General features: G+C 53.3%; 46 protein-coding genes and 1 pseudogene. 24 read left to right on the forward strand and 23 right to left on the reverse strand.

Annotated elements, in window-relative coordinates:
• Positions 1 to 188 precede the first annotated feature (188 nt).
• From DBR37_RS16380 to DBR37_RS16430, 11 genes are all read left to right on the forward strand, one after another.
• Positions 189 to 563, forward strand: coding sequence for a hypothetical protein (locus DBR37_RS16380; RefSeq protein WP_124575548.1), 375 nt, complete (start codon positions 189 to 191; stop codon positions 561 to 563).
• Positions 564 to 586: 23 nt separating this feature from the next.
• Positions 587 to 1,927, forward strand: coding sequence for a tRNA (N6-isopentenyl adenosine(37)-C2)-methylthiotransferase MiaB (miaB, locus tag DBR37_RS16385; protein ID WP_124575549.1), 1,341 nt, complete (start codon positions 587 to 589; stop codon positions 1,925 to 1,927).
• Between the two features lie 66 nt (positions 1,928 to 1,993).
• A complete protein-coding gene (locus DBR37_RS16390) occupies positions 1,994 to 3,067 on the forward strand; it encodes a PhoH family protein (protein ID WP_124575550.1) in 1,074 nt (357 codons plus the stop codon).
• Positions 3,051 to 3,509, forward strand: a complete 459-nt coding sequence (ybeY, locus tag DBR37_RS16395) for an rRNA maturation RNase YbeY (RefSeq protein WP_199739146.1) — start codon at positions 3,051 to 3,053, stop codon at positions 3,507 to 3,509. Before DBR37_RS16390 ends, ybeY begins: the two co-directional genes overlap by 17 nt.
• A 125-nt stretch (positions 3,510 to 3,634) precedes the next feature.
• A complete protein-coding gene (locus tag DBR37_RS16400) occupies positions 3,635 to 4,525 on the forward strand; it encodes an HlyC/CorC family transporter (RefSeq protein ID WP_124575551.1) in 891 nt (296 codons plus the stop codon).
• Between the two features lie 45 nt (positions 4,526 to 4,570).
• Complete coding sequence (gene lnt, locus DBR37_RS16405) at positions 4,571 to 6,121, forward strand: apolipoprotein N-acyltransferase (RefSeq protein ID WP_124575552.1); 1,551 nt, start codon at positions 4,571 to 4,573, stop codon at positions 6,119 to 6,121.
• A gap of 71 nt (positions 6,122 to 6,192) precedes the next feature.
• Complete coding sequence (gene glyQ / locus DBR37_RS16410; RefSeq protein WP_124575553.1) at positions 6,193 to 7,110, forward strand: glycine--tRNA ligase subunit alpha; 918 nt, start codon at positions 6,193 to 6,195, stop codon at positions 7,108 to 7,110.
• A gap of 2 nt (positions 7,111 to 7,112) precedes the next feature.
• Positions 7,113 to 9,215: a glycine--tRNA ligase subunit beta gene (glyS, locus tag DBR37_RS16415; RefSeq protein WP_124575554.1), complete on the forward strand. Its 2,103-nt coding sequence runs from the start codon at positions 7,113 to 7,115 to the stop codon at positions 9,213 to 9,215.
• 80 nt (positions 9,216 to 9,295) lie between these two features.
• A complete protein-coding gene (gmhB, locus tag DBR37_RS16420; protein WP_124575595.1) occupies positions 9,296 to 9,853 on the forward strand; it encodes a D-glycero-beta-D-manno-heptose 1,7-bisphosphate 7-phosphatase in 558 nt (185 codons plus the stop codon).
• A 31-nt stretch (positions 9,854 to 9,884) separates the two neighbouring features.
• Complete coding sequence (locus tag DBR37_RS16425; protein WP_124575555.1) at positions 9,885 to 10,652, forward strand: 1-acyl-sn-glycerol-3-phosphate acyltransferase; 768 nt, start codon at positions 9,885 to 9,887, stop codon at positions 10,650 to 10,652.
• A 14-nt stretch (positions 10,653 to 10,666) separates the two neighbouring features.
• Positions 10,667 to 11,569 (forward strand): M48 family metallopeptidase, encoded by a 903-nt coding sequence (locus DBR37_RS16430; RefSeq protein WP_124575556.1) that lies wholly within the window; start codon positions 10,667 to 10,669, stop codon positions 11,567 to 11,569.
• Positions 11,570 to 11,606: 37 nt separating this feature from the next.
• On the opposite strand, the gene gloA is transcribed toward DBR37_RS16430, so the two are convergent.
• The 5 genes from gloA to DBR37_RS16455 all read right to left on the reverse strand — a co-directional run bounded on the left by gloA (position 11,607) and on the right by DBR37_RS16455 (position 17,689).
• On the reverse strand, positions 11,607 to 12,014 hold the full coding sequence (gloA, locus tag DBR37_RS16435; protein WP_124575557.1) for a lactoylglutathione lyase: 408 nt from the start codon (positions 12,012 to 12,014) through the stop codon (positions 11,607 to 11,609).
• A 90-nt stretch (positions 12,015 to 12,104) separates the two neighbouring features.
• Entirely contained in the window at positions 12,105 to 12,872 is a 768-nt protein-coding gene (gene rsmA / locus DBR37_RS16440) for a 16S rRNA (adenine(1518)-N(6)/adenine(1519)-N(6))-dimethyltransferase RsmA (protein WP_124575558.1), read from the reverse strand.
• A gap of 52 nt (positions 12,873 to 12,924) precedes the next feature.
• Positions 12,925 to 13,959, reverse strand: coding sequence for a 4-hydroxythreonine-4-phosphate dehydrogenase PdxA (gene pdxA, locus DBR37_RS16445; RefSeq protein WP_124575559.1), 1,035 nt, complete (start codon positions 13,957 to 13,959; stop codon positions 12,925 to 12,927).
• A gap of 35 nt (positions 13,960 to 13,994) precedes the next feature.
• A complete protein-coding gene (locus tag DBR37_RS16450) occupies positions 13,995 to 15,407 on the reverse strand; it encodes a peptidylprolyl isomerase (RefSeq protein WP_124575560.1) in 1,413 nt (470 codons plus the stop codon).
• A gap of 23 nt (positions 15,408 to 15,430) precedes the next feature.
• Entirely contained in the window at positions 15,431 to 17,689 is a 2,259-nt protein-coding gene (locus DBR37_RS16455; protein ID WP_124575561.1) for an LPS-assembly protein LptD, read from the reverse strand.
• Between the two features lie 101 nt (positions 17,690 to 17,790).
• On the opposite strand from DBR37_RS16455, the gene DBR37_RS16460 reads away from it, so the two are divergent.
• The 9 genes from DBR37_RS16460 (at position 17,791) to DBR37_RS16500 (ending at position 28,843) form a co-directional block, all read left to right on the forward strand.
• On the forward strand, positions 17,791 to 18,828 hold the full coding sequence (locus tag DBR37_RS16460; RefSeq protein ID WP_124575562.1) for an aminoglycoside phosphotransferase family protein: 1,038 nt from the start codon (positions 17,791 to 17,793) through the stop codon (positions 18,826 to 18,828).
• A gap of 97 nt (positions 18,829 to 18,925) precedes the next feature.
• Positions 18,926 to 19,642 (forward strand): N-acetylmuramate alpha-1-phosphate uridylyltransferase MurU, encoded by a 717-nt coding sequence (gene murU, locus DBR37_RS16465; protein WP_124575563.1) that lies wholly within the window; start codon positions 18,926 to 18,928, stop codon positions 19,640 to 19,642.
• On the forward strand, positions 19,639 to 20,970 hold the full coding sequence (locus DBR37_RS16470) for an aminopeptidase P N-terminal domain-containing protein (RefSeq protein WP_124575564.1): 1,332 nt from the start codon (positions 19,639 to 19,641) through the stop codon (positions 20,968 to 20,970). The genes murU and DBR37_RS16470 overlap by 4 nt, the downstream gene beginning before the upstream one ends.
• Positions 20,971 to 20,980: 10 nt before the next feature.
• Positions 20,981 to 22,120 carry a UbiH/UbiF/VisC/COQ6 family ubiquinone biosynthesis hydroxylase gene (locus DBR37_RS16475; RefSeq protein WP_124575565.1) on the forward strand — a complete coding sequence of 380 codons (1,140 nt, stop codon included), beginning with the start codon at positions 20,981 to 20,983 and terminating at the stop codon, positions 22,118 to 22,120.
• 347 nt (positions 22,121 to 22,467) lie between these two features.
• Positions 22,468 to 22,863, forward strand: a complete 396-nt coding sequence (locus DBR37_RS16480; RefSeq protein WP_124575566.1) for a hypothetical protein — start codon at positions 22,468 to 22,470, stop codon at positions 22,861 to 22,863.
• Positions 22,864 to 22,949: 86 nt separating this feature from the next.
• The gene (locus tag DBR37_RS16485; protein ID WP_124575567.1) at positions 22,950 to 24,194 is read left to right on the forward strand and encodes a TolC family protein; all 1,245 of its coding nucleotides are present in this window, start codon (positions 22,950 to 22,952) and stop codon (positions 24,192 to 24,194) included.
• A complete protein-coding gene (locus DBR37_RS16490; RefSeq protein WP_124575568.1) occupies positions 24,191 to 25,342 on the forward strand; it encodes an efflux RND transporter periplasmic adaptor subunit in 1,152 nt (383 codons plus the stop codon). The genes DBR37_RS16485 and DBR37_RS16490 overlap by 4 nt, the downstream gene beginning before the upstream one ends.
• Positions 25,343 to 25,346: 4 nt before the next feature.
• Positions 25,347 to 28,448 carry an efflux RND transporter permease subunit gene (locus tag DBR37_RS16495; protein ID WP_124575569.1) on the forward strand — a complete coding sequence of 1,034 codons (3,102 nt, stop codon included), beginning with the start codon at positions 25,347 to 25,349 and terminating at the stop codon, positions 28,446 to 28,448.
• Between the two features lie 71 nt (positions 28,449 to 28,519).
• Positions 28,520 to 28,843: a P-II family nitrogen regulator gene (locus DBR37_RS16500; RefSeq protein WP_124575570.1), complete on the forward strand. Its 324-nt coding sequence runs from the start codon at positions 28,520 to 28,522 to the stop codon at positions 28,841 to 28,843.
• Positions 28,844 to 28,945: 102 nt separating this feature from the next.
• Here DBR37_RS16500 and DBR37_RS16505 read toward each other — a convergent pair whose 3' ends face one another.
• Positions 28,946 to 29,281, reverse strand: a complete 336-nt coding sequence (locus DBR37_RS16505; RefSeq protein WP_124575571.1) for a hypothetical protein — start codon at positions 29,279 to 29,281, stop codon at positions 28,946 to 28,948.
• 317 nt (positions 29,282 to 29,598) lie between these two features.
• On the opposite strand from DBR37_RS16505, the gene DBR37_RS16510 reads away from it, so the two are divergent.
• Positions 29,599 to 30,915, forward strand: coding sequence for a D-amino acid dehydrogenase (locus DBR37_RS16510; RefSeq protein ID WP_124575596.1), 1,317 nt, complete (start codon positions 29,599 to 29,601; stop codon positions 30,913 to 30,915).
• 33 nt (positions 30,916 to 30,948) lie between these two features.
• Here the strand turns inward: DBR37_RS16510 and DBR37_RS16515 are convergent, their stop codons facing one another.
• A complete protein-coding gene (locus DBR37_RS16515) occupies positions 30,949 to 31,785 on the reverse strand; it encodes a formate dehydrogenase accessory sulfurtransferase FdhD (RefSeq protein ID WP_124575572.1) in 837 nt (278 codons plus the stop codon).
• Positions 31,786 to 32,012: 227 nt separating this feature from the next.
• Here DBR37_RS16515 and DBR37_RS16520 point away from each other — a divergent pair, with 227 nt between their 5' ends.
• Positions 32,013 to 32,849: a DMT family transporter gene (locus DBR37_RS16520; protein WP_124575573.1), complete on the forward strand. Its 837-nt coding sequence runs from the start codon at positions 32,013 to 32,015 to the stop codon at positions 32,847 to 32,849.
• Positions 32,850 to 32,954: 105 nt separating this feature from the next.
• Here DBR37_RS16520 and fdhF read toward each other — a convergent pair whose 3' ends face one another.
• From fdhF to oxc, 6 genes and pseudogenes are all read right to left on the reverse strand, one after another.
• Positions 32,955 to 35,795 (reverse strand): formate dehydrogenase subunit alpha, encoded by a 2,841-nt coding sequence (gene fdhF, locus DBR37_RS16525; RefSeq protein WP_124575574.1) that lies wholly within the window; start codon positions 35,793 to 35,795, stop codon positions 32,955 to 32,957.
• Positions 35,796 to 35,826: 31 nt separating this feature from the next.
• Positions 35,827 to 37,530, reverse strand: a complete 1,704-nt coding sequence (locus tag DBR37_RS16530; protein WP_124575575.1) for an NADH-ubiquinone oxidoreductase-F iron-sulfur binding region domain-containing protein — start codon at positions 37,528 to 37,530, stop codon at positions 35,827 to 35,829.
• A 664-nt stretch (positions 37,531 to 38,194) separates the two neighbouring features.
• Entirely contained in the window at positions 38,195 to 39,445 is a 1,251-nt protein-coding gene (gene frc, locus DBR37_RS16535; protein ID WP_012078266.1) for a formyl-CoA transferase, read from the reverse strand.
• A gap of 74 nt (positions 39,446 to 39,519) precedes the next feature.
• Positions 39,520 to 39,848: pseudogene (locus DBR37_RS16540) on the reverse strand (hypothetical protein); the annotation flags it as partial.
• 676 nt (positions 39,849 to 40,524) lie between these two features.
• Entirely contained in the window at positions 40,525 to 41,784 is a 1,260-nt protein-coding gene (gene frc, locus DBR37_RS16545; protein ID WP_124575576.1) for a formyl-CoA transferase, read from the reverse strand.
• A 250-nt stretch (positions 41,785 to 42,034) separates the two neighbouring features.
• A complete protein-coding gene (gene oxc / locus DBR37_RS16550) occupies positions 42,035 to 43,747 on the reverse strand; it encodes an oxalyl-CoA decarboxylase (protein WP_124575577.1) in 1,713 nt (570 codons plus the stop codon).
• A 286-nt stretch (positions 43,748 to 44,033) separates the two neighbouring features.
• Between oxc and DBR37_RS16555 the strand changes: the two genes are divergently transcribed.
• Positions 44,034 to 44,642 carry a Crp/Fnr family transcriptional regulator gene (locus DBR37_RS16555; RefSeq protein ID WP_012078263.1) on the forward strand — a complete coding sequence of 203 codons (609 nt, stop codon included), beginning with the start codon at positions 44,034 to 44,036 and terminating at the stop codon, positions 44,640 to 44,642.
• A gap of 56 nt (positions 44,643 to 44,698) precedes the next feature.
• On the opposite strand, the gene DBR37_RS16560 is transcribed toward DBR37_RS16555, so the two are convergent.
• From DBR37_RS16560 to DBR37_RS16600, 9 genes are all read right to left on the reverse strand, one after another.
• Positions 44,699 to 45,532, reverse strand: coding sequence for a cytidylate kinase family protein (locus DBR37_RS16560; protein WP_124575578.1), 834 nt, complete (start codon positions 45,530 to 45,532; stop codon positions 44,699 to 44,701).
• A gap of 229 nt (positions 45,533 to 45,761) precedes the next feature.
• Entirely contained in the window at positions 45,762 to 47,291 is a 1,530-nt protein-coding gene (locus DBR37_RS16565; RefSeq protein ID WP_124575579.1) for a tripartite tricarboxylate transporter permease, read from the reverse strand.
• Positions 47,292 to 47,363: 72 nt separating this feature from the next.
• A complete protein-coding gene (locus DBR37_RS16570) occupies positions 47,364 to 47,885 on the reverse strand; it encodes a tripartite tricarboxylate transporter TctB family protein (protein WP_124575580.1) in 522 nt (173 codons plus the stop codon).
• A gap of 105 nt (positions 47,886 to 47,990) precedes the next feature.
• Positions 47,991 to 49,019 (reverse strand): tripartite tricarboxylate transporter substrate binding protein, encoded by a 1,029-nt coding sequence (locus tag DBR37_RS16575; protein WP_124575581.1) that lies wholly within the window; start codon positions 49,017 to 49,019, stop codon positions 47,991 to 47,993.
• A 672-nt stretch (positions 49,020 to 49,691) separates the two neighbouring features.
• The gene (locus DBR37_RS16580) at positions 49,692 to 50,702 is read right to left on the reverse strand and encodes a 2-dehydropantoate 2-reductase (RefSeq protein ID WP_124575582.1); all 1,011 of its coding nucleotides are present in this window, start codon (positions 50,700 to 50,702) and stop codon (positions 49,692 to 49,694) included.
• 19 nt (positions 50,703 to 50,721) lie between these two features.
• Positions 50,722 to 51,489, reverse strand: a complete 768-nt coding sequence (locus DBR37_RS16585; RefSeq protein ID WP_012078257.1) for a fumarylacetoacetate hydrolase family protein — start codon at positions 51,487 to 51,489, stop codon at positions 50,722 to 50,724.
• Positions 51,490 to 51,705: 216 nt separating this feature from the next.
• On the reverse strand, positions 51,706 to 52,581 hold the full coding sequence (gene sucD / locus DBR37_RS16590) for a succinate--CoA ligase subunit alpha (protein ID WP_012078256.1): 876 nt from the start codon (positions 52,579 to 52,581) through the stop codon (positions 51,706 to 51,708).
• A 2-nt stretch (positions 52,582 to 52,583) separates the two neighbouring features.
• Entirely contained in the window at positions 52,584 to 53,750 is a 1,167-nt protein-coding gene (gene sucC, locus DBR37_RS16595; protein WP_124575583.1) for an ADP-forming succinate--CoA ligase subunit beta, read from the reverse strand.
• Positions 53,751 to 54,160: 410 nt separating this feature from the next.
• On the reverse strand, positions 54,161 to 54,496 hold the full coding sequence (locus DBR37_RS16600) for a hypothetical protein (RefSeq protein WP_124575584.1): 336 nt from the start codon (positions 54,494 to 54,496) through the stop codon (positions 54,161 to 54,163).
• Between the two features lie 144 nt (positions 54,497 to 54,640).
• Between DBR37_RS16600 and DBR37_RS16605 the strand changes: the two genes are divergently transcribed.
• Positions 54,641 to 55,621, forward strand: a complete 981-nt coding sequence (locus DBR37_RS16605) for a LysR family transcriptional regulator (RefSeq protein ID WP_124575585.1) — start codon at positions 54,641 to 54,643, stop codon at positions 55,619 to 55,621.
• Between the two features lie 74 nt (positions 55,622 to 55,695).
• Here DBR37_RS16605 and DBR37_RS16610 read toward each other — a convergent pair whose 3' ends face one another.
• Entirely contained in the window at positions 55,696 to 56,673 is a 978-nt protein-coding gene (locus DBR37_RS16610; protein WP_124575586.1) for an NAD(P)H-quinone oxidoreductase, read from the reverse strand.
• Between the last annotated feature and the right edge of the window lie 135 nt (positions 56,674 to 56,808).

Raw genomic sequence — 56,808 nt, forward strand, 5'->3', positions numbered from 1 at the left:
ATCCGGGGCGACACTCGTCGCCCCTGTCATTTCCGGTCGCGATAGCCGACCCGGCTGATTTTGTCCCCGTGGTATCATTGCGCTTCGAAAAAATGCACAGGATACAAGCGTATCCCCCTCTGCCAGCCAGATCGCATCTCACCTTTTTCACCCTGATCGTCGTCATCTAGCCCAGAACGGAATTAGCCATGCGGATACAAACTTTCCTGCTCAGCTGCGCCCTTGCCCTTGTGACATTAACGGCACAGGCATTCGATCGTCCATTTCCGGATACCGTGAAACGCGGCGTGATGACACCGGCGAACTATCCGGCCATCATCATCGATGAAAAGACACGTACCTTATCAGCGGGTGCCCGCATCTGGAATCAGGACAATATGATAGAGATGCCATCCGCCTTGCGCGGTAGCGACTTCGCTGTGAACTACACCGAAAGCGATACCGGCGACATCGATCGCATCTGGATACTCACCGCTGACGAAGCGAAAAAAACATTGCCGCTGTTGCCAGTGAAGCCGGCACCAGTCAAACCACTGCCGGCACCGGTAAGCACGACCAAATAAGTAAACGTTAGATAAGCCACACCATGCAGAAGAAGATATACATCAAGACTTTCGGTTGCCAGATGAACGAGTACGACTCGGACAAAATGGTCGACGTCCTCAACGCATCCGAAGGCTTGATCAAAACCGACACGCCGGAAGATGCCGATGTGATCCTGCTCAATACCTGTTCGGTACGGGAAAAAGCGCAAGAGAAAGTATTCTCCGACCTCGGTCGTCTGCGCGAACTGAAGATCAACAAACCTGACCTCGTGATCGGCGTTGGCGGCTGTGTCGCCTCGCAGGAAGGTGACGTCATCGTCAAACGTGCACCGTATGTCGATCTGGTGTTTGGCCCGCAAACCCTGCATCGGCTGCCGGAAATGCTGAAGCAGCGTCGCTCCACCGGGCGCTCGCAAGTCGATATCAGCTTCCCGGAAATCGAAAAGTTTGATCACATGCCGCCGGCCAAGGTGGAAGGCGCGACCGCTTTCGTTTCCATCATGGAAGGTTGCAGCAAATATTGCAGCTATTGCGTCGTGCCTTATACCCGCGGCGAAGAAGTCTCGCGTCGCTTCGACGACGTACTGGCTGAAGTCGCCGGACTCGAAGCACAAGGCGTTAAGGAAATCACGCTGCTCGGCCAAAACGTCAACGCCTATCGCGGTGAAATGGCAGATGGCGAAATCGCCGACTTCGCATTGCTGATCGAATACATCGCCGAGCTGGAAGGCATAGAACGGATACGCTACGTTACCAGCCATCCGAAAGAATTCACGCAACGCCTGATCGATACTTACGCCAAAGTGCCGAAACTGGTGAACCACCTCTACCTGCCGGCACAGCACGGCTCGGATCGCATACTCGCGGCGATGAAGCGTGGCTATACTTCGCTCGAGTACAAATCCATCCTGCGTCGCCTGCGCGAAGTACGGCCGAATATTTCGATCTCGTCTGACTTCATCGTCGGCTTCCCCGGCGAAACCGATGCCGACTTTGAAGCGATGATGAAGCTGATCACCGATATTGGTTACGACAATAGCTTTAGTTTCATCTTCAGCCCGCGTCCGGGTACACCGGCCGCCAATCTGGAAGATGACACACCACACGAGGTCAAACTAGAGCGCCTACAGCGCCTGCAAGCGGTGATCGATCAGAACACGCGTCGCTATAGCGATGAAATGGTCGGCACCGTGCAACGCATACTGGTCGAAGGCCCGTCGAAAAAAGACGCCAACGAACTGCAAGGCCGCACCGAAAACAACCGTGTCGTCAACTTTGCTGCAGGCGAGCATGGTGCGCGCCTGATCGGCCAGATGATCGATGTCAATATTGTGCAATCCTTCGCCTATACTTTGCGTGGCGAAATCATCGTGAAGCAGTAAAAAACATATCGTTAAGGTCACTTCCCTAACCCCTATCGCGCAAGCACTTACGCTACTAAGCCAAAATTGAAAACAAAAACTGCCGTCCAACCACTGTATTTCGTCCCCGAGCCGCTGGATAACAAGCGCCTCGCGCATCTGTGCGGCCCTATGGATGAAAACCTGCGGCAGATTTCCGCTGCACTCGACGTCACCATCTTCCGGCGTGGCGAGAAGTTCATCGTCAGCGGCAGCAACGGTGCGCGTGCACTGGAAATACTGGAACAGTTTTATGAAGTGGCCGATAAAATCGTGCCGCTGGAAGAAGTGCAACTGGCATTGGTAGAACAACGTGCAGCGCTGGCAGAGCCGGAACTGGTATTGCCGGCAGCAACCCACAAGCCATCGAAGAAAAAAGTCGTCGAGTCAGTCACCGATGCGCCGGTTTTAAAAACCCGCCGCCATGATTTGCGTGGCCGTACGCCGCATCAGATCCAGTACATCAAAGCCATCATGGAACACGACATCACCTTCGGTGTCGGTCCGGCCGGTACCGGCAAAACTTATCTGGCAGTGGCCTGCGCGGTCGATGCGCTGGAACGTGATGCGGTCAAACGCATCGTGCTGACCCGCCCTGCGGTGGAAGCAGGTGAACGCCTCGGCTTCCTGCCCGGTGACCTGTCGCAAAAGATCGATCCTTACCTGCGCCCGCTATACGACGCACTGTACGACTTACTCGGCTTCGACCGTACGCAAAAAATGTTCGAGAAGCAGGCGATAGAAATTGCACCGCTCGCCTATATGCGCGGCCGTACCCTGAACCACGCTTTCGTGATCCTGGATGAAGCACAAAACACCACGCCGGAACAAATGAAGATGTTCCTGACGCGTATAGGCTTCGGCAGCAAGGCCGTCGTTACCGGCGACATCACGCAGATCGATTTGCAACACAATCAAAAAAGCGGTCTGGTAGAAGCCGTAGATGTACTGAAAGATGTACGCGGCCTCGCCTTCACCCGCTTCTCCAGCGCCGACGTGGTCCGCCACCCGCTGGTGGCACGCATAGTCGACGCTTATGACGAAGCAAACCAACTGGCCAAACCCGCTGCCAAGAAAACCGTAGCCACTAAAACCGCGACCAGACATGCTGCAAAAAAATAAGCTTTCCCTGTCCGTGCAATACCCGGACAAGCGCCTGCAAGACACCATCACCCGCCCCAAATTGCGCGCCTGGGTCAAGGCCGCCTTGCTGGCACCGGCGCAAATCACGCTGCGCTTCGTCGATGCAGAAGAAGGCAAGGTATTGAACCGCAATTACCGCGGCAAGGATTACGCCACCAATGTCCTGACCTTCGCCTACACCGAAGACGAAGATGCCGAAACCACGCAGGCCGACATCATCCTCTGTACCGACGTCTTGCAACTGGAAGCGGCTGAACAGGAAAAAAGCCTGGAAGAACATGCGGCCCATCTGGTGGTGCACGGCGTCCTGCATGCACAAGGTTACGACCACGAATCGGACGAAGAAGCAGAAGAAATGGAAGCGCTGGAAATCGAAATTCTGGCCGACCTGGGTTACCGTAATCCCTACATCAACCTTTGATTTCTTGGTCTTGCGCGTAGGCAAGCACCCGCTTCCACGCGCCTTGCCGTGCTTTTTTGGTGGTGCGCGGCATTTGTTGTATCCTAATATCTATCGCAACTACCCCCGCAACGGCTTTTCGCCATATGCAAGACATTCCCACTAGCGGCAAATCCGGCGATGCCAAACCGCATCGATCGCTGATTGAACGCCTGACCGCACTGATCGCCCCAGAACCCGAAAGTCGCTCCGAGTTACTGACCATCTTGCACGACGCGCATGAGCGCAACCTGATCGATGCAGATGCCCTCGCAATGATAGAAGGCGTGTTTCAAGTGTCAGAATTGTCAGCCCGCGACATCATGGTGCCGCGCGCGCAGATGGATGTAGTCGATATCACCAAACCAATAGAAGAATGGCTGCCGATGGTACTGAGCACCGCCCACTCGCGCTTTCCGGCGGTGGACGGCGAGCGTGACAAGGTCGTCGGCATCCTGATGGCCAAGGATTTGCTGCGCTACTACGCAGAAGAATCCTTCGACATACGGCGCATGCTGCGCACCGCAGTGTTCATCCCCGAATCCAAACGCCTGAATGTCTTGCTGAGTGATTTTCGCGCCAAGCACAATCACATGGCGATCGTGGTCGACGAGTACGGCGGCGTCGCCGGCCTGATCACGATTGAAGACGTGCTGGAACAAATCGTCGGCGATATCGAAGACGAATACGACTTCGACGATGATGAAGACAATATATTGCCGATCAAGGCAGGCGAACATGGCCCGCGCTGGCGCGTCAAGGCACTGACAGAAATCGCACAATTCAACGAAGAGCTCGGCACATTCTTGTCCAACCCGGATGTCGACACCATAGGCGGCTACATCGCCGATCATCTGGCACGCATGCCGCATAAGGGTGAAGTACTGGACATCGATGGTTTGCGCTTTGAAATCCTGCGTGCCGATGCACGCCATATCCATGTCGTGCTGGTGGAGAAATTACCACCGGCCCCTAGCGAGGATGCTCTTGATAGCTAATCCGGCATCGCATCGCGCCCGCATTACGCCGCAGCGCCAACGCGTGTGGCGCAATTGACTACCTTCCGCTTTAGCCCGACCCAGGCCGCCATCGCCGCACTGTTTGCAGGTGCGTGCAATGTATTTGCCTTCGCCCCTTTCGGTTACTGGCCGATACAAATCCTGGCACTGGCGCTGCTGTTCCATTTGTTGCTGCAGGCAGCATCCGTCAAAGCAGGTGTACTGCTAGGCTGGCTGTATGGCTTCGGCTGGTCAGTCGTCTGCGTCTACTGGCTGTTCATCAGCATGCATCAGTACGGCGGCATGCCGGCTCCGCTCGCAGCCCTGGCAGTCGCCTTGCTGGCGCTCTTGCTCGGGGCCTTCCCGGCATTGGCAACCGGACTGGCGACGCGTTTCGGGCGTAATCGCCTGGTTCCTCCCTGGATCATGCTCTTGCTGGTATTGCCAGCGTTATGGATGTTTTCCGAATGGCTGCGCGGCTGGGTGTTTACCGGCTTTCCGTGGGCGATTTCCGGCTATGCACACACTGCCAGCCCGCTGACCGGTTACGCACCGCTGATAGGCGTATACGGACTGGGCTGGCTGGTCGCCGTGCTGGCCGCTTGCCTGGTAATGCTGCCGACCAAAAAAAGCGCAGGCGCTCTCTTTATCGCGATTCTGGCACTTGGTCTGGCTCTGAAATCCGTCAATTGGACCAGTCCTAACGGGCAACCTGTCTCTGTGCGACTGCTGCAAGGCAATGTGCCGCAAGAGATTAAATTCGATGCGGAACAGATCAACGCGACGCTGACCCTGTACGAAGATTTAATTCGCGCCGCCCCGGCCGACCTGATCGCTACTCCGGAAACCGCGCTGCCGCTGCTGGCGCACCAACTGCCAACCGATTACTTGCCGCGCCTGGCGGAATTCGCCACCGCCTCGAATAGCCACCTGGCGATAGGCATCCCCATCAGCGACGGCCCGCAACAGTATGCCAACAGCGTTATCGGCATCGCGCCGACACCTGCAAATGGCAGCACGCCCAAGCTGTATCGCTACGACAAACACCATCTGGTGCCCTTCGGTGAATTTATTCCGTTCGGCTTCCGCTGGTTTGTCGACATGATGAATATTCCGCTCGGCGACTTTAGCCGCGGCGATGCCTTGCAAAGGCCGTTTTCAGTCAAGGATCAATGGGTGTTGCCAAACATTTGCTACGAGGATTTGTTTGGCGAAGAAATTGCCGGCCAATTGCGCGCCAGTGATGCCGCCGGTAGCCCGGTAGCGACATTGCTGCTGAATGTTTCGAATATCGCCTGGTTCGGCGATTCCATCGCCTTGCCGCAACACTTGCAAATCTCGCAAATGCGCGCGCTGGAGACCGGTCGCCCGATGCTGCGCTCCACCAATACCGGCGCGACCGCCATCATTGCGCCCGACGGCAAAGTGCTGGCGCAGATGAAACCGTTTGAGCGCGGGGTACTGACCGCCTCCGTCCAGGGCTATCGTGGCATTACCCCGTATGTCACAGTCGGCAACGCTTTCATCGTCCTGCTGGCCCTGGCCCTGCTGCTGACGGCCTGGTATCTTGCGCGCAGAACCCCTAGTAGCCGCTAAAACCCGGTAAAATCTAGGGTTTTGGCAACTCTGCCCTCGCCCGCCCCGGGTGATGCAAAAATTCAAACAAAATGCTCACATTTCAACAAATTATTCTGACGCTCCAGAAGTACTGGGACGCCCAAGGCTGCGCACTGCTACAACCATACGATATGGAAGTCGGCGCCGGCACTTCTCACACCGCTACTTTCCTGCGGGCAATCGGGCCGGAACCATGGCGCGCTGCCTATGTGCAGCCTTCGCGCCGCCCGAAAGACGGTCGCTACGGTGAAAACCCGAACCGCCTGCAGCACTACTACCAATACCAGGTTGTATTGAAACCGGCACCGGACAATATTCTCGAACTCTACCTGGGCTCACTCGAAGCACTGGGCTTTGACCTGAAAGCCAACGATATCCGCTTTGTCGAAGACGACTGGGAAAATCCGACGCTGGGTGCCTGGGGACTGGGCTGGGAAGTCTGGCTGAACGGCATGGAAGTCACCCAATTCACTTACTTCCAGCAAGTCGGCGGCATCAACTGCAAACCGATTACAGGTGAAATCACTTACGGCCTGGAACGTCTCGCCATGTATTTGCAAGGCGTCGACAATGTGTACGACTTGCGCTGGACCGACAAGCTGTCCTACGGCGACGTCTACAAGCAAAATGAAATCGAGCAATCGACCTACAACTTCGAACACAGCGATGCCGACTTCCTGTTCACCGCTTTCGGTGCGCATGAAAAACAGGCACTCAACCTGATCGACAACAAACTGGCCTTGCCAGCGTATGAGCAAGTATTGAAAGCCGCACATACCTTCAACCTGCTGGATGCACGCGGCGCCATTTCGGTCACCGAACGCGCTGCTTATATCGGTCGCATCCGTAACCTCGCACGCAGCGTTGCGCGCAGTTACCTGGATAGCCGCGCACGCCTCGGCTTCCCTATGGCAAAACCAGAACATGCCGCCGAAGTGCTGGCCCAGATTGAGAAGGAAGCGGCATAAGTATGAGCACCCAAAATTTACTCCTCGAACTCTTCGTCGAAGAATTGCCGCCTAAGGTGCTGAAGAAAATCGGTGCCGCATTTGCAGAAACCCTGCAGACTTCGCTGCAAGCACAAGGCTTGTTGTCTGCCGATAGCGTACTGACCGCGTTTGCCTCGCCACGTCGTCTCGGCGTACACCTGACACAGGTGCTGGAACAAGCCGACGACAAGGCCGTCATGCAAAAACTGATGCCGGCCGCGGTCGGACTCGGCGCTGATGGCAAAGCCACACCGGCCTTGCTGAAAAAACTGGCGGCGCTCGGCGCGGATGAATCCGCAGTCGCTAGCCTGAAACGCGAATCGGATGGCAAAGCAGAGGTGCTGTATTTCAACAGCACCATCACCGGTGTCATGTTAAGCGATGGTTTGCAAAAAGCATTGGAAGAAACACTGAGCAAGCTGCCGATTCCAAAAGTCATGGCTTACCAATTGGCCGATGGCTGGGAAACCGTCAACTTCGTACGCCCGGCGCACGGTCTGGTCGCGATGTACGGCGCAGATGTACTGCCTATCTCGGTGCTGGGCTTGCGCGCTGGCTGCACGACGCATGGTCACCGCTTCGAGGCAGGTATCGATCCGGTCTACATACGCGATGCGGATACCTATGCGACGCAAATCGCGACCGAAGGTGCGGTCATCGCCAGCTTCGCAGAACGTCGTGCAGAAATCGTGCGTCAGCTCGCAGCAGCCGCTGCGGAAGCCGGCAGCAATCTGACGCCGATCGAAGATGAAGCCTTGCTGGATGAAGTCACCGGTCTGGTAGAACGTCCGAACGTATTGATAGGTCAGTTTGAAGAAGCCTTCCTCGAAGTACCGCAGGAATGCCTGATCCTGACCATGAAGGCGAATCAAAAGTACTTCCCGCTGCTCGATAGCAAAGGCAATCTGAGCAATAAATTCCTGATCGTCTCCAACATTCGTCCAGCCGACGCCAGCACCGTTATTGGTGGTAACGAACGCGTGGTACGTCCACGTCTGGCGGATGCGAAATTTTTCTTTGACCAGGATCGCAAGAAGACACTGGCGTCGCGTGTCGCTGGTCTGGATAAAGTCGTTTATCACAACAAGCTGGGCACCCAAGGCGAACGTATCGCCCGCGTGCGTGCCATCGCACAAGCAATCGCTGGCAAGCTCGGCGTCGATGCCCAGCAAGCCGATACCGCCGCGCAATTGGCCAAGGCGGACTTGCTGACCGATATGGTTGGTGAGTTCCCTGAACTGCAAGGCATCATGGGGCGCTACTATGCGCTGCATGACGGCTTGCCTGCAACCGTTGCCGACGCCATTGAAGACCACTACAAACCACGTTTTGCCGGGGATGAATTGCCGCGCAATCCGGTCGGCATCGTGGTCGCACTGGCAGATAAACTGGAAACCCTGGTGGGCCTGTTCAGCATCGGACAAGTGCCGACCGGCGATAAGGATCCGTTTGCGTTGCGTCGCCATGCACTCGGCATCATCCGCATGCTGATCGAAAGCAAGCTGGACATCGGCATCGACGACCTGATCGCCGCCGCGGAAAAACCATTCAATGGTTTGAGCGCAGAACATCGCAGCGCCTTGCTGACCTTTATTTTTGATCGTCTCGCGAATGCCTTGCGTGAACAGGGCTATAGCGCACAGGAAATCGATGCGGTACTGGCACTGCAACCACAGCGCCTGGCCGACGTCGCTGATCGTCTCGCTGCAGTACGCGCCTTTGCTGCCTTGCCGGAAGCGGCCAGCCTGGCAGCAGCGAACAAACGTGTAGGTAATATTCTCAAAAAGGTAGAAGGCACGGTCGCGGCGCAAGTCGATACCGCCTTGCTGAAAGAGCCTGCAGAGGTTGCACTCAACCAGACCCTGGCTAGCGTCAAACCGCAAGCTGAAGCTGCCTTTGCACGCGGTGACTATACTGCCTCGCTGCAGGCACTGGCCGCGCTGAAAAATCCGGTCGATGCCTTCTTCGATGGCGTGATGGTGAATGCAGAAGATGTCGCACTGCGTAATAATCGCCAGGGCTTGCTCGCAACCCTGCATCAGGCGATGAACCAGGTTGCGGATATTTCCAAACTGGCTGCCTGATTGAAACAACTTGCCCGCCCCGCTGAAGTGCCGCATCGTATCGGAGGCGCGGCATGCCAGCCACTTTGAAAGGTGATCCGATGAAACTGGTTATCCTCGATCGTGATGGTGTCATCAATCAGGACTCGGACACCTTTATCAAAACACCGGATGAATGGATACCCATCCCCGGTTCACTGGAAGCAATAGCACGCCTGAATCAGGCCGACTATCGTGTCGTGGTTGCCACCAACCAGGCGGGCATTGCACGCGGCATGTTCAATATCATGGCGCTGAATGCCATCCATCAGAAAATGCATTCGGCGGCACAATCGGTCGGCGCTGAAATCGATGCGGTGTTCTTTTGTCCGCATGCACAGGACGACAACTGCGATTGCCGCAAGCCGAAACCTGGCATGTTGCACACGATAGCCAAACGTTACGACGTCAGCCTGAAAGGCTTACCCCTCATCGGCGATTCCTTGCGCGATTTGCAGGCAGGCTTTGTTGTCGGTTGCGCACCTTATCTGGTGCTGACCGGCAAAGGCGAGAAAACCCGTGAAAAAGGTGGCTTGCCACCTGGCACTACCAATTATCCGAACCTCGCAGCCGTGGTCGATCACTTGCTGAAAGCGCCTGCGCTGAGTTACGCCGTTTAAATTATTGTTGTTATAAAAATCTGGAGACTTGATGTCACGCGCTATTTTGTTTTTGCGTTCCCTGTTGTTTGCACTGATCATGCTGGTCGCAACGCTGATCTGGGCCCCGGTCTGCTTCCTGGCTGCGCCCTTATCGTATAACCAGCGCTATTACATTACTTCGCGCTGGAATGTGTTCATCATCTGGCTGGCTAAAGTACTCTGCGGCATCCGCTACGAAATCAAGGGCATGGAAAACTTGCCGGATCAACCCGTCATTTTGCTGTCCAAACATCAATCCGCATGGGAAACGATTTTCCTGTTGTGCAATATGTCGCGCCCGCTGGTGTTCGTTTTCAAAAAAGAACTTCTTTACGTTCCTTTCTTCGGCTGGGCGCTCGGCTTGCTGCGCATGATTCCTATCGACCGCAATAACGGCAAGGATGCTTTTGCACAAGTTGTGGTGCAAGGACACAAACGCCTGGCCGACGGCCAATGGATCATCATGTTTCCGGAAGGCACCCGCATCCCGGTCGGCGAGCGTGGTCGCTACAAAGGAGGCGGAGCCCGTCTGGCAGTGGAAACCAATACGGTCGTCGTGCCTATCGCACTGAATCCGGGTCATTGCTGGCCGAAGAATTCTTTCATTAAAAAGCCTGGCCTAGTGACCGTTTCCATCGGCAAGCCTATGTCGCCGGAAGGATTAAGCGCGGTCGATTTAATGCAGCAAGTCGAAAATTGGATAGAATCTGAAATGCGGGTGATTTCGCCTGCCGACTACCCTGCTACCAATACGCAAAAAACTACATCCACACAATAACGGCCCGACTATCCTTGAAGCTGCTTCGTCAATCATCGCCGGATCCACAACAGCTCGCGCTGCAACTTGATTTCTTTTCGTCCGATTTTTCATCGCAGCCGAAAGTAGATCATCCTGCACCCGAGCATACGCCTGGGTCGCTATTGCCAAGCTTGCCGCTCTCGAATGGCGATGCGAGCGCGCCGATACCGCACGGCAAGCGCCGCGTACATGTCGGCGAGCACATCCTGGATTACACGCTGGTGCGTTCCAAGCGCCGTTCTATTGGTTTCATGATAGATGACGACGGCTTGCGTATCACTGCACCTAAATGGGTGACGCTGACCGAGATTGAAAATGCGATTTGCGAAAAGCAGCGCTGGATTTTTACCAAGCTGAATGAACGTCGCGAACATTCTGCGCGTCGTTTACAACCGCAAATGGAATGGCGCGATGGCGCTACCCTGCCCTACCTCGGCCAGGACATCACCTTGCGCATCCTCGGCACTCAGGCCGCCGGGATAGTCTATAACGCAGACACCAAAGAGCTGACCGTATGCCTGCCTGGTGCCGCAGCGGAACGACAATTGAAAGATCGCGTGCAAGGCTGGCTGCAACTGGAAGCCAAACGCGTTTTTGCCGAACGCCTGCCGGTCTACGCAGAAAAACTGAGCGTCAGCTATCAATCCTTTGCCTTGTCATCAGCGATGACGCAATGGGGATCGTGTACTGCAGATGGAAAGATACGCCTGAACTGGCGCTTGATACACTTCGCGTTACCACTGATCGATTACGTGATTGCACATGAGCTGTCGCACTTGCGCGAGATGAATCACAGCCCGCGTTTCTGGGCGACGGTGCAATCGGTATTCCCTGAGTTTGTCGCAGCGAAGAAAGCACTGCGCGACCACGCTCCCGAGACTTTGCCTATCTTTTGATAAGCTGGCTCAAGCGCTTGCTTGAGCCATATCGGCATCAGAATTTATCTGTGCTTTCCCATTCCTTGCGCTCTATCAGTTCGACTTTATAGCCGTCCGGATCTGCAACAAAGGCAATCACGGTACTACCACCCTTCACCGGACCTGCTTCGCGTGTCACGTTGCCGCCACCGGCCTTAACATCTGCGCAAGCCTTGTAAGCATCCGGCACCGCTATCGCGATATGACCGTAAGCGGTACCCATCTCGTATTCATGCTGGCCGTGGTTATAAGTCAGTTCCAGCTCCGCGTGCTCAGGATTGCTGCCGTAGCCGAGGTAAGCCAGCGTGTATTTGTACTCGGTGTTTTCCACCTGACGCAGCAATTTCATGCCGAGCAGTTTGGTGTAAAAATCGATAGAACGTTGCAGGTCGCCGACGCGCAACATAGTGTGCAGAATGCGCATGTAGTTCCTCTTGAGGTAATTAAATTGAGGTATCGATTTTATGCCGATATGACATTTCCTGCCGACGGCAGGGCTGGTTTACAGCTGATGCTACAGACGATTCGCCAGCGCCACGTATTGTTCCAGCGGAATGGTTTCCGGGCGTGCCTGCGGATCAACACCGGCTTCCAGCAAATCACTTTCCACAAACATCCCGGCCAGGCAATTGCGTATCACTTTGCGGCGTTGCGAGAACGCTTTCAAAACGACTTGCTCCAGTTTGGCCTGGTCGCAAGGCAATGGATTCGGCAAAGGAATCATGCGCACGATCGCGGAATCAACCCGCGGCGGCGGATCAAACGCAGTTGGCGGCACCACGAACATCAACTCCATGTGATAACGCCATTGCAGCATGACCGACAAACGGCCATAGGTTTTACTGCCAGGCTCCGCCACCATGCGCTCGACCACTTCCTTTTGCAACATGAAATGTTGGTCCTGCACATGCGGCGCCATTTCAGCCAGATGGAATAACAGGGGGCTGGAAATGTTGTACGGCAAATTGCCGACAACACGCAACTTGCTGCCAGCAGGTACCGGAATGCTGGCGAAATCAAACTGCAGTGCATCAGCCGAATGAATAATCAGGCGCTTCGGATCGAAGCTTTTCTTTAACCGTTCGACCAGATCACGATCCAGCTCGACCACATGCATTTGTTCCACGCCATCCAGCAACAGCCGTGTCATCGCCGCCAGTCCGGGACCAATTTCGACCATCGTGTCCTGTGGCTGCGGATCGATCACGCGAATGATGTTGTACAGCACGGTGTCATCAGTCAGGAAGTTCTGACCAAAGCGCTTGCGGGGAATATGTTTCATGAATTAAACGCTTCTGGCCAAAACGGAGTGGCCGGTTATTTCTATCAAACGTCTATAAGGACGAGCTACGCGTAGCAGCTGCCATTTGCGCCGCTATGCGCATGGCTTCCAGCATGCTGCCGTGATCGGCCTGCCCCAGTCCGGCAGCAGCCAGATCCAGTGCCGTACCGTGGTCTACCGAAGTACGTATCAGCGGCAAACCCAATGTGATATTTACACCCAGGCCAAAGCTGGCATATTTCAGCACGGGCAAACCCTGGTCGTGATACATCGCGAGCACGCAATCTGCATCTTCCAGGTACTTTTGCTGGAACAGTGTGTCGGCCGGATACGGGCCACGCACATCAAAACCACGCGCCTGCGCCGCCTGCAATACCGGCGTAATGACGTCTATCTCTTCGCGCCCAAGGTAACCACCTTCACCCGCATGCGGATTCAGTCCGGTCACCAGTATGCGCGGTTGGGCAATACCAAATTTGTTTTGCAAATCTGCGTGCAGGATATCGAGGATGCCGGTCAGGCTCTCGATGGTAATCGCTGCGGCCACATCTTTTAACGCCAGGTGCGTCGTTGCCAGTGCCACGCGTAAAGGCTGTGGCGTGGCATTCGTAGCCAGCATCATGACGACTTGCGGAGTAGATGTTTTCTCGGCCAGATACTCGGTATGGCCGGTGAAGGGCACACCAGCATCGTTAATGGTGCTCTTTTGCAACGGCGCGGTAACGATGGCATCAAACCAGCCTTGCTGCGCGCCGTCTATTGCAATATCCAGCGTTTGCAAGACGTAACGACCATTCTGCGCATCCAGCTTGCCGGGTACGACATGCGCGGCGAGCGGACAATCAATCACGACGATCTGATCACGCGGAAAATCCGGTATGCCGCTATTACGCACTGCCTGCAGCGAGAGTGCAGACAAGCGTATCGCAGGATTGATGGCGGCGGCCGTCATCGCCAGGAAGGCGGCGTCGCCTATCAGTATGCTTTTTACATCGGCACGCAATTCCCATGCAGCCCTGATCGAAATTTCAGGGCCTATCCCGGCAGGCTCGCCACTTGTAATGGCGATGGTTGGTCGCTTACTCACAAGCTACTCACGGCATGGAAACAGCGAAATTGACATTATTGTTGATCATCCAGACGATATTCAACATAGGCGCGATCACGCACCTGACGCAACCAGTCCTGCGTTGCTTCTTCAACTTTTTGTTCACGTATGGCCTGGCGTGCAATCATGCGTTGACGTTCTTGCGATACGTCGTCGCTCTTGCGCTCCGTCACCAGTATCAAATGATAACCAAACGGCGATTCTATCGGTTCGCTGACCTGGCCGATCGGCAAGGCATCCATTGCGCGTTCAAATTCAGGCACAGTATCGCCCGGATAAATCCAGCCCAGATCACCACCCTTGGCGGCGGAGAAGTCATTCGAATACAGTTTAGCCAATTCTTCAAAGGTCGCTGCCTTGTTATCCAGACGCTGTTTCAGTTCCAGCAGTTTGCGACGCGCCTCAGCCGCAGAAACAACCTGATTCACCTTGATCAGGATATGGCTGGCGTGTGTTTGCTTCACAGCCGCTACTGCCGGCGCTGCAGCAGCACCCGCGCCACCATCTTGGGCGCGCAATACGCTTTGTGTGCGACGACCCAGCAACTTCAGAATATGGAAACCATTGCCACTTTTCACTATCGGTGCGATCTGACCATCCTGCAGGTTGGCCGTTGCATCAACGAATAATTGCGGCAAGCGATCTGCGCTACGCCATCCCAGTTCACCACCGGTCAGGCCGTCAGTGCCATCGGAATAGGCGGTGGCCAGTTTGGTGAAATCAGCGCCAGCATTCAATTGCGCCACGACTTCATCAGCACGACGTTTGCTGTCTGCCAGTTGCTGTTGCGTTGCATTTTCCGGTACACGGATCAGGATCTGCGCAATATGCAATTCCTGCGGCGCGGTTGCGGCTGGCGCATTGTGTGCAGCCATATAAGCATCGATTTCAGCATCCGATACCTGAACACGGTTATCTACTTCACGTTCGCGCAGACGCTGGATCGCCATCTCGTCACGGATTTCATTGCGGAATTTCGCGTACACCAGGCCATCTTCTTCCAGGCGCTTACGGAACTCAGGCATGCTCAATTTGTTTTGCTCAGCAATACGACCCATCGCCCGATCCAGCATGGTGTCATCTATCTTGATGCCGGTTTCCTTCGCCTGCTGCAATTGCGCACGTTCGACGATCATACGTTCCAGCAATTGCCGTTGCAACTGGTCACGCGGTGGCAAATTGCCGCCCTGGCTTTGCAAGCGGGCCTCGATCATTTTGTAACGCTCGAGGAAATCGTAACGCGTGATAACTTCGTTGTTCACCACCACGATGATGGCATCGGCCAGACGCGGTTGCGCTGCTGCGGCGGCCTGTCCTTGCGCCTGCACACTGGCCATCACGCCGCAAGTCAAACCCAGCAAAGCCAACGCATGCTTCGCATGTTGAAACGATTTTTGAATAGTAAACATAGGACGGATATGACTCATGATTTAACTTAGTATTTCGCTTCTTAGTAACTGCTACGGTTGGGATTAGTTCCCAATTCCTGATATCCAGGAATGCTGGTACGCAAGGCTTGCAGTGGATCGGAACCCAACCTGGTCAAACCACTCAACTCAAGCTGGAAAAAGAGGGTCGATGTCGACTTGCCGGTTGCCGTCGGAATACGTTGTGCGACGACACGGAAAATCCAGCAATCAGCCTTGTATTCAAGCCCCATCAAGCCTTCGGACAAACCACGCGAAGGTGGTGCCGTCAACGGCGCGAAACCAGGACGATTCGCATAATCGTTCGGCAAGGAATAATTCAAACGTCCGACGCCATACCAACGGTCTGCTATCGGCCATTGTCCCGATACGTCAATCTGACGCAAGGCATTCGGTACGTCGACACGATAAGTCAGGTTCAACACTTTCTTCGGCTCAGGCCGCCAGCTCAAACCGGCATTACCACGGATAACCGAATTTTGATTCGCACTATATTGCACATTACCTTCGGTCCGCAGCGCATTGGAAATCTGCAAGGTGCCGGACGCCAGCCAGTCCGGTTTGCTTTTACCCGTAGTCGGCGTTGTCAGTGCGACACGTTGTTCATCAAAGTAGACCCTTTGAGCCAGCGCGACACGCAAACGTTCAGTCCCGCTTTCCTCGATGTAACGTGAGACCATCGCTGCGGTCAACTGGTTCGAATCGCTGATCCGGTCATTCCCGATAAAGCGGTTTTCACTGAAAATTTGCGCAAAACTCAAATCCGCAACCGCGCTGTCAAAGATAGGAAACTTGCTTTGATCGCGGTAAGGTGTTTTGACGTAGAACAACCGCGGTTCCAGGGTTTGCGTCATGGCCGAGCCAAAGAAGCTGGCTTCCCGCTCAAACACCAATCCGCTATCCAGCGAGAAAGTAGGCAAGGCACGGTTATATGTCGAGCTGACATTGGTATTCGGATCCTGCACGCTATAGGCCGCTGCATTCAGCGAAACCTTGGGCGTAATAAAGTAACTAGGACGTACGATCGGATACGAAATACTAGGATTCACGACATAACGTTCGCCGCGTACCATGGTCGGATGCCAGAAGCGAGTAGCTTCCAGATTCGCGGTCCAGTCGAAACCATTCACGTCCTGGCGCGCCGCACTCAAGGTGAATTGCGGCAAACGATCATACGGACGTGTAATCGGTGCAGCCGGATCTTGCAAGACCTGGTAATTCGACGCACGTGCGGTGGCGGTCCAGAAATTACCTGCATAGGTAAAGTTCAGATCGCGTAGCAACAAACGCTGGGTACTGATAGACAAATTCCGCGAAAAATCGCTGGGGTAGTTGTTATCCGACGCCGCGTTAATGTTCCAGTTCATCGTCGTCTCAGGACTGAACTTTTGTGCATGTACCGAAGCGATGGACCAGCGATTGGTCTTGGTCTGCGTATCGTTCGGCAGGAACTCGGCTTTGGTCTCACCCGCGTAGGTGCTGTCCATATAGCGCGCATCTGCACCCAGCATCATGCCGCGACGGGCGATATAGCGGGGCGTCAAGGTCAGATCGCGGTTCGGTGCGATATTGAAATAATACGGCACCGAAACTTCGAAACCACCGGTACTGGTCGTACCCTGGGTCGGCGCGAGGAAACCTGATTTACGCGCAGCAGACAAAGGGAAGGACATCGACAGTGCACCGATGATAGGTACACCCTTGAAGTAAATGACCGGCGCTTCGGCATTACCGACTTCACGTCCGGTATCCAGTTTCAGACTACTGGCCTTCAGGTACCAGTCCGGATTCGGACCTTCACAAGTACTGTAAGTACCGTCGGTAATCAGCGCGCGGTCATCGGATTCGAAATCTATACGCTCTGCCCTGCCCTGGCCATTGCTTTCCAGCATATGGTAGGTCGGATTCGTGACATAACCGACACCGGAATCCATCTTCAACCGCATCTTGTCGCCGGTATAACGGTCGCCAAAACGCGTCATACGTATGTTGCCGCTTAACTCGACTTCATCCTCTGCCGCCCAGTATGTCGCATGATCGGAATTGACCGTGGTTTCACCACGGATAATTTCCACATCCCGCTCCAGCACCAGCTCCCGATCCGGACGCCCGGTCATCTGCTCCGAGCTGATCCGCGTTGTTTCTTCCTCGCGATCTTCCGCCTTGGCAGGCTTGCCATTCGTTTGGGCGGTAGCCAGGGACGGCGCGGAAACCGCCGCTATCACTGCGACCACAGTTGTGAACAAACGTTGAGGACGGCGTAAAGGGAAAGGCCAGGTCATGAAAATATAGTTTTGAGTACCATCGCTGGCGATTTTTCGAATTTAATCCCTTATTATATGGGAACTCACCGCCCATCAACCGGATTACCTAGGCTTGCTTCATGTCTTTATATACAACACCCGCCTCCGCTGACGACCTGCGTCTGCCGGAACTGAACAAATGGCTCGCCTCCTTACCTGCCCCTGCCCTTAAACTGGACTCACTGCGCCCGGCTTCCTCCGATGCAAGTTTTCGCCGCTATTTCCGTATCGACGGGGCAGACGGCGCTACCTTTATCGTCATGGACGCCCCGCCGCCACAGGAAGATGTGCGGCCGTTTATCCATGTAGCCGGGGTTTTTGGCGAAACCGGCGTCTCGGTGCCCGCCATTCTGGCACAAGACATAGAACAAGGCTTCCTGCTGCTGAGTGACCTCGGTTCTACCACCTATTTGCAATTATTGACGCCAGACAATGCTCATAAGCTATACATCGATGCAATAGACGCGCTGGTCCACCTGCAAATCCATAGCAAACCAGCCGTTTTACCCGAATATGACCGCACCCTGCTGCTGCGCGAATTGATGCTGTTCCCGGAATGGTATGTCGGCAAGCATCTGGGCCTGAGCATGACCGAAAAGCAAACTGCGACGCTGAACCAGGTCTTTGAACTGCTGCTGGCGAATAACCTGGCGCAGGCACAAGTCTATGTGCACAGGGACTATCACTCGCGTAACCTGATGGTACTGTCGCAAGGTAATCCCGGCATCCTCGATTTCCAGGATGCGGTATTCGGCCCTATCACCTACGATCTGGCGTCACTGCTGCGTGATGCCTACATACAGTGGGATGAGGAAATCGTACTGGACTGGGCAATACGTTACTGGGAACGCGCCAAACGCGCCGGCCTGCCTGTTAATCCCGATATCGATGCCTTCTATCGCGATTTCGAATTCATGGGCTTGCAACGCCACCTCAAAATACTCGGTATTTTTGCCCGCCTGTATCACCGTGACGGCAAAGACGCCTACCTCAAAGACCTGCCGCTGGTGATGGAATACACACGCAAGGTTGCCTACCGTTACAAGGAGCTGGCGCCGTTGGTGAAATTGCTGGATGAGCTGGAAGACAAAGCGCCGCAAGTCGGCTATACCTTCTGAGTATCCTTCCGAATTCCAGGCATCAAGTACCCCCGGCCTGCCGCCACCCCCGGCGATGCAGGCTGCATTCAGAACCTATTAGCGAAATGCGAACACCATGAAAGCGATGATATTCGCAGCCGGGCGCGGCGAGAGAATGCGCCCCCTCACCGACACTTGCCCCAAACCATTGCTGACAGTACGCGGACGCCCGCTCATCGTCTGGCACATCCTGAACCTGGTGCGCGCCGGCATCACGGATATCGTGATCAACCATGCGCATCTGGGTAATCTGATAGAAGACACCCTCGGCAACGGTGAAAAGTTCGGTGCAAAAATCAGCTACTCGGCTGAAGAGACAGCACTGGAAACCGCAGGTGGCATTGCCAAAGCACGCCACCTGCTGGGCGACGAACCTTTCCTCGCCCTTGCAGCCGACATCTACTGCCCCCATTTCAATTTTGAACAAGTGAAAAACGTGCTCGAAGACAGCGATGTCTGGGGCAACCCCTACCCGCTTGATCAACGCGATGTAGCATGGCTGTATCTGGTAAAAAATCCGGCACATCATCCGCAAGGTGATTTCGCGCTGCACAGCTTTTCAGTTGCTAACGAAGGTGAGCCCAGGCTGACCTTCTCCGGCATAGGCGTGTATCGCCCGTCGATGTTTGACTCGATCACATCCGGCGAATCGGCCAAGCTGGTAACGCTGCTGCGAGAATACGCGACACGCGGCCAAATCGGTGGCGAACTGTATCGCGGCGACTGGACTGATGTCGGCACTGTAGAACGATTGGCAGAACTGAATGCACCTTTGACAGGACATTACAAATGAAACCCTATAGCGACAGACGCGCATCACTGATTGCACAAATGCAGGCCAGGGGCGGTGGCATTGCGATCATTCCGACTGCACCGGAAGTCATGCGCAATCGTGATGCCGACTATCCGTATCGCCATGACAGTTACTTTTATTATTTGTCTGGTTTCACTGAACCTGAAGCCGTCATCGTCCTGGTCGCTGGGGCAAAGAATCAGACGATATTGTTCTGTCGCGAAAAGAATATGGAACGCGAAATCTGGGATGGCTTCCGTTATGGCCCGGATGTCGCGCGCAGCACCTTTGGTTTCGATGCGGCCTATCCAATAGAAGCGCTGGACAGTGAACTGCCAAAGCTGATGGCGAATGCCCCGGCTCTGTTCTATGCACTCGGCAGCGACAACAAACTGGATACGCAAGTACAAGGCTGGCTGCAAAGCGTACGTGGACAAGCGCGCGCCGGTGTCACACCGCCAAACGCCGCCTACGACATTCATGTTCTGCTGGATGAAATGCGCCTGATCAAGGATGCAAACGAAATCGACATCATGCAACGTTCGGCCGATATCGCCGCCGCCGCGCATAGACGTGCGATGCGCATCGCGCGCCCTGGTTTGCGTGAATATCATCTGGAAGCAGAAATCCTGCATGAGTTCCGCAACAACGGCTCGCAATTCCCTGCATACGGCTCCATCGTCGCTACCGGTGCCAATGCATGTGTGCTGCATTACCGCGCCAGTGACGCAGAATTAAAAGATGGCGACCTGGTCTTAATAGATGCTGGTTGCGAACTCGATAGCTACGCATCCGACATCACACGTACTTTCCCGGCCAACGGAAAATTCTCCGGTCCGCAAAAAGAGTTATATGAAATCGTGCTGGCCTCGCAAGATGCTGCATTTGCAGAAACGCGTCCCGGAAAACGCTTCATGGATGGCCACGACGCAGCGGTTAAAGTGCTGGCACAAGGCATGCTCGATACCGGCCTGCTAGACCGCAACAAAGTCGGCTCACTCGATGATGTGATTGCCAGTCGTGCCTATAGCCAGTTCTACATGCATCGCACCGGCCATTGGCTAGGCATGGATGTACATGATGTAGGCGAGTACCGCGATGCCGCCCCCAATGGCGCAGACAAACCATGGCGCACCTTGCAGGCCGGCATGGTGCTCACCGTAGAGCCGGGTATTTATGTACGCCCTGCTGAAGGTGTGCCGGAAAAATACTGGAACATAGGCATACGGATAGAAGACGATGCGCTGGTCACCGCGAATGGCTCGCACATCCTGAGTGCCGCCGCACCAAAAACCGTGGCGGATATTGAAGCCCTGATGAAGCACTGATCCGATCTACATGCAGACTGATTTTGACATTGCCATTTGCGGTGCCGGTCCGGTCGGGCTGGCGCTTGCCGCATTGCTGGTCAGACATGGCAAGCAAGCCGACAGAATTGCACTGATAGATGCCAAAAGCTTGGAACAAAGCGCGCAAGATCCTCGTTCCATCGCACTGTCCTATGGCAGCCAGCAGTTGCTGGAAAAAATAGGTGCGTGGCCGCTTGCCGCTACTGCCATCCATCAGATTCACGTTTCACGACGTGCGCATTTTGGCCGCACTCTAATCGACAGAAGCGAGTACGCGTTACCTGCACTCGGACACGTCACACGGTATGGCGCCATCGTCTCCGCCCTGAACGCGCGCGTAGCAACAACAACCGTCAACATGATACGGCCGCAAACCGTCAGCAGCATCAGCGAAAGCGACGACATGGTTACACTCAACTTTGCCGAACATGCACCGCTGTCCGCACAACTGGTAGTACAAGCTGAAGGCGGCATCTACAACGAGCAAACAAAAAAAACCTTGCATCGCGATTACGAGCAAACGGCTATCGTTGCACATGTCAACGTCGATGCTGTGATCGCACATCGTGCCTATGAACGGTTCACCGATGAGGGCCCGCTCGCGCTATTGCCGCAGGAAGACGGTTATGCATTGGTATGGTGTGTACGACCGAAAACTGCCGAACATTTGCTGGCTTTGTCAGATCGCGCCTTCCTGCAAGAGCTGGGGGCTGCCTTCGGCACGCGCCTGGGAAATTTCACCGCCTGCAGCAAACGCAATGCATTCCCACTCGGCCTGAATGCAAAGCCGGATACGTCAGAGCGTCTGATCGCCATTGGAAATGCGGCCCAGACTTTACACCCGGTCGCAGGCCAGGGGCTGAACCTCGGCTTGCGCGACGCAACTGTATTGGCGCAATTGCTGGGCACACATGCAGTACCAGAAGCCTTGCAAAAATTTGCCGAAAAACGTCGCACTGACCGCAACACCACCATCCACCTGACGGATCTCATGGCCAGGGTTTTTGCCGACAACGCGCGCGGCATCGTATCGCAAACCCTGCTGGGTATTTCGCTAGGCGTAGTTGATGGATTCCAGCCGGCCAAGAAATTCCTGGCCGAGCAAATGATGTTCGGACGCCGCCCGTAAGCGCGCAAACATGATCGTGTCATCACTCTGCAATCCGGATGAACGACAATGAAGCGAAGGGCAAGTGACAGATGTTATCAAGTAGTACATATTACGACGCTATCGGCTCTGTACTGGGCATGTAATTTGCATTGTTGAAGTCATCATATTCCCTGACACACCCATCCAAAATGCGAGTCGAATTGCAAAAAGTGCGATCTCTCCTTAAAATGCTGGAAATGCGTCATATTTATGTGCTGTTGCTCCTTGTCTCTTTACCACTCCAATGGGTGTGGGCAAATTCGGTCGCTTGTCGCACCGAGGGACAGGCGTCTCCGACATATTCCAGCACCAGTGCCAAGCCGCAAATGGCACAGGCACTGCATAGACTCACCGCCGAACAAGTCGAATCATTGACACACGTCAAGCAAGATACTCAACTCCCCTCTTCCATTTTTATCGCCGAACCGTCCATCGAAAGCGAAATGGCACGCTGGGAATTCGAAGTAGAGGGCGAATTTGGCTCGGCAGCGCAAATGCTCGCACCGGACTGGGGCGATGCTGCTGACAACCTGTCCTGCCGTCCATCCAAGCATATTCAAAACTCTGCAGCGCAAGTCCCGGATCCGTACGAAGCGGATCTGCCTTTGCCCTTGTCCCTGGCATGTCTGGTACTGGGCGACACCCTGTTTGTCGCTGCCCAGCATCCACCTCTCCCGGCGCCGGTCTTCCGCGCTGACCGTCCGCCTACCCTGGCGGTCTAAACAATCCATCTTTCCGGGACGGCCTCTGGCCGTCCGCATGTCGTGCGGTATTTCGTCCGCGGCATGTACTCGTTTTAACTAAAATCATGAAACCTATCACACTACTTATTACGTCAGTGTGGCTGGCCGGGATGTGGTCGCCTGCGATCGCCGCCCAGCCGTACACACTGGATCAGTTATTGTCTCTTGCAATGCAAGGCAACAAAGGCGTGCAAGCTGCTGCTGCCGGCGTCGAAGCCGCGCGTGCAGGCGTCACCACTGCCGGTGCGTTCCCGAATCCCGAAGTCGAATACACCAGCGGTCGCGTCTCGGCGCGCGTACCTGGCGCTGCTACCGGCAATGGTCAGACTGTATCCATCACACAGCGTCTCGATTTGCCTAGCCAGCGCTTCCTGCGTCAGGAAGTTGCCCGCAAAACCGTCAGCGCAACCATCGCCGGACAAAATGTGTACTCAGCAGAACTGGTCGCCAAGGTCAAACTGGGTTACTACGAAACGTTACGGCGCCAGGCCGAATTCGAAGCAGCACAGGAAGATCTGGCACTGACCCAACAGCTGTATGAACGTGCACAAGTCAGGGTCGACGTCGGTGAAGCACCGCGCTACGAAGCAATCCGTGTCTCCACTGAACTGCTGAATGCGCAGAAAAATAGTCATAGTTCGCTGCTACGCGCCAACCAGGCCAAGTCCTCCTTGCGTCAGCACGTAGGCGACATCTTGCCGAGCACCTTTGCCATTACCGGTGCCATGGGCAATGTGCCGCATCTGGCGCCACTCAACAATCTGCGTCAGATCATGCTCGGCAGCAATCCGGAACTGGCGCAGTACCGCCTGGAACTGCAGCGTGCATCAACGGCCGTTGACTATCAACGCTCGCTGCGCTTGCCTACTGTTGCTTTAAAAGCAGTCTCGAACCGCGATCCCGAAGTACGTGACACTCAATTTGGCGTGGTCATGAGTATTCCGCTCTGGAATCAGAATCGCGGCCCTATCAATGAAGCCAGCGCTGGTGCCATGCGCGTGCGTTACCTGCTGGAAGCACGCGAATTCGAACTGACACAGCAACTGGATTCTGCTTACCAGCAATCGCAGATTGCGGCTTCACAGGTCGAAGCACTGGAGTCCGGCATCGTACGCCAGGCCGAAAGTGCTTTACGCATAGCGGAAGCTGCTTACCGTTACGGTGAGCGCGGCATCATCGATTATCTCGATGCACAGCGCGCCTTACGCACCGCACGCAACGACCTCATTGCCGCCCAATTTGATCTGCATGTAGCCGCCATCGAAATCGAGCGACTCTTAGCCAATTCTTCTACAGGTAATAAACCATGATGCCCCGTCTCTCTTCCAGTGCTGCACTGATCGCGCTCTGTCTTACTCTCGCTGCTTGCGGTGACAAAAGCAAACCTCAAAGCGAGGAACCGGCGCAGAAAGTTGACCCCAATGTCGTCATCGCCCCAGATGCATTGCGCGAACGCGTCAAGATCGGCACCGTCGGTCTCGCACCGTTCAGTGATGTACTGCGCGTTCCCGGCCTGATAGATTTCGATCGTCAACGCGTGGCACGCATCGGTGCGCCGGTCACAGGCCGACTCACTGACATCACCGTCAACCTCGGACAAAGCGTCAAGCCAGGCGACGTACTCGCGCGTTTGCACAGCACCGAACTCGGTAGCGCGCAACTCGCTTACCTGAAAGCTCGGGCACAAGCTGAACTGCAACAAAACAATCAGGCACGTGCACGTCAACTGTTCGCGGCTGACGTCATCGGTAAAGCCGAATTGCAAAGACGTGAAAACGAATTTGCAGTTGCTGCAGCTGAAGCACGTGCTGCAGCTGAACAACTCAAGGTACTCGGCATGTCATCCGCCGCCATCACACGCATGGCAGAGAGCGGCGACATCAGTTCGTTTGCACCTGTCACATCCACCATGCAAGGCTCGGTAGTTGAGCAGAAAGTCTCCCCAGGCCAGGTGGTACAGCCAGCTGACGCCCTCTTCACGGTCGCTGACTTGTCGCATGTCTGGGCCATCGCAGAAGTACCGGAGCAACAAGCGGACATGGTTGCAGTCGGCCAGACCGTAGACATCGAAGTACCCGCACTCGGCAATCTCAAAATTTCCGGCAAGCTGATTTACGTCGGACAGATCGTCGATCCGGCGACCCGTACAGTGCAAGTACGTACCGCTATCGACAACAAGGACGGCCGTCTGAAACCAGCGATGCTGGCGACCATGCTGATTGCCAGCCGCCCGACCGAGCAACTGGTCATTCCAGCGGCTGCAGTCGTACGCTTCGAGAACGAAAATCTGGTCTATGTTGAAACCCAGCCTGGCCACTTCCGTGCGACCAAAATTAAGATCGGACAGTCCAACAACGGCACACTGGTCGTGGCGTCAGGACTGAAAGCGGGTGATCGCATTGCCATAGATGGCGCGTTCCACCTCAACAATCAGCGTACCGGTATCGCACAGGAGTAATGTCATGTTAGAGAAGATAGTTCGCTCCGCCCTGGCGCAGCGACTGATCATTGTCGTCCTGGCAGCCATCGCCCTGGTAATCGGGCTGGATGCCATGCGCAAGTTATCAGTCGACGCCTTCCCTGACGTCACCAACGTCCAGGTACAGATCGCCACCGACGCAACCGGCCGCTCCCCTGAAGAAGTGGAACGCTTCGTCACTGTGCCGATTGAAATTGCCATGACCGGTTTGCCCGGCATGGAAGAAATGCGCTCCCTCAACAAACCTGGCCTCTCGCTGATCACACTGGTGTTTACAGATGCCACTGACGTGTACTTCGCACGGCAATTGGTGATGGAACGTTTGATCGAAATCGGCGCCCGTATGCCTACCGGCGTCACACCCGTACTGGGACCGGTCTCCACCGGTCTGGGTGAGGTATATCAATACACGCTCGACAAACCGGATGACGGTGATCGTGAGTTGACGCAAAAGGAATTGACCGAAAGACGTATCGTGCAAGACTGGATGGTACGACCATTGCTGCGCTCGATTCCGCAAGTAGCAGAAATCAACTCGCAAGGTGGTTACGTCAAGCAGTACCAGGTACTGGTCAATCCTGATCGGATGAGCCACTACGGCATCTCGCTCAAGCAAGTGTATGAAGGTCTGGCACGCAACAATGCCAATTCGGGCGGCGGCATCTTGCCGCACTATGCGGAACAGTACCTGATCCGTGGTGTCGGCCTGATCGAAAATCTGGAAGATATACGCAACATCGTCCTGAGCGAATCCAACGGCACACCTGTCTACATACGTGACGTCGCACAAGTCACCCTGGGTCACGACGTACGGTATGGCGCACTGGTCAAAAACGGTGTGACTGAATCGGTCGGCGGTATCGTCATGATGATGCGCGGCGGTAACGCCAAGGAAGTCGTATCTCGCATCAAGGATCGCGTAGCAGAGATCAACAAGGCAGGCATGTTGCCGGATGGTTTGCAGATCGTGCCTTACTACGATCGTAGTGAACTGGTGGATGCGGCGTTGTGGACCGTCGCCAAGGTCTTGCTGGAAGGTGTGGCACTGGTGGTTATCATCCTGCTGGTATTCCTCGGCGATATACGATCGTCGGTGATCGTGGTCGCCACGCTGATACTGACGCCGCTACTCACCTTCTTTGTCATGAACCAGTTCGGCATCTCAGCCAACCTGATGTCACTGGGCGGTCTGGCGGTGGCGATCGGGCTCATGGTGGATGGCTCAGTGGTGGTGGTGGAAAACGCCTTCGGACATTTGGGCCGACCCAATAAGTACGGCAAGCGCAAGGTTCACATCATCCTGAAAGCTGTTACCGAAGTAGCCACCCCCGTGGTGTTCGGTATCGGCATCATCATCCTGGTGTTCCTGCCGCTGATGACACTGCAAGGCATGGAAGGAAAAATGTTTGCGCCGCTCGCTTTCACCATAGCGATTGCGCTGGCTATTTCCTTGCTGTTGTCGCTGACCCTGACTCCGGTATTGTCTTCGTACATGCTCAAGGGCGGTGCAGAGCATGACACGCGCCTGGTCGGCTTCCTGAAAAAGCATTACCTGCGCATGCTCGACTGGGTATTGGCCAATGCCAAGAAAACCGTGCTGCTTTCAGTGCTGGCCTTCGTCGCTGCAGTCGGTATGTTGCCGCTGCTCGGTACCGCCTTCATTCCGGAAATGAAGGAAGGTTCGCTGGTTCCGGGTATCAACCGCGTGCCGAATATTTCGCTGGAAGAATCCATCGCACTGGAGAAACAAGCGATGGGTATCATCATGACTGTGCCTGGCGTGAAATCTGCCATTTCGGGTGTAGGTCGCGGTGAAAGTCCGGCCGATCCGCAAGCGCAAAATGAATCGACGCCGATTGTCAGCCTGAAACCGCAAGATGAATGGCCAGATGGCTGGACCCAGGACACGATCGCCAGCGAAATCAAAAAGCGCCTGGAAGTTATTCCTAGTGCTCAGATCATCATGGCGCAACCGATCTCGGATCGCGTGGATGAAATGGTCACGGGCGTACGTTCCGACGTTGCGGTCAAAGTATTCGGTGAAGACCTGGATCGTCTGCTGGAGAAAGCTCACCAAATTGCAAAAGTGGCGGAATCTGTCACAGGTGCGCGCGACATCCGCGTCGATCGCGTCAGTGGTCAGCAATACCTGTCGATCAATATTGATCGACAAGCGATTGCGCGTTATGGCCTGAACGTCTCCGACGTACATGATGTGATCGAAGTTGCCATCGCAGGCAAAACCGCGACCGACATCTACGAAGGTGAGCGGCGCTTCTCGGCAGCCGTCCGCTTGCCGCAGAGCTTCCGTGGCGATGTACAGGCGATCAAGCAAATCATGTTGACCACACCTAATGGTGCACGCGTACCCCTGGATAGTCTGGCCAAGATAGAAGTCCGGGATGGTCCGGCGCAGGTCAGCCGCGAAGGTGGTAAGCGTCGTGTAGTGGTGGCAATCAATGTGGCAGATCGCGACTTGGGTGGCTTCGTAGCAGAATTGCAGCAAGTCGTGCAAAGCAAGATTCAGTTGCCATCTGGCTACTATCTCGAATGGGGTGGTCAGTTCCAGAACATGGAACGCGCACTGGGTCACCTCGCAGTCATCGTACCGGCGACTGTAGCGGCGATTTTCTTCCTGCTATTCCTGTTGTTTAAATCGGTACGTTACGCAACGCTCATCATTACCGTACTGCCATTCGCATCGATAGGCGGCATCATCGGCCTTTTCGTTACCGGCGAATATCTGTCGGTACCGGCATCGGTGGGCTTCATCGCCTTGTGGGGTATCGCGGTACTCAACGGGGTGGTGATGGTTTCCTATATCAGGAAACTACGCACCGAAGGCCTGAGCATTGCCGAAGCGGTGGTACAGGGTGCGACCATGCGTTTCCGTCCGGTCATGATGACGGCAACGGTAGCGATGCTGGGCCTGGTGCCATTCCTGTTCGCGACCGGGCCTGGTTCGGAAGTACAGCGTCCGCTAGCAGTGGTGGTGATCGGCGGCCTGATCACCTGTACCGCACTGACCTTGCTGGTACTGCCTACCCTCTATCGCTGGTTCGATGAAGAGGAAGGCGAAGCCTGATTGGCAATCCTGGCAGGTGTCGCCTGACATGGTGACACCTGTCATTCCATACTGAACACAGGAGTCAGATTATGAAAGAAATCAAAGCCATCATCCGTCCGGTACGCCTGGACGATGTGCGTGAAGCATTGGGACAGGTAACAGGTTTTCCTGGCATGACCATCACGCAAGTAGAGGGCTGCAGCTCACCTGCACGCCATCAGCCGCAAAGCCACAAAGAAGAACTGCTCGACTATTCGCCCAAGGTCCGTATCGATATCGTGATTGATGACCAGTACGCACTCGCCGTATACGAAACCATCAAAAGTGCGGCCTCTACCAAACATATCGGCGACGGCATCTTGTGGATGAATACGATAGAACAATTCGACTACATCTGGCAGCCGCAAGCCTGAGCAGAAAACTGAAAACAAAAAAGCCCGCATATGCGGGCTTTTTTATTGCAGTCTTCACTGCGATCAGCCTGAGCTGATCAGGCAGGAAAGAGGATAGTCAGATCAGGCGCCTACTTCAGCACGCTGGAATTCTGCCCAGTTCACCGACGGCGCCTTCTTCGCACCGCCATCTGTCATGGTTTCAAAGCAACGCGCTTTGGTAGTCTGAATAGCATCGATCAGGAAGTCCGCATCGTAGACCTTCAGCAAATGCGATTGATGCGAGTGCATGTAATCCTTGATGCGATCTCTTTCGCAGGACATACGCTGCAAGGTGTGGAATGTTTCGTCATCCCAGTGCCAGCTCAGGCCGAGCTCATAGAAAGCTGCATTGTAAGCAGCAAGATGGCATTTAACAGCATCACCAATCGGGCATTGTTCGAGTACTGAATTGATCATTGCACTTCTCCTTCTGTATGTGCACGTCACTGCGGGACCTAGTCTGCCGACCTTTTTGCAGACTTCGAACGTATCGTAAGCGCTAAAAATGATTAGGTATAGTTAAAGTATTTAATAACAATCATTACTTAATACTTATGGTTTTGAACATGAAAATCCGGCTTTCCGGGCTTTCTTGACAGCCGTCATAGGCAAATTTCCGCCAGACAGGATATGGTTACGCCTTGGCCAAATATGGCCCGGTCTGCATTCCGCAGCGCTCAGTCGCAGTCATGCTCGCAGGCATACAACAGCAATATCTCGGGATTGATCGCGTCATGAAAGTCATCGTTTTGGGTTCGGGCATCATAGGAACCGCTACTGCCTGGTTCCTGAATAAAGCCGGCCATGAAGTCACCGTCATCGAGCGTCAACCCGGTGCCGCCCAGGAAACCAGTTTTGCCAACGGCTGCCAGATCTCCGTCTCGCACGCGACGCCGTGGGCCAACAAAGGTGCGCCGCTGACGATACTCAAAGCGCTGGGCAAGGAAGACGCCCCTTTGCTGTATCGTTTTCGCGCTGAATGGCTGCAATGGAAATGGGGCATGCATTTCCTGCGCGAATGCACACCGCAACGCACCGTACATAACATTCATCAGATCGTTGCTATCGCCGAATACAGCCGCCAGACTTTGCAGGCAGTACGCGCTGAGGTAGACATCGACTACGATTGCCTGACGCGTGGGATTCTGCATTTCTACACAGAACAAAAGGATTTCGACGAATCACTGGCATCGGCCAGCGTCATGCGTGAACTCGGTTGCCCGCGCGAACCTTTGACGGCAGAACAGGCCGTACAGCTGGAACCTGCGCTGGCACATATCCGCCAACAGATAGTTGGCGCCGACTTTACCGAAACCGATGAATCAGGCGACATCTACAAATTCACCACAGGCCTGGCACGCAAGGCTCAGGAGCGCGGCGTCAACTTCCAGTTCAATACCACCGTGACACGTCTGATCACCGAAGGCACGGGCGCTGCCGCCCGCATAACGGGCGTAGAAGTCATCAATCCGGAAGGGCGTCATATGACGCTACACGCAGATGCGTTCGTGATGGCGATGGGGAGTTTCTCAGTGCCTATGCTGCAACCGCTGGGTATCGATCTGATGATCTATCCCGGCAAAGGGTATTCGGCGACCTATCCGATTATTAATCCTGAATTGGCACCTACTGTGTCGCTTATCGATGACGGCTACAAACTGGTGTTGTCGCGTCTCGGGGACAAGTTGCGCGTCGCAGGCACTTGCGAATTCAACGGCTACTCGCGCGAACTGAATGCCACCCGCTGTGCAGCAATTACGCGCCGTACGCGTGAACTCTTCCCGCAAGCATGTGACTACGCAAACCCTGCCTACTGGGCAGGTTTGCGTCCGTTGACGCCATCGAATGTGCCATATATAGGCAAGACAAAGTTCAGTAATTTATTCCTGAATACCGGCCACGGTTCCCTCGGATGGACCATGGGCTGCGGTTCAGGACGAGCGATTGCCGACATCATTTCCGGCCTGCATCCGGAAGTAAATTTTGCATTTACCGGTATGCCGGCACGCCGTCCAGTGGCGCAGGCATCGTTGTCTAATCGCGCTGCTTAAGCAAAGCAAAAGCTAGCCAGCAGAGCGCTATACTCAGGCGTTTTCCGCCACTGCCAGATCATCAAACACGATACGATCGGCACCGCTCAGCAAGAGAAAGTGCTTGCCGCTACAACGCGCCAGTAAAGATATATTCAGACGTTCGGCAACCATATGTCCCATCTGGGTTGCACCGGAACGCGACAGCAAAAAGGGGATGCCCATCTGCGCCCCCTTCATCACCATCTCCGAGGTCAGACGCCCGGTTGTATAGAAAATCTTGTCAGCACCGGCCGTCCCGTCCAGCCACATTTTTCCTGCGATCGCGTCGACTGCGTTGTGACGACCGACATCTTCAACAAAGTGAATTAACTCACCATCCGCAGCAAACAATGCACAGCTATGCACTGAACCGGCTTGCTTGTACACGGAACGATGCACGCGTATGGTTTCTATAATTTTGTACAAGGTGCTTTGCTTCAGGCGTGCATCGGCAGGCAGGGCGATGGCATCTATCTCATCCATCAAACTACCGAACACCGTGCCTTCACCACTACCTGTTGTCACAGTATGCGTGGCAGTACGCTCTTCGATATTGTCTATACCATTACGCGTCACCACTGCGGCTGCGTCCACATCCCAATCCACCTGCACCGACAGGATGTCTGCTAAATTCTTGATGAAGCGCTGATTGCGCAAATAGCCGAGAGTCAATGCTTCCGGCGCGCCGCCCAAAGTCATCAGCGTAACCAACTCACGCTTATCGACATAGATAGTCAACGGCTGTTCCGCAGGGATAGCAATGGTGGAGGCGCGACCGCGCTCATCCATGACCTCTACCTCATGGGTCAGCTTACGAGTGGCATTTGATAAAACCGGGCGAGCGTTCATAAAAAGTGAGCGTAATGCAACTGCTTCAACAAGGCGATGAGATATGACAACTAATCGCTGGCTATTAAGTGAGAATCGACCCGGCTCATTATCTCATCAGTCAGCTCCAACTGTACGCATAAACCCCGGCAACAAGGCCTGCAGCAGGCAAATCGCTGTGCGGTTATCATGAGTCCTGGTCATACTGACTCCTTCTACATGAACTATCCGGCTGATCACGGCATCGCATGAGCACCCTGGTATTGATCCTGGTGCTATGCGCCGCGCTTTTACACGCATCCTGGAATGCCTTATTGAAGAGCAGCGCCGATCCGCTGGCCTCACTTGCAGTCATGACCATAGGCGCAGGCCTCGGCGCGCTCCCACTCATCATCTATCTGCCGCTCCCCTTGCCTGCCAGCTGGTTTTACATCGCAATGTCGGCGGTACTGCATACCGGTTACAACCTGTTTCTGATACGTGCTTACCGCATCGGCGACTTCAGTCTGTCCTATCCGATTGCCCGCGGCTCATCACCTTTGCTGGTGACGCTGGGAGCCGCCCTCTTCGTCGGTGAGCAAATGAGCCTGATGACACTACTAGGCGTGATATTGATTTCGGTCGGCATCATCAGCCTCGCCCATGTCAAAAATCGCACCAGCCTGGCCGGCCCTATCGCGGCGTTCACGACAGGTGCTTTCATCGCCGCCTATACTATTACCGACGGCATGGGCGCACGCGCAGCTGGCGACGCCTTGTCTTATTGCGGCTGGCTGTTTGTGCTCGACAGCATACCGCTGGCGCTGATCTATCTTTATCGCCACCGACGTCTGCCCGTCACAATGGGAGCCAGGGAAATCTGGACCGCTCTGGGTGGCGGCACCATGTCCCTGCTAGCCTACGGCATCGTGATCTGGGCGGTTACGCTGGCCCCTATGGGTACGGTGTCCGCCCTGCGTGAAACCTCGGTCCTGTTCGCGGCCCTGATAGGCTGGCTGTTCCTCGGGGAGAAGTTAAACGCGCGACGCATATTGTCCTGCCTGCTGATTACTGCAGGGGCCATCGTACTCGGATTGCACCTGTAAACTGCCGGCATCATCTCAGGAGCCGCACCCAAATAAAAACCGGCACTTGCTGCAAGAGCAAGTGCCGGTTTATTTTTCACACCAACCTTAGTCGGCGTAACAGTCTTAGTTGACTGCCAGACTATTCGTCAGATTAACCAAAGCCTGACCACCACCGTAGCTGGATTGAACCGGAGCGGTACCACCCAGCGTAATGCGGATTGCGCAGTACTTAAACTCTGGAATCTTGCCGAACGGATCCAGCGCAGCATTCGTCAAACGGTTAATCGCAGCTTCGTAGTAGCAGAACGGTACGAATACCGCGCCACGTGGCGAACCATCATCAGCACGTGCGTACAGGGAAACTTCACCGCGACGCGATTGCAGCGTAATGATGTCGCCTGGTTTGCCGCCCATGTTTGCCAGATCCAATGGATGGATCAGCGCGATAGGATCTGGTTCGATCGAATCCAGCACGGTCGCACGACGGGTCATACTACCGGTATGCCAGTGTTCCAGTTGGCGACCTGTGATCAGAACCATTGGATAGTCTGGATCCGGGCGCTCAGCCGCAGGAATGATATCTGCAGGAACGAAACGGGCACGACCCGATTCACGTGGGAAGCTGTCAACGAACACAACTGGCTCACCTGGATCGCCTTCTTTTTCGCACGGATAAGTCACGGAGTCTTCACGCTCCAGACGTTCCCATGTGATACCAGCGATGCTAGGCATGGTGTGGCGCATTTCGTCGAATACTTCCGACACGTGCTTGTACTGCCAGTCCAGACCCAGGCGATTTGCCATTTGCTGGATGATCCACAGATCCTGCTTGGCTTCACCCGGCGGGTTCAATGCCTGACGGCCCATTTGCACAGTACGATCAGTATTGGTGAAGGTACCGGTTTTTTCCGGGAATGCGCTTGCTGGCAAGATAACGTCAGCCAGGTAAGCGGTTTCTGTCAGGAAGATATCCTGTACGACCAGGTGATCCAGAGTAGCCAGCGCTTCACGTGCATGGTTAGCATCCGGATCGGACATCGCAGGGTTTTCGCCCTGGACATACAAGCCACGGATTTTGCCATCGGTGATAGCGTGCATGATCTCAACCACGGTCAGACCTGGTTCCGGATCCAGCAAGTCTTCCGACATATTCCATGCTTTAGCAAAGTTCGCACGAATCTTCGGATCGCTCACGCTTTGGTAATCCGGGTACACCATAGGGATCAGACCCGCATCGGAAGCACCTTGCACGTTGTTTTGACCGCGCAATGGATGCAGACCTGTGCCTGGACGACCAATTTGACCGGTCATCAATGCCAGAGCGATCAGGCAGCGTGCATTGTCGGTGCCGTGGATATGTTGCGAGACGCCCATGCCCCACAGGATCATCGAACCTTTGGAGGTTGCGTACAGACGCGCAACATAACGCAGTGTTTCTGCATCGATACCGCAGATAGGCGCCATCAATTCAGGTGTGTAGCCTTCAACGTTTTTACGCAGCTCTTCGTAACCGATGGTACGGCTTTCGATAAACTCTTTGTCGACCAGGCCTTCAGTGACGATGACGTTCATCATCGCGTTCAGCATCGCAACGTCGGTATCCGCCTTGAACTGCATGAAGCGGTGAGCGATACGCGACATTTCGGTACGACGTGGATCACAAACGATCAGTTTGCTGCCGTTGGTGACCGCATTTTTGATCCAGGTTGCAGCAACCGGATGGTTCACGGTCGGGTTAGCACCGATGATGATGATCACTTCTGCTTTGGTTACGTCCATCACAGGGTTCGACACTGCGCCGGAACCGATACCTTCGAGCAAAGCGACAACCGACGATGCGTGGCACAAGCGTGTGCAGTGATCGACGTTGTTGCTACCGAAACCGGTACGGACCAATTTCTGGAACAGGTAAGCCTCTTCGTTGCTGCCTTTAGCGGAGCCGAAACCAGCCAGCGATTTCTTGCCGTGTGTGTCGCGGATTTTTGCGAAAGTGCCGCCTGCAACTTCCAGCGCTTCTTCCCATGTCGCTTCACGGAACACTTCCATTACGCGGTCCGGATCCATGATGAAGTCACCATGTTTAGGTGCATCAGCACGGCGGATCAACGGTTTGGTCAGGCGGTGTGGATGGTTTGCATAATCGAAACCGTAACGACCTTTAACGCACAGACGTTCGCGGTTGGCAGGACCATCGCGACCTTCTACGTAGAGGATCTTATTGTCTTTGATGTTGTAAGTCAGTTGGCAACCGACGCCGCAGTATGGGCAGACGGAGTCAACTTGTTTGTCAGGGACGTTCAATGCTACGTCACGGGCTGGCATCAGCGCGCCGGTAGGACATGCTTGTACGCATTCGCCGCAAGCTACGCATGTCGATGCACCCATAGGGTCATCCATATCGAAAACGATCTTCGCGTGATCACCACGGAATGCCAGGCCAATCACGTCGTTTTCTTGCTCATCACGGCAAGCACGTACGCAACGTGTACATTGGATACATGCATCGAGGTTAACCGCAATCGCAGGGTGCGAGTAGTCATAGGCAACTTTTTCACGTGCTGTGAAACGTGGTTTGCCGACGCCCATTTTCTCCGCCCATTCGTCCACTTCATTGTGGCGCGTATAGTCAGCTTCCGGCATATCGGACTGCAACAGTTCCAATACCAGTTTCTGCGATTTCACTGCACGTTCGCTTTCGGTATTTACTTTCATACCGTTGGTCGGGTTACGGCAGCAGGATGGTGCCAGTACACGTTCGCCATTGATCTCAACGACGCATGCGCGGCAGTTACCTGCTGTGTCCATACCTTCTTTAAAGCAGAGGTGCGGGATTTCTATGCCTTCGCGCTTGGCGACGGTCAGGATCGTGTCGGTTGCACGGCCGGTTACTTCACGACCATTCAATTCAAACGTAACTGTAGGCACTTCGAGCTGTGCCAATTCGCTTCGGGTAATTGCGTTCATTATCTTTTCACCTTAATCCGGGGCTACTTGCTTAAGCCAACTCATGCGGGAAGTACTTGACGACACAGTCGATAGGGTTAGGTGCAGCCTGACCCAAACCGCAGATCGACGAGTCGCGCATTACCTGCGACAAATCTTCCAGCAGACCGACATCCCACTTCGGTTTTTTGATCAACTCTGCAGCCTTCGCAGTACCAACACGGCACGGTGTGCATTGACCGCATGATTCATGCTTGAAGAAGTCCATCATGTTGCGCGCTGCCTGTACCGCGGTATCTTTATCCGACAAAACGATAACCGCAGCGGAACCGATAAAGCAGCCGTATGGTTGCAAGGTATCGAAGTCAAGAGGAATCGTGTTCATCGACGCTGGCAAGATACCGCCCGATGCGCCACCTGGAAGGTAACCGTAGAAGGTTTGACCATCCAGCATGCCGCCGCAGTATTCGTCGATCAACTCTTGAATCGAGATACCTGCAGGAGCCAGTTTGACGCCAGGATTTTTTACGCGACCAGAGACCGAGTACGAACGCAAGCCTTTGCGACCATTACGGCCGTGCGAGGTGAACCATTCGCCGCCTTTTTCCAGGATGTCACGCACCCAGTACAGGGTTTCAAAGTTGTGTTCCAGTGTTGGACGACCAAACAGACCTACTTGCGCCACATATGGTGGACGCAGGCGTGGCATACCACGCTTGCCTTCGATCGATTCGATCATCGCGGATTCTTCACCGCAGATGTAAGCGCCAGCACCGCGACGCAGGAATATTTCCGGCATGTTGGCGATAGGAGGATTTGCTTTCAGCTTCTCCAGCTCCGCTTCCAGCATGGTGCGGCAACCGTGATATTCGTCACGCAGGTAGATATAGATAGTCTGGATATCAACCGCCCATGCAGCGATCAACATGCCTTCGAGGAAACGATGCGGATCTTTTTCCAGATAAACGCGATCCTTGAATGTACCTGGCTCGCCTTCATCGATGTTTACCGCCATCAGACGTGGGCCTTTTTCGCCACGTACGATGCGCCATTTGCGACCGGATGGGAAACCCGCACCACCCAGACCACGCAGGCCGGAATCTTCCATGGTTTTGATGACGGACTCAACATCACGCTCACCGGAAACGCATTTTTTCAGCAGCGCGTAGCCACCTTCATTTGAATACGCTGTGAAGTCAGTAATGGTGCCTTCAGCCTGCACGATTTCTTTCTTCTCAACTGCCGTTTGCACTGCTTCGCAAGTTGCATTGATGATTGGATTTTGACCAACCACAGCAACCGGAGCCTGTTCGCAACGACCTACGCAAGGCGCGGCAATAACGCGCACTTCTTTGCCCAGAATTTTAGGCAATTTAGCCAACAGGTCTTTTGCACCAGCCATTTCGCACGACAAGCCGTCGCACACGCGTACGGTCAATGCCTGTGGCGCGATACCATTTTCTTTAACGATATCGAAGTGATGGTAGAAACTCGCCACTTCATATACTTCGGTTTGCGCCAGACGCATTTCCTGCGCCAAAGCAGCCAGGTGGCTGGAAGCCAGATGACCGAATTTATCCTGAATTTTGTGCAGATGCTCAATCAGCAAATCTGCCTGACGCGACTCATCGCCCAGCAGTTCACGTACCTCAGCCAACGCCGCAGGATCAACCCGACGACCTTTAGGTGCCTGGCGCTTGCGCTCCTTCGTATTGACTACTTCTTGCACTGCAATGGGAATGACTTTGTGGTTCATGATTGTTCCTAATCAGCTAATAAGCCCCGACAGTTATCAGGGCCATCTCATCGTGTCGTTCTTGCTTTACTACGCTTTCCTGCACTGCGAAGTCCGTCTTTCTACTTCAGACCGCTCAACTCTCGCCAACCTTATTGCTTTTATAAACTTGCCCCGGCATCCAGGAATCTTCCTTTTTTAGCGCTTCATATGCTTATGTTTGCATAGCATTTTGCGCCTCAGATGCCATATATATGCTTTTTTTAGCATATGCAAGCACTTTTCGGACGGGCGTATCTTATCGGCGCGCCCTAGCCCCTACATTGACCAAGGTCAATTTTCCACATGATTTATAGTACATATGGCGCCGCCGCCAGTAAAAACGATAGGAAAATCCCGCTTCTTCCCTTATTTCCACCGTAAAAGGAATCATTCTCATTTGAGAAGTCGTTTTTCAGACTACTTTCGATATGCTAGCGCAAAATAAGGGCTTGCGCTCCAAACCGCGCTTTTATCGGCTGAAATAAACATATATTAAGTGGCCAGTCAGCCGATCATCCGGCGCAACATCTTCATCCGCGATCAATGCGCGTGCAATTCCCGAGCACCAATAAAAAAAGCCCCTCCCGTCAGGGAGAGGCTTTTTTGCAGCGAAGGTCTTGCTACAGACCGTTCGATATATTGATTAGGAGATGACGCGCTCTGCACGCAAAGCTGCGATATCTTCCGCGCTGTAACCGAGCTGACCCAGAACTTCTTCTGTGTGCTCGCCCAGCAATGGCGAACGTGTCACATCGGTAGGGCTGTCCGACAGCTTGATCGGGTTACCGACTGTCAGGTACTTGCCGCGCACTGGATGATCCACTTCAACAATGGTGCCGGTTTCACGCAACGATGGCTCTTCAGCAATTTCTTTCATCGACAAGATCGGGCCGCAAGGGATGTCGAACTTGTTGAGGATGTCCATGGCTTCGAACTTGGTCATGGTCTTGGTCCACTCTTCGACCGTTGCGAAGATGTTTTTCAAGTGTGGCAAGCGCGATGCCGGTGTTGCGTACTCTGGATCTGTCAGCCACTCTTCCTTACCGATCACTTTGCAGATCGGTGCCCATACTGCACCTTGGGCGATGAAGTAGATGTAGGCGTTAGGATCGGTTTCCCAACCTTTACATTTCAGAATCGAACCTGGTTGACCACCACCCGATGCATTACCAGCACGTGGTACGGAGTCGCCAAACGGAGTATCCGGATATTGTGGGTACTCTTTCATGACACCAGTGCGTTCCAGACGTTGTTGATCGCGCAGCTTGACGCGGCACAGATTCAACACGGCATCTTGCATAGGTGCCAGAACTTTTTGACCACGGCCACTTGCGTGACGTTGCAGCAACGCAGCCAGGATACCCAGCGCCAGGTGCAGACCGGTACCGCTGTCGCCGATTTGGGCGCCGGTTACCATTGGTGGGCCGTCATCGAAACCGGTCGTGGAAGCCGAGCCGCCTGCGCATTGCGCGACGTTTTCGTACACTTTGCAGTGCTCGTATGGGCCAGGGCCAAAACCTTTGACCGATGCAACGATCATGCGTGGGTTGAGTTCGTTGATGCGTTCCCATGTGAAACCCATGCGATCCAGCGCGCCAGGTGCGAAGTTTTCTACCAGGACGTCGCATTCCTTGATCAGTGTTTCCAGAACTGCTTTCCCTTTCGGGTTTTTGGTATCCAGAGTGATCGAACGCTTGTTGTGGTTCAGCATGGTGAAGTAGAGGCTGTCTGCCTCAGGGATGTCACGCAACTGACCGCGTGTTGCATCACCTTCGCCTGCACGTTCAACTTTAATTACATCCGCACCGAACCATGCCAGCAACTGGGTACATGTCGGGCCTGATTGCACGTGTGTGAAATCAAGAATGCGATAGCCGCTTAATGCCTTACTCATCAACTACTCCTATCTTTTTGCAATAAAACGCGAGCAAGTCATCCCGACTCGCGCAGTACCTAGCCAATAAAAAATTATGTATACATCGTTAGAGCCATCGTAGCCGGGGCATGCGCATTAGGATCTACCCGGATAAAGATGACTGCGGACTCACGTGTTTCTGCACTGCCTCACGGGCGCGCTGTAACGCGCCTGCAATGCGCGATGGATCGAGGACTTGCTCGCCACCACCGATAACACGCCACTTCCTTTTCCCGGATTACGTGGACGAACCGCTTGTGCCGATATCGTCACGACATCACCACTATCACCGATGTAGATAGTGCCTTTGCCGAGGAATTCATTCATTACATACGCAACGCAGATGCATCGGAGAGCGGCTCTGTCTGAACAACCGCATCAAGTTACCGTGACCACTGCCGCAACTACCGGCAAGGCTGCCATTCATACTTTACGTTTCGCTTGCAGCGCAATCCGCAAGGATAGCATCCAGACCAGCCGGCAGTCCAAACTGACCTCGCGTTTTCTCTGTCGTACGATAGTCCTGCTCGTTCCGGACTACTTTTACACAATGCTCAGGTGCAGTCATGGGCCATTCCAGCTCCAACATAAACCCCGGCAACCCGGCTACTGCAGCCTTCTTCTGTAAGGTATCTTTGAAAACCCTTGCTATAGGCTTTTAGAGATACCCTGCCAACTCCGCATTAGCTATAGCTAATACAAGTGGCCGTATCATATCGACCTGCTCGCGCTTCCATCATTGACCCCGGTCAATTTTCACAGCATGATATTCGGCCCATCCAAGCTTCTCTGTCCGCCTCGTTTTTTGCGGTCATTTCGGCAGTTGCCGCACCTCATTTCCGGCATTTTGCACTCAACTTATAAGCGCATCAAAACGCACCTTCCTGTCGTTCGATGAAGAGCGCATACCAGAGCAGCGCGACCGCTTCTTGCAGCGCAACATAATTCAGGCTGACAGTTGTCCGCACATCCATCGCACCTTACTTTCGTAGAGACGAAAAAAAACGGCGTCCGAATCGGACGCCGTTCTTACTGACTAAAACGAGTTTAAGAAATTCTTAAACTGCTTTAGCAGCGTGCAATGCAGCGATCTGCTCTTTGGAGTAACCCAATTGAGTCAGAACTTCATCGGTGTGCTCACCCAGAGTTGGCGAACCAACGATTTCTGGTTTCATATCGGAGAATTTGATTGGGCTACCAACGGTCAGGTATTTTTCACCGCGGTCTTTGTGCTCAACTTCAACGATCGAACCGCTTTCGCGCAACGATTTGTCTGCAGCCAATTCTTTCATCGACAGAACTGGTGCGCATGGGATGTCGTACTTACGCAGAATGTCGACAGCTTCAAATTTGGTTTTGTCTTTGAGCCATTCTTCGATAGTTGCGAAGATGTCGAAAATCTTGTCTTGACGAGCTTCTGCAGTGTTGTATGCAGGATCTTCAATCCACTCTTCTTTACCCAATGCTTTACAGATTGGCGCCCAAGCGTGACCTTGGATGGTGAAGTAGATGTATGCGTTAGGATCGGTTTCCCAACCTTTACATTTCAGAACCCAACCTGGTTGACCGCCACCGCCAGCGTTACCGCCGCGTGGTACGACGTCAGTGAATTTGCCGTGTGGGTATTGTGGGTACTCTTCCAGGTAACCGATTTTGTCCAGACGTTGTTGATCGCGCAGTTTAACGCGGCACAGGTTCAGAACAGCATCTTGCATCGATACCGCAACTTTTTGGCCTTTGCCAGTTTTTTGACGACCCATCAGAGCTGTCAAGATACCGATTGCCAGGTGCATACCGGTGTTGGAGTCACCCAAAGCAGCTGCCGAAACAGTTGGTGGGCCGTCCCAGAAACCAGTGGTCGAAGCAGCGCCGCCAGCACATTGAGCAACGTTTTCGTAGACTTTCAAGTCTTCGTAGTGGTGACCATCGCTGAAGCCTTTAACCGACGCCATGATCATGCCTGGGTTCAGTTCTTGAACGCGCGCCCAAGAGAAGCCCATACGATCCAATGCGCCTGGACCAAAGTTCTCAACCATAACGTCGGATTCTTTGATCAGTTTTTCCAAAACTTCTTTACCTTCTTGAGTTTTGGTATCAAGTGTCAGCGAACGCTTGTTGCTGTTCAGCATTGTGAAGTACAGAGCGTCTTTACCTGGGATGTCGCGCAATTGCGAACGAGTAACGTCGCCCGAACCTGGACGCTCTACTTTGATAACGTCAGCACCGAACCAAGCCAACAGCTGCGTACATGCAGGACCAGCTTGTACGTGGGTGAAATCGATGATCTTAACGCCTGCTAATGGTAATGTTTGACTCATGATTGGTAGATTTCCTTATCAATCGTTTAACTTGATTCCTGAAATTTGAATACTTCAGGAAGTGAAAAACCACTCAGAGAGCTCTGAGTGGAATCGCGCCATTTACATGGCTTTAATCCAATACTACTTGGAGTTCTTTAACGTTCTAGTCTAGTGCCGCGGCACAAGCAGTGTCAAGTGCATGGCACGGCCGTCCTACTCTGACCGTGCCACACAAAGCCATGACTTGCGCCTTGGCTCTATCCCCGTATTACTTCTTTTTACCGATCGTGCTGACGATGTTCAGGTTACCGATACGGCCGGATTCAACACCAGCTGCTGGATCGATAATCGCGTCGATGATGGTTGGTTTGCCCGATTTCAGGGAAGCTTCCAGTGCTTTTACCAACTCTTCTGGAGTTTCAGCACGAACGCCTTCGCCGCCCAGAGCGATACTGAATTGGTCGTACTTGGTTTTCGGATTGAAAATCATGCACGATACTTGGTGATCTGGGTTCGCTTCGTCACCGCGGTAGATACCGCCGTTGTTCATGATGATGACGGTTACTGGCAGGTTGTAACGTGTGATTGTTTCGTATTCCATTGCGCTGAAACCGAATGCGCTATCGCCGCAGATTGCAACGACTGGTTTGCCGGTTTCTACTGCAGCTGCAACAGCCGAACCCATACCGATACCCATTACGCCCCATGTACCTGTATCCACACGTTTGCGTGGCAGGTATTGGTCGATGACCATACGTGCGTTGTCGAGGGTGTTTGCACCTTCGTTAACCAGGGTGATGTCTGGGTAGTTTTTCAACACGTCACGGATTGCGCCGAGCGAGTTGAAGTAGTTCATGACTGGAGTAGCTGTGCTCAGTTTGGTAGCCAGTTTAGCTTTGGTGCCGGTAGCACGTTCAGCAATAGCGCTCATCCATTCTGTTGGCTTAGCAGCACCTTTCAGGCCAGCGCGCAATGCGTTGACGCAGGATTCGATGTCACCGATCAATGGTGCAGCGATAGGTACGTTGCTGTCGATTTCGTTAGCTTGAATATCGATTTGTACGAATTTCTTCGCGCCGCCCCATGTTTTGCCTTTACCGTGTGCCAGCAACCAGTTCAGACGTGCACCGATCAGGATAACAACGTCGGACTCTTGCAGAACCATCGAACGAGCAGCAGCTGCGCATTGTGGATGGGTATCGGAGACCAGACCTTTAGCCATCGACATAGGTGTGAATGGGATACCGGTTTCTTCGATCAGTGCTTTGATGTCTGCGTCGCATTGAGCGTATGCAGCACCTTTGCCGAGCAAGATCAATGGCTTTTTAGCGCCTTTGATCAGGTCAACAGCGCGCGCAACAGCCGATGGTGCTGGCAATTGTGCTGGAGCTGGATCAACTGGAACGAACAACGATTTTTGGCCTTCTTCAGCGCTCATGGTGGTGCTGAACAGACGTGCTGGGATGTCCAGATATACGCCGCCTGGACGACCCGACAATGCGGTACGGATTGCGCGAACAACTGCAACGCCGATGTCTTCAGTGCGGTTGATACGGAACGAAGCTTTGCAATGTGGACGAGCGATGTTCAACTGATCCATTTCTTCGTAGTCGCCTTGTTGCAGGTCGACGATTTCACGTTCCGAAGAACCGGAAATCAGAATCATTGGGAAGCAGTTGGTGGTCGCGTTAGCCAGTGCGGTCAAACCGTTCAGGAAGCCAGGTGCGGAAACAGTCACGCAAACGCCTGGTTTTTTGGTCAGGTAGCCAGCTACCGAAGCTGCATAACCCGCATTTTGTTCGTTACGGAAGCTGAAGAACTTGTTACCACGGGCTTGCCACATACGACCGATTTCGGTAACTGGGATGCCGAGCAGACCATAGATGTTGGTGATGCCGTTCATTTCCAGCGCTTCCATCAGCAGATGGAAGCCGTCTGTCAGCTCTACGCCTTCTGCTACTTCTTGAATGTCGTTTTTCATAATGAAATGTTCTCTTCGTTAATTTCAATAAAGGTTGAGCAGTTTTGCCCAATACCGTGGTTGCCGTGCTCTTGCTGCGGCTGTTGCTACACTTGTAAGGCACCTCTAAAAACCAGACCGGTTGGTTTTTAGAGATACCCTTCAGTCAACGCTTTTATGCATAGACCATCCAAGTGGGCGTATCATATCGATCTGCCTGCGCTTCGATCATTGACCCCGGTCAATTTTCATCGCATGATATCGACCCCGCCCACCCTTCTGTCTTTTATATCTATATATCTTGTAAATGCCGACCGTTGATAACCACCCAGAACGAAATGTCATTCGCGTTCAGCTCAAGCAAAATCTTGTCTTAAAAGACATGACTGAGAGCGAATGGGCTGAGCTGGAACCGCATTTGCTCGTCGTAGATTGCCCTAAAGGCGACTTCCTGCTGCATCAGGGCGTACATGAAATGGAGCAATACTTCATTCTTGACGGCATCCTGAAGCGAGTAGTTACTAATCAGCAAGCAAAGGAAATGATTCTGCGTTTTGCTGATGAACGTAGCATGGAGACAAGTTATGCGGCGTGGCGACTCAAAACCCCGACTCCTTACAGCATTATCTGCGTGACAAAAGCACGCGTAGTGAAGTTGCCCTTACTGCAATGGATCGCTTTCATCGATAAGCATGAGCACATCAAGCAGGCGTTTGAGCATGACGTCATGCATCTGATGAGCGAGATCATGGCTCACACCATCACCCTGCACTTACTCGACGCTCCCGGCCGCGTACAACGCTTCGTACGCAAGCATCCGGAACTGTTTGACCGGATCCCGAAGAAAGAGTTGGCGTCTTACCTGAATCTTTCGCCGGAAACCTTGAGCCGACTGAAGCATCAAGGAAAAATCTGACCTCATCCTGCAATGAGGTCAGATCTGCAGTCACTCTATACTACCAAGCCGTAAAATCAATACTTACCGGAAGAATACAGTTTCGAGTTAACCATCAGACGCAACTGGTTATCTACACTCTTTACTCCAGGCACGCCGGCAGCAACTTTCTCCGCTGCAACGCGCTCATCCGGATGCAGCACGATTCCACTCAGCGCCACGCGCCCACCATCTGCTTCGATGGTCACTCTGACATCATTAGTCGTCGCCGAACTACGCAAAGCAGCGCGCACGTGCGCCTCCAGCGTCATGTTTTGCAGCGCTGCCTGTGATGCTTTGGTTTCCTTGAATTCAGGACGTGCGGCCAGATTCAGAATCTGCGCGACACAACTTTCGACCGACAGCCGATCAGTATTCAATACCAGATCGTACAAAACCGGATCACCCCAGGTCACGCCGAACTGCTGATGCATGCGCGCAGCGTGCGCCGCATCACTGCGGCGGATTTCTGCTTCGGCAAAATCGGCATCATCTGTTTCGAGATGACCCATCAGCCACTCGACGCGCTTCTTCATCGAACGAGTAATGCGCACCGTCACCACATGCGGCACCGAGCGCAGCAGACAGGTGGCGCCCCAGCCGCGCAACACTACATTGCCTTTGTTTGCCAGCTCAAAGACTTCTTCCGCGGTATAGATCGCCATGCCCTCTTCATCCGCCGTCAGGCGATCAACAAAACCTGCCTTGCCTTCGCGCAAGCGGCGTATCACGCTTTTGCTCATATCCATCTTTTCGGCAAGATGCTCTATCACTTCATGTCGCATCACAGCGAGGTTTTGTGTCTGAGCAAGATGCATCGCGACATCCTTGGCGAGTGATCCCATCTCTTGCGTCATTGCGATTACTGGCATAGCTATCTCCTTGGTTATGGATTACATGCACGGCAAATTAATCAACACCACTTTCTAGTCTGGCCCCCTGTACGGGCAACCATACCACCAAAATTTTCCAACCCTAAAAACACTGATGCCCCACGCGGCTATTCACCGCGTGGGGCATTCAAGATCTGATCAGTACCTAGGCCTGATCATGCGACATCCCGTTGTGCAGGACATCGGATCAAAAACATGATCAGGTCTATCAATCTACTGGACGCTCATCAGCAAACTCGTCAACTTTTGGTGGACGAACTTTTGCGATCAGACGCGAGATCAATGGCCAGAACAACATGATCAATGCCAGACCTGTGATGCTACCAACCAGTGGGTTGGAGAACATCACCATTACGTCGCCTTGCGATGTCAACATCGCTTGACGGAACGAGTCTTCAGCCTTGTCACCCAGAACCAATGCCAGGACCAACGGAGCCAATGGGTAGTCGAGTTTCTTGAACAGATAACCAACCACACCAAACACAACCATCAGCCAGATATCGAACATTGCGTTGTGAACGGTGTAAGCACCGATCGCACAGATCACGATAATCACTGGTGCAATGATCGAGAATGGAATACGCAGGATCGAAGCAAACAGCGGCACTGTAGTCAACACGACCAGCAGACCAACCAGGTTACCCAGATACATACTGGCGATCAGGCCCCAAACGAAGTCTTTTTGCTCAACGAAGAGCAGTGGACCAGGTTGCAGACCCCAGATCAGCAAGCCGCCGAGCAAAACTGCTGCTGTTGGCGAACCTGGGATACCCAGTGCCAGCATCGGCAGCAATGCAGCTGTACCTGCAGCATGCGCTGCAGTTTCAGGAGCAACCACACCTTCGAGTTCACCGGTACCGAACTTAGGACCGTTTTTCGACATTTTCTTGGCCAGACCGTAAGCCATGAACGATGCAGGAGTCGCGCCACCTGGTGTAACACCCATCCAGATACCGACCAGCGAGCTGCGTACCGAAGTAACCCAGTATGCCGGCAGTTTTTTCCATGTTTGGAAAACGATTTTTGGATCGATCTTTGCGGATTTACCGGAGAACGCCAGACCTTCTTCCATCGACAACAGGATCTCACCGATACCGAACAGACCGATAACAGCGATCAGGAAGTCGAAGCCGCGCATGAATTCTTCGAAACCGAAGGTCAGACGCAGTTGGCCAGTTACAGTATCCATGCCGACCGAAGCCAACGCGAAACCGAGTGCCATCGAAGCCAGAATCTTGAACGGCGAGCCTTTACCCATACCAACGAAGCTACAGAAGGTCAGCAGGTACACCGAGAAGAATTCCGGAGGACCGAAACGCAACGCGAATTTAGCAACCAGTGGTGCCATGAAGGTGATCATGACAACCGCAACGAACGCACCAATAAAGGACGATGTGAACGCGCCGGTCAGTGCTTCACCAGCATTGCCTTTTTGTGCCATCGGATAACCGTCGAAGGTCGTCGCGACTGACCACGGCTCCCCGGGAATATTGAACAGGACGGATGTAATAGCACCGCCGAACAACGCACCCCAGTAGATACAGGACAACATGATAATTGCAGATGTCGGAGACATCGAGAACGTAAGCGGCAGCAGAATCGCTACGCCGTTTGCGCCACCCAGACCAGGCAACACGCCAATCAAAACCCCCAATACAATGCCGATAACCATCAGCAAGAAGTTCATGGGGGTCATAATGACCGCGAACCCGTGAAATAATGAATTGATTTCTTCCATTTTACTTATTACTCCTTGAATTCCAATCTAACTCGTTAGCTAGCACGTCGATGTAATCGACACGCACAAGCTCTAGTAACCGAGGAAGCTCAAAAGATCTATCGACCCTTTGTACAGGGGCACTTTGAACCACACTTCAAACATCAGGAAGAAAACTGTGTTGACACCCAACGCAGCAATTACCGCCTTAATTGGCGAGAACTTGCCGAGCAAGACCATGAACAGTGCGATGTAGACAGCGGACGAAACATAGATACCAAAAACCTGGATCGCACCAACATAAATGATTGCTGGGATCAAGACTTGCAGTACGCGCTTCAGTTGCTCACCATCGACAAATACTTCTGTGTTTTTTTCTTTACCAAAAAGGGATTGAAAAAGTGTGCCTGCGCCCGATATACAGATAACGAGACCGATATAAAACGGGAAGTACCCTGAGCCTGGACCGTCGGTGGTCCACTCTGCACCCAGGTTCCAACTGGAAATAACAACTGTAATACCCAGCAACAGCAGCAGAGCAGCTACAACTGCCTCGACAACATAAGTGGCCACGCCAGTGCGAACGCCACCGCTGGATTCTGAATTCTGATCCATGAGGAATGCTCCTGAAAATTTTTGCAATGTAGTTGGGACAGGCGAGCAGAAGCCAGCACTACCGTTAGCCGGTAGCGCTGCTTACTGCCTATATCCCGATATTGATTACTTCTTCGCCATGAAGCCTGCTTCTTGCATCAGAGTAGCGTGCTGCTTCTCTGCTGCTTCCAGCCAGACTTTGAAGTCGTTACCAGTTTTGAAGGTCGTGTTGAACGCGCCTTTTTCCATGTAGTCCTTCCATTCAGCTGTCTCACGTACCTTTTTGAAGAGGTCAACGTAGAATGCCAGCTGATCGGGAGTTACACCTGCAGGCATAAAGATGCCGCGCAACATGGTGTAGTCGGTAGGGATACCGGCTTCTTTACATGTTGGGATGTCGTTCCACGATTGAGTTTCGGTAACCTTGGTTTTGTACGGCATACGCTCATGATCGAATACGCATTGCGCTTTCAGCTTACCTGCGCGCCATTGCGAAACTGCTTCGATAGGATTGTTAACCGTTGATTGCAAGTGGTTACCAACCAACTGCACTGCAACTTCACCACCGCCTTTGAATGGGATGTAGATGAACTTGGTGCCGGTTGCTTTTTCCAGGCCAACAGTGATGATCTGATCTTCCTGCTTGGAGCCTGTGCCGCCCATTTTGAACTTGTTAGGGCCAGCTGCTTTTACCGCATCGATGTACTCTTTTGCGGATTTGTATGGCTGCTCTGCATTGGTCCACAGAACGAATTGATCCAGTGCCAACATCGCCACTGGAGTCATGTCACGCCAGTTGAACGGAACACCAGTAGCCATAGGCGTGGTGAACAGGTTCGACAAGGTGATAATGATTTTGTGTGGATCGCCCTTGTCATTTTTAATGCCGAGGAAGCCCTCAGCACCGGCACCACCCGATTTATTGACGACGATCAGCGGTTCTTTCATCAATTTGTTTTTGATGATCACGCCTTGGATCAGACGAGCCATTTGGTCAGCGCCACCGCCTGTACCAGCTGGAACCACAAATTCGACTGGCTTGGTTGGTTCCCAAGCTGCGAATGCCGGAGTTGCAGCGAGAGCTACTGCAGCAAATGCACCGGCTGTTGCCATTGCCATGCCGCTTTTCGAATGCGAAATGAAATCCTTGATCATTGCTTGTCTCCTGTTAATAATAATTTTACCTACGGTGCTACTTGCCGCGTCAGGGTGCCTTGTGAGCACTAGCACCGTGCGGCCAACGATGCCTTCTACGTAACTTAAAGTTACTTTTGTTTTCCGAGGATAGTGTGACCATTCCTCCAAAAACTTCTTGACCTAGGTCAAGTTTTCGGGACGGCGACCTCCTTTGATCGCGCCTCTTGTTTGTTACCTGAGCCACCCTTGCGAGTTACTGGGATACATATACGGCCTCCTTTAACCATACCTGCGTCACAACGATCCATCATTCAACGTGCCTGTTTATTTACGGCTATCAGTGAACGATGTCTCTTTACTCAAATTCAAACACTGCATTTTTGATTGCAATGCGACATTAATTTATCGCTTTGCATCAGTGTGCCATCCTTAGGGCATATGTTGGTGAAAAATTTATATACGTATTTATACGTATTTCTTTTCATTTTCTTGAGTTTGCGAGAACTCTTCTCAGCTTTCCTTGATGCTGGTTAAGAATTTCCATCTTTGATCGATAAGTCACCATCCTGGTGCAATCCCGCGTCATACCGTCAATTGCACGCGATCAGCGCCTACAGACAAGAAAAAAGCCCATGAAGATAAGAATATCTTCATGGGCTTTATCATCTTATCGATGCTAAGAACGCTGAATTAAGCGACTTTTTGCAGCTTGACCTGACCAGTCTCTTCATTCATGGTCTTCGCCAGCAATTTAACCAGTGCGTACACGGTGTCGATATGCGGCGTCGGTGTTTCTGTCAAGCGGCCGAGTTCTGCTACCGAACCTACCAATGCGTCGATCTCAGGATCGCGACCGGCTTCAACGTCTTGCAACATCGATGTTTTGTGTTTGCCGACTTTTTCTGCACCAGCGATACGCTTCTCGAGCGTAACGCGGAATTCGATGCCCAGTTTGTGCGCGATGGTTTGCGCTTCGGTCATCATTGCAGCAGCCAGTTCACGCGACAGCGGGTATTGGCAGATGTCTTGCAGAGTCGAGTGCGACAGCGCGCTGATCGGGTTGAATGTCAGGTTGCCCCACAATTTCAGCCAGATTTCCGAACGGATGTTGTCCAATACTGGCGATTTGAAGCCAGCGTTGGTGAAGCATTCCGATACGCGGGTTGCGCGTTCGCTGGTCGAGCCGTCCAGTTCGCCGATAGGGAAACGGTCGCCTTCGATGTGCTTGATAACGCCTGGAGCGATCAATTCCGACGCTGGGTATACAACACAACCCAGAACGCGATCAGCAGGGATCTTGGAAGTGATTTTGCCGGTTGGGTCTACGCTTTCTACGCGTGTGCCAGCCAGTTTGCCGCCATGCTTGTGGAAGTACCAGAAAGGAATACCGTTTTGCATCGTGACGATGACGGTATCCGGGCCGATCAGTTTAGGCAGGTCGTCAGCAATCGCTTCGAGTTGATGCGCTTTCATTGCCAGGACGATGATGTCTTGCGGACCAGCTTCGTCGTAGTTGTTGGTTGCCTTGACGTTTGCAGCAACGTGTTCCGAACCGTCGTGCATGATCAATTTAGCGCCGTTTTTACGGATGGCTTCCAGATTCGCACCACGTACGATGAAAGTTACGTCTTCACCAGCCAGCGCCAATTTGACGCCAACGTAACCGCCGATAGCACCTGCACCAATAATTGCAATTTTCATACCATTTACCTCGCCACTATTATTTAAAATCATTTGTGAGCTTGCCGATACCAGCAATCTCAACTTCCACGACGCTACCTGGCTTCATCGAGCCGACACCTACCGAGGTGCCGCACAGGATGATGTCGCCTGGGAACAGCGTCATATCGGCGGAAATCATGCTTACCAATTGCTGCGTGGAGAAACGCATATCGCTAATTGGATAGTTTTGACGAACATCGCCGTTGAGGACAGTTTTAACAACCAATGTGGTCGGATCCAGATCGGTAGCGATCGTTGGGCCGAATGGGCAGAAGGTGTCCAGACCTTTTGCGCGCACCCATTGTGCAAACGATTCATCACGATTCAGGATAGTTGCAACGGTAACGTCGTTTGCAACGGTGTAACCAAATACATAGTCCATCGCGTCCGCTTCAGACACTGCTTTAGCAGTTTTGCCGATAACGATACCGAGCTCGCCTTCGAACACGACTTTGTCGTCTGTAGGCGGCTTCTGGATGGTTTCACCTGGGTTCAGGTAAGAGTTAGGCGCCTTGATCAGGTACAGTGGCTCTGCTGGATCTGCCAGGTTCAGTTTCTTCGCCAGTTCGTGGAAGTTGTTCCACATCGCGATGATTTTGGTAGGTTGCGCCGGCATCAGGACTTTGACGTCATTGATGTTCAACACGGTGTCTGTTTTAACCGGGTTAGCGTACATATCGCCAGTGTGAACTTGAATATTGTCGCCTTCAAGCGTACCGAACTGTGTGTTACCTGCGTGACTAAACCGTACCCAACGTTTTGACATTTTTTGCTTTCTTAAGATTTCGAAACTTGTACTGTTAACAAAGGCAAGCAGCAGAATTAACGGCAGACCAGCGCTATCACGCGATCACATTCCGGTGCGTATTAGCGCACTTGCTACGTGTACTTCTTTGCATTTGCCAACTATCTCTAAAGCAAACACAGGGTATTTGCTGTAGGGATAACACTCCCCATGCATGGGGAGTGTCAGAACAACTTATTACAGAACCGATTTCAACAAACGGCCCATTTCAGCTGGATTGCGCGTTACTTTGATGCCGCACGCTTCCATCACAGCCAGTTTCTCTTGCGCTGTACCTTTGCCGCCGGAGATGATCGCACCAGCGTGGCCCATACGTTTGCCTGCAGGAGCAGTAACACCAGCGATGAAGCCGACAACTGGTTTTTTCATGTTGTCTTTGATCCAGCGTGCGCAGGTTTCTTCTGCGTCGCCACCGATTTCACCAACCATGATGACTGCGTCGGTGTCAGGATCGTCATTGAACATGCGCAACACGTCGATGTGCTTCAAGCCGCTGACTGGGTCACCGCCGATACCAACCACGGTCGATTGACCCAGGCCGAATTCAGCCAGCTGACCAGCTGCTTCATAGGTCAATGTGCCGGAGCGCGAAACCACGCCGATACGACCTTTCTTGTGGATGTGGCCTGGCATGATGCCGATCTTGATTTCATCAGGTGTAATCAAGCCTGGGCAGTTAGGTCCGAGCAACAGGGTTTTCTTGCCTTCCATGCGTTGCTTGGTGCGGATCATGTCGCGGACTGGGATACCTTCGGTAATGCAGATAACCAGATCAACGCCAGCATCAACAGCTTCGTCGATTGCAGCAGCTGCGAACGGAGGCGGAACATAGATAACCGAAACAGTTGCGCCTGTTTCTGCTTTTGCTTCAGCGACGGAACCGTAGATAGGCACGCCTTCGAACGATTCGCCAGCTTTCTTAGGATTCACGCCAGCAACGAAACAGTTTTTACCGTTTGCGTATTCGATACACATCTTGGTATGGAACTGACCGGTTTTACCAGTGATACCTTGGGTGATAACTTTAGTGTCTTTATTGATCAGGATTGACATGCTTATTTCCCCTGTGCTGCGTTGACGACTTTTTCAGCCGCTTCAGCCATGTTGTTTGCCGTGATGATAGGAAGACCCGATTCAGCCAGGATCTTCTTGCCCAGTTCTTCATTGGTACCAGCCATACGAACGACCAGTGGAACTGTCAGATCAACTTGTTTTGCTGCAGCGATCACGCCTTGCGCAATCACGTCGCACTTCATGATGCCGCCGAAGATGTTAACCAGAATCGCTTTGATGTCCGGGTTCTTCAACATGATCTTGAATGCTTCAGTTACTTTCTCAGTCGTAGCACCGCCGCCTACGTCGAGGAAGTTAGCTGGCGAACCGCCGTACAGCTTGATGACATCCATGGTTGCCATAGCCAGACCAGCGCCGTTAACCAGGCAGCCGATGTTGCCGTCGAGCGAGATGTAGGTCAGGTCAAATTTCGATGCTTCGATTTCTGCCGGATCTTCTTCGTCCAGATCGCGCATTTCCTGGATTTCAGGATGACGGTACATTGCGTTCGAATCGAAGTTGAATTTCGCGTCGAGTGCAACGATACGGTCGTCGCCAGTCACGATCAATGGGTTGATCTCTGCCAGCGATGCATCGGTTTCGTCGAATGCTTTGTACAGGCCTTGCATGAATGCACGTGCCTGGCCGATCGAACCTTCTGGTACGCCGATTTTGCGGGCGATGTCGTCAGCCTCGCTATCGAGCAAACCTGTGACTGGATCGATGAATACCTTGTGAATTTTCTCAGGAGTGTGTTCGGCAACGTGTTCGATGTCCATGCCACCTTCGCTGGATGCCATCAGGGCAACGCGTTGGCTACCACGGTCAACAACCATACCGACGTACAGTTCTTTTTTGATGTCCGCGCCTTCTTCGATCAGCAAACGCTTAACCAGACGACCTTCAGGACCGGTTTGGTGTGTTACCAGCGTCATGCCGAGGATGTCGTTTGCGTATTTACGCACTTCATCCAGCGATTTTGCGACCTTGACACCGCCGCCTTTGCCACGGCCACCTGCGTGAATCTGGGCCTTAACAACCCAAACTTTGCCGCCGAGTTTTTCTGCAGCCTGAACAGCTTCATCTACGGAAAAACAGGGGAAACCTTTTGGTGTCGTAACACCATACTTACGCAGTATTTCTTTTCCTTGATACTCGTGGATATTCATGATCGTCCTTGTTGATAATCAATTTTTTGGCAGCTCTATGCTGCGATAAATTTTCTTTTGCTTGAATCCACGCAAAAACCGTCGATGCTCCCAGCAAAAAAGCTGCTATTTTAACTGCTGCTATATCGAAATTAACGGTGACGTGGATTGTCCGAGAAGAGTATCCCGATATCCTTGACCACGGTTAAGATTCGATACTTGCCGCACCTTAATCGATCATACTTATGCAAAAATCGATGAAGAAAACGGCGATCGCGCGAGGATTAATTCGCATCAGTTACAACAAATGGAGTGAGCTGCAAATTTGACGCGGCGCAACATCGAACCGATAGATTGATGTACACAGTCAAATTGCCTTGCATCCACTGCGATTGCGTCAGGTCATGACACAATCCACAAGGATACCGTGCTCAAACGCCTACTTCGCCCCGTTGAAACTCAGCCCAGTTCACCGAGCGTGTTACGCGGGTTCCAGAGGCAGTCATGGTTTCATAGCAGCGTGCTTTGGCGGCTTGAATTGCTTCAATCAGGAAATCGGCTTCATACACTTTCAGGAGATGCTGTTGGCAAGTTTCCAGATAATGTTGAAGACGTTTGCGACCACCTGCGGCGACGGCAAGATCATCGTCGGTGTTCGCATCCCAATACCAGCTCAAGCCGAGTTCGTAAAACGCTGCGTTATAAGCGTTACGATGTAGATCCGCTGCATCATCTGCAGAATATTGATCCAACGCGGCTGTGAACATAGTAAGTCTCCTGTCTAGATTTTGGTACTCATTTAGCGTTGTTTTCTAAACTTAAATGCATCTTAGGGGCAAAAAATGATTAGGCATAGTTAAAGTATTTAATCATAATGATTCCTTTAAGCTTATACATCGACTATTCCTGCCATGAAGAACGCAACACTCCGGCAATTAAAGGTTTTTGAGACGGTTGCCCGCCACCTAAGCTTTTCGCGAGCTGCAGAAGAATTGCACCTTACGCAACCCGCGGTTTCCACCCAGGTCAAGAAGCTGGAGGAGCACGCCGGCCTTGCCCTGTTCGAGCAATTAGGGAAAAAAATCTATCTCACGCCCGGCGGCTCCGAGCTGCTGCACTACAGTCGCACCATCATCCAGCAGTTCCAGGAAGCGGAAGATGCGATGACGCAGTTCAAGGGCATCACCGGCGGCAAGCTGAACGTCGCGGTTATCAGCGCGGGCGATTACTTCTTCCCGCGCCTGCTGGTGGAATTTGCGCGCAGCCATCAGGGCGTGACGCTGAACCTGTCAGTACACAATCGCGAAGGCCTGCTGAACCAGATGACCAGCAATCTGACCGATATCGCGATTATGGTGCGGCCGCCGACCGATATGGATACGATCAACGAGGCATTTGCGCCCCACCCTTACGTGATCGTGGCGGCACCTGACCATCCGTTGGTGTCACAGAAAAATATCCCGATGAGCAGGCTGATGCAGGAACCCTTCGTCGTGCGTGAAAAAGGTTCGGATACCTGGCACTCGATGGAAGACGGTTTCGGTGATCGTATCAATGACATCAATGTCGCGATGGAAATCCGCAGTACCGAAACCATCAAGCAGGCGGTGATCGCAGGCATGGGTGTGAGCTTCCTTTCTGCGCACACCATCAGTCTGGAACTGCAGGCTGGCAGTCTGGCCGTGCTGGATGTCGAAGGCTTCCCGGTTATGTTGAACTGGTACATCGTGCACCGGAAGAACAAGCGCCTGCCGCCAGTCGCACAAGCCTTTAAAAACTTCCTGCTGGAAGAAGGTCCGGAATTGATCGAACGCCTGATCCGTTACAATCCGAAACCGGGCAAACAGTTAAGCGACCTGCCCGCGAAAGCATCAGGCAAGAACAAAAAATAATCCTCTTCAACGTCCAGCAAAAAGCCCGCCATTCTTTACGAACTGGCGGGCTTTTTTATCGCATGTAGCGGCGCTTATACCTTCAGGATAATTTTGCCGATATGTGTGCTGGTTTCCATCAATGCATGTGCTTGTGCCGCTTCTTCCAATGGGAAGGTTTGGTAGATGACCGGTTTGATTTTGCCTGCTTCTATCAATGGCCAGACACGCTCACGTAACTGTTTCGCAATCGCAGCCTTGAATGCGACCGGACGCGGACGCAAGGTCGAACCGGTAATTGTCAGGCGACGCAACAGGATTTGACCCAGGCTGACTTCTGCCTTGTTGCCGCCCAGCAGCGCGATGAATACGAGACGACCGTCATCAGCGAGACAGCGAATTTCACGCGATACATAATCGCCACCGACCATGTCAAGAATCACATCGACGCCCTTGCCACCGGTAGCAGCTTTGACCACTTCAACAAAGTCTTCAGTCTTATAATTGATGCCGCGTTCGGCGCCCATCACTTCACAAGCACGGGCCTTGTCGTCGCTGCCTGCAGTTGCAAACACGCGATGACCCAACGCTTTAGCGATCTGAATTGCGGTGACGCCGATACCCGAAGTACCACCTTGCACCAGCAAGGTTTCGTCGCCACTCAAACCAACGCGATCAAACACATTGCTCCAGACCGTGAAGAATGTTTCTGGCAGCGAAGCAGCTTCGACTGCATCCAGGCCTTTAGGAATCGGCAGGCATTGCTCGACCGGCGCGGTGCAATACTCGGCATAACCACCGCCCTGCGCCAGCGCGCAAATCATGTCGCCCAGTTTGAAATCAGTACCAGCCAGGTCGCCGCCGACGATTTCACCCGCCACTTCCAGGCCTGGCAAATCAGACGCGCCTTTAGGCACCGGGTAATTACCCGTACGTTGCAGCACGTCAGGACGGTTAATACCCGCCGCATGCACTTTGATCAATACTTCGCCAGCCTTAGGCTCGGGCATAGGACGCTCGCACAGCTTCAAGACATCTGGTGGGCCTGGCTGAGTAATCTCGATCGCGCGCATGGTAAATCCTTTAATTGTGTAGACGTTGAAGGCAGCAAGGATATTCGATAATCGATTTATCTGCCAATCCCATGCGCAAATCGCCGCTAAACTAAAAACGCCTTAAACCACGCGCCCGGCCATCGGCGACGATGG

Source organism: Herminiimonas sp. KBW02 (assembly GCF_003852535.1).
In the GTDB taxonomy this organism is placed as follows: domain Bacteria; phylum Pseudomonadota; class Gammaproteobacteria; order Burkholderiales; family Burkholderiaceae_D; genus Oxalicibacterium.

Coding starts and splice junctions, on each gene's coding strand:
- DBR37_RS16555 (WP_012078263.1), top strand. CDS start 44,034: ATGCCGACCGTTGATAACCACCCAGAACGAAATGTCATTCGCGTTCAG.
- DBR37_RS16520 (WP_124575573.1), top strand. CDS start 32,013: ATGAGCACCCTGGTATTGATCCTGGTGCTATGCGCCGCGCTTTTACAC.
- DBR37_RS16470 (WP_124575564.1), top strand. CDS start 19,639: ATGAAACCCTATAGCGACAGACGCGCATCACTGATTGCACAAATGCAG.
- ybeY (WP_199739146.1), top strand. CDS start 3,051: ATGCTGCAAAAAAATAAGCTTTCCCTGTCCGTGCAATACCCGGACAAG.
- DBR37_RS16485 (WP_124575567.1), top strand. CDS start 22,950: ATGAAACCTATCACACTACTTATTACGTCAGTGTGGCTGGCCGGGATG.
- DBR37_RS16575 (WP_124575581.1), bottom strand. CDS start 49,019: ATGATCAAGGATTTCATTTCGCATTCGAAAAGCGGCATGGCAATGGCA.
- DBR37_RS16610 (WP_124575586.1), bottom strand. CDS start 56,673: ATGCGCGCGATCGAGATTACTCAGCCAGGCCCACCAGATGTCTTGAAG.
- DBR37_RS16560 (WP_124575578.1), bottom strand. CDS start 45,532: ATGCCAGTAATCGCAATGACGCAAGAGATGGGATCACTCGCCAAGGAT.
- DBR37_RS16495 (WP_124575569.1), top strand. CDS start 25,347: ATGTTAGAGAAGATAGTTCGCTCCGCCCTGGCGCAGCGACTGATCATT.
- sucD (WP_012078256.1), bottom strand. CDS start 52,581: ATGTCAATCCTGATCAATAAAGACACTAAAGTTATCACCCAAGGTATC.
- fdhF (WP_124575574.1), bottom strand. CDS start 35,795: ATGAACGCAATTACCCGAAGCGAATTGGCACAGCTCGAAGTGCCTACA.
- DBR37_RS16580 (WP_124575582.1), bottom strand. CDS start 50,702: ATGAAAATTGCAATTATTGGTGCAGGTGCTATCGGCGGTTACGTTGGC.
- DBR37_RS16460 (WP_124575562.1), top strand. CDS start 17,791: ATGTCTTTATATACAACACCCGCCTCCGCTGACGACCTGCGTCTGCCG.
- rsmA (WP_124575558.1), bottom strand. CDS start 12,872: ATGAAACATATTCCCCGCAAGCGCTTTGGTCAGAACTTCCTGACTGAT.
- DBR37_RS16475 (WP_124575565.1), top strand. CDS start 20,981: ATGCAGACTGATTTTGACATTGCCATTTGCGGTGCCGGTCCGGTCGGG.
- DBR37_RS16530 (WP_124575575.1), bottom strand. CDS start 37,530: ATGAACCACAAAGTCATTCCCATTGCAGTGCAAGAAGTAGTCAATACG.
- DBR37_RS16510 (WP_124575596.1), top strand. CDS start 29,599: ATGAAAGTCATCGTTTTGGGTTCGGGCATCATAGGAACCGCTACTGCC.
- gloA (WP_124575557.1), bottom strand. CDS start 12,014: ATGCGCATTCTGCACACTATGTTGCGCGTCGGCGACCTGCAACGTTCT.
- DBR37_RS16515 (WP_124575572.1), bottom strand. CDS start 31,785: ATGAACGCTCGCCCGGTTTTATCAAATGCCACTCGTAAGCTGACCCAT.
- DBR37_RS16480 (WP_124575566.1), top strand. CDS start 22,468: ATGGCACAGGCACTGCATAGACTCACCGCCGAACAAGTCGAATCATTG.
- DBR37_RS16565 (WP_124575579.1), bottom strand. CDS start 47,291: ATGGAAGAAATCAATTCATTATTTCACGGGTTCGCGGTCATTATGACC.
- DBR37_RS16585 (WP_012078257.1), bottom strand. CDS start 51,489: ATGTCAAAACGTTGGGTACGGTTTAGTCACGCAGGTAACACACAGTTC.
- DBR37_RS16400 (WP_124575551.1), top strand. CDS start 3,635: ATGCAAGACATTCCCACTAGCGGCAAATCCGGCGATGCCAAACCGCAT.
- DBR37_RS16505 (WP_124575571.1), bottom strand. CDS start 29,281: ATGATCAATTCAGTACTCGAACAATGCCCGATTGGTGATGCTGTTAAA.
- gmhB (WP_124575595.1), top strand. CDS start 9,296: ATGAAACTGGTTATCCTCGATCGTGATGGTGTCATCAATCAGGACTCG.
- sucC (WP_124575583.1), bottom strand. CDS start 53,750: ATGAATATCCACGAGTATCAAGGAAAAGAAATACTGCGTAAGTATGGT.
- DBR37_RS16500 (WP_124575570.1), top strand. CDS start 28,520: ATGAAAGAAATCAAAGCCATCATCCGTCCGGTACGCCTGGACGATGTG.
- glyS (WP_124575554.1), top strand. CDS start 7,113: ATGAGCACCCAAAATTTACTCCTCGAACTCTTCGTCGAAGAATTGCCG.
- frc (WP_012078266.1), bottom strand. CDS start 39,445: ATGAGTAAGGCATTAAGCGGCTATCGCATTCTTGATTTCACACACGTG.
- DBR37_RS16490 (WP_124575568.1), top strand. CDS start 24,191: ATGATGCCCCGTCTCTCTTCCAGTGCTGCACTGATCGCGCTCTGTCTT.
- DBR37_RS16425 (WP_124575555.1), top strand. CDS start 9,885: ATGTCACGCGCTATTTTGTTTTTGCGTTCCCTGTTGTTTGCACTGATC.
- DBR37_RS16455 (WP_124575561.1), bottom strand. CDS start 17,689: ATGACCTGGCCTTTCCCTTTACGCCGTCCTCAACGTTTGTTCACAACT.
- frc (WP_124575576.1), bottom strand. CDS start 41,784: ATGAGTCAAACATTACCATTAGCAGGCGTTAAGATCATCGATTTCACC.
- oxc (WP_124575577.1), bottom strand. CDS start 43,747: ATGAAAAACGACATTCAAGAAGTAGCAGAAGGCGTAGAGCTGACAGAC.
- murU (WP_124575563.1), top strand. CDS start 18,926: ATGAAAGCGATGATATTCGCAGCCGGGCGCGGCGAGAGAATGCGCCCC.
- miaB (WP_124575549.1), top strand. CDS start 587: ATGCAGAAGAAGATATACATCAAGACTTTCGGTTGCCAGATGAACGAG.
- DBR37_RS16450 (WP_124575560.1), bottom strand. CDS start 15,407: ATGAGTCATATCCGTCCTATGTTTACTATTCAAAAATCGTTTCAACAT.
- DBR37_RS16380 (WP_124575548.1), top strand. CDS start 189: ATGCGGATACAAACTTTCCTGCTCAGCTGCGCCCTTGCCCTTGTGACA.
- DBR37_RS16600 (WP_124575584.1), bottom strand. CDS start 54,496: ATGTTCACAGCCGCGTTGGATCAATATTCTGCAGATGATGCAGCGGAT.
- DBR37_RS16605 (WP_124575585.1), top strand. CDS start 54,641: ATGAAGAACGCAACACTCCGGCAATTAAAGGTTTTTGAGACGGTTGCC.
- glyQ (WP_124575553.1), top strand. CDS start 6,193: ATGCTCACATTTCAACAAATTATTCTGACGCTCCAGAAGTACTGGGAC.
- DBR37_RS16570 (WP_124575580.1), bottom strand. CDS start 47,885: ATGGATCAGAATTCAGAATCCAGCGGTGGCGTTCGCACTGGCGTGGCC.